Source organism: Streptomyces sp. GQ60, from assembly GCF_059758875.1.
This window is the reverse complement of the sequence record NZ_JCAXEG010000004.1, coordinates 57,672-113,496: the sequence shown is the minus strand read 5'-3', so window position 1 is coordinate 113,496 and position 55,825 is coordinate 57,672. Positions and strand designations below refer to the sequence as shown.

General features: G+C 71.9%; 52 protein-coding genes and 1 tRNA gene (2 of these 53 only partly in view). 16 read left to right on the top strand and 37 right to left on the bottom strand.

Translation table 11 applies throughout. The features are described 5' to 3' along the window. Positions 1-232, bottom strand: the beginning of a protein-coding gene (locus AC6CKD_RS11995) for an MBL fold metallo-hydrolase (RefSeq protein WP_498327086.1). Its footprint begins 521 nt before the window's first position; 232 of the gene's 753 nt are visible here — the first part of the coding sequence; its start codon is at positions 230-232; the stop codon falls past the left edge of the window. A gap of 213 nt (positions 233-445) precedes the next feature. Here AC6CKD_RS11995 and AC6CKD_RS11990 point away from each other — a divergent pair, with 213 nt between their 5' ends. Next, entirely contained in the window at positions 446-850 is a 405-nt protein-coding gene (locus AC6CKD_RS11990; RefSeq protein ID WP_498327085.1) for a hypothetical protein, read from the top strand. Between the two features lie 120 nt (positions 851-970). Here the strand turns inward: AC6CKD_RS11990 and AC6CKD_RS11985 are convergent, their stop codons facing one another. The 7 genes from AC6CKD_RS11985 to clpS all read right to left on the bottom strand — a co-directional run bounded on the left by AC6CKD_RS11985 (position 971) and on the right by clpS (position 5,788). Continuing rightward, entirely contained in the window at positions 971-1,921 is a 951-nt protein-coding gene (locus tag AC6CKD_RS11985) for a PLP-dependent cysteine synthase family protein (protein ID WP_403715167.1), read from the bottom strand. Next, positions 1,921-2,208 carry a MoaD/ThiS family protein gene (locus AC6CKD_RS11980; RefSeq protein ID WP_254383264.1) on the bottom strand — a complete coding sequence of 96 codons (288 nt, stop codon included), beginning with the start codon at positions 2,206-2,208 and terminating at the stop codon, positions 1,921-1,923. The genes AC6CKD_RS11985 and AC6CKD_RS11980 overlap by 1 nt, the downstream gene beginning before the upstream one ends. Before the next feature lie 86 nt (positions 2,209-2,294). Continuing rightward, complete coding sequence (locus tag AC6CKD_RS11975) at positions 2,295-2,402, bottom strand: putative leader peptide (RefSeq protein WP_311736929.1); 108 nt, start codon at positions 2,400-2,402, stop codon at positions 2,295-2,297. A 99-nt stretch (positions 2,403-2,501) separates the two neighbouring features. Then, positions 2,502-2,924, bottom strand: coding sequence for a M67 family metallopeptidase (locus AC6CKD_RS11970; RefSeq protein ID WP_498327084.1), 423 nt, complete (start codon positions 2,922-2,924; stop codon positions 2,502-2,504). A gap of 155 nt (positions 2,925-3,079) precedes the next feature. Further along, positions 3,080-4,501: an amino acid permease gene (locus AC6CKD_RS11965; RefSeq protein WP_498327083.1), complete on the bottom strand. Its 1,422-nt coding sequence runs from the start codon at positions 4,499-4,501 to the stop codon at positions 3,080-3,082. A 358-nt stretch (positions 4,502-4,859) separates the two neighbouring features. Continuing rightward, entirely contained in the window at positions 4,860-5,474 is a 615-nt protein-coding gene (locus tag AC6CKD_RS11960; RefSeq protein WP_498327082.1) for a DUF2017 domain-containing protein, read from the bottom strand. Continuing rightward, on the bottom strand, positions 5,474-5,788 hold the full coding sequence (gene clpS, locus AC6CKD_RS11955; RefSeq protein WP_243337276.1) for an ATP-dependent Clp protease adapter ClpS: 315 nt from the start codon (positions 5,786-5,788) through the stop codon (positions 5,474-5,476). Before clpS ends, AC6CKD_RS11960 begins: the two co-directional genes overlap by 1 nt. Before the next feature lie 81 nt (positions 5,789-5,869). On the opposite strand from clpS, the gene AC6CKD_RS11950 reads away from it, so the two are divergent. Continuing rightward, on the top strand, positions 5,870-7,198 hold the full coding sequence (locus AC6CKD_RS11950) for a nicotinate phosphoribosyltransferase (RefSeq protein ID WP_498327081.1): 1,329 nt from the start codon (positions 5,870-5,872) through the stop codon (positions 7,196-7,198). Between the two features lie 293 nt (positions 7,199-7,491). Further along, a complete protein-coding gene (locus AC6CKD_RS11945) occupies positions 7,492-8,091 on the top strand; it encodes an isochorismatase family protein (RefSeq protein ID WP_498327080.1) in 600 nt (199 codons plus the stop codon). A 115-nt stretch (positions 8,092-8,206) separates the two neighbouring features. Here AC6CKD_RS11945 and AC6CKD_RS11940 read toward each other — a convergent pair whose 3' ends face one another. Continuing rightward, entirely contained in the window at positions 8,207-8,587 is a 381-nt protein-coding gene (locus AC6CKD_RS11940; RefSeq protein ID WP_498327079.1) for a hypothetical protein, read from the bottom strand. Positions 8,588-8,698: 111 nt separating this feature from the next. After that, positions 8,699-11,104 carry an immune inhibitor A domain-containing protein gene (locus AC6CKD_RS11935; RefSeq protein ID WP_498327077.1) on the bottom strand — a complete coding sequence of 802 codons (2,406 nt, stop codon included), beginning with the start codon at positions 11,102-11,104 and terminating at the stop codon, positions 8,699-8,701. Between the two features lie 418 nt (positions 11,105-11,522). Between AC6CKD_RS11935 and AC6CKD_RS11930 the strand changes: the two genes are divergently transcribed. After that, a complete protein-coding gene (locus AC6CKD_RS11930) occupies positions 11,523-11,831 on the top strand; it encodes a hypothetical protein (RefSeq protein ID WP_498327075.1) in 309 nt (102 codons plus the stop codon). Positions 11,832-11,910: 79 nt separating this feature from the next. Here the strand turns inward: AC6CKD_RS11930 and AC6CKD_RS11925 are convergent, their stop codons facing one another. Together AC6CKD_RS11925 and AC6CKD_RS11920 are read right to left on the bottom strand one after the other, a co-directional pair. Next, positions 11,911-12,684 carry an RDD family protein gene (locus AC6CKD_RS11925; protein ID WP_498327073.1) on the bottom strand — a complete coding sequence of 258 codons (774 nt, stop codon included), beginning with the start codon at positions 12,682-12,684 and terminating at the stop codon, positions 11,911-11,913. A 149-nt stretch (positions 12,685-12,833) separates the two neighbouring features. Beyond that, complete coding sequence (locus AC6CKD_RS11920) at positions 12,834-14,366, bottom strand: RDD family protein (protein ID WP_498327071.1); 1,533 nt, start codon at positions 14,364-14,366, stop codon at positions 12,834-12,836. Between the two features lie 286 nt (positions 14,367-14,652). Between AC6CKD_RS11920 and AC6CKD_RS11915 the strand changes: the two genes are divergently transcribed. Beyond that, positions 14,653-15,132 carry an SsgA family sporulation/cell division regulator gene (locus tag AC6CKD_RS11915; protein ID WP_498327069.1) on the top strand — a complete coding sequence of 160 codons (480 nt, stop codon included), beginning with the start codon at positions 14,653-14,655 and terminating at the stop codon, positions 15,130-15,132. A 1-nt stretch (position 15,133) separates the two neighbouring features. Here AC6CKD_RS11915 and AC6CKD_RS11910 read toward each other — a convergent pair whose 3' ends face one another. Further along, positions 15,134-16,573, bottom strand: a complete 1,440-nt coding sequence (locus AC6CKD_RS11910) for an FAD-binding oxidoreductase (protein ID WP_498327067.1) — start codon at positions 16,571-16,573, stop codon at positions 15,134-15,136. A 180-nt stretch (positions 16,574-16,753) separates the two neighbouring features. On the opposite strand from AC6CKD_RS11910, the gene AC6CKD_RS11905 reads away from it, so the two are divergent. Continuing rightward, positions 16,754-18,205, top strand: a complete 1,452-nt coding sequence (locus AC6CKD_RS11905) for a tetratricopeptide repeat protein (protein WP_498327065.1) — start codon at positions 16,754-16,756, stop codon at positions 18,203-18,205. A 310-nt stretch (positions 18,206-18,515) separates the two neighbouring features. Here the strand turns inward: AC6CKD_RS11905 and hppD are convergent, their stop codons facing one another. Beyond that, positions 18,516-19,667 carry a 4-hydroxyphenylpyruvate dioxygenase gene (gene hppD / locus AC6CKD_RS11900; protein ID WP_498327063.1) on the bottom strand — a complete coding sequence of 384 codons (1,152 nt, stop codon included), beginning with the start codon at positions 19,665-19,667 and terminating at the stop codon, positions 18,516-18,518. A gap of 133 nt (positions 19,668-19,800) precedes the next feature. Here hppD and AC6CKD_RS11895 point away from each other — a divergent pair, with 133 nt between their 5' ends. The 8 genes from AC6CKD_RS11895 (at position 19,801) to AC6CKD_RS11860 (ending at position 26,453) form a co-directional block, all read left to right on the top strand. Further along, a complete protein-coding gene (locus AC6CKD_RS11895; RefSeq protein WP_498327062.1) occupies positions 19,801-20,271 on the top strand; it encodes an Lrp/AsnC family transcriptional regulator in 471 nt (156 codons plus the stop codon). Between the two features lie 40 nt (positions 20,272-20,311). Further along, positions 20,312-20,959, top strand: a complete 648-nt coding sequence (locus AC6CKD_RS11890) for an ABC transporter permease (protein WP_498327060.1) — start codon at positions 20,312-20,314, stop codon at positions 20,957-20,959. Further along, positions 20,952-22,244: a betaine/proline/choline family ABC transporter ATP-binding protein gene (locus AC6CKD_RS11885; protein ID WP_498327058.1), complete on the top strand. Its 1,293-nt coding sequence runs from the start codon at positions 20,952-20,954 to the stop codon at positions 22,242-22,244. The genes AC6CKD_RS11890 and AC6CKD_RS11885 overlap by 8 nt, the downstream gene beginning before the upstream one ends. Further along, positions 22,241-23,107 (top strand): ABC transporter permease, encoded by an 867-nt coding sequence (locus AC6CKD_RS11880; protein WP_498327057.1) that lies wholly within the window; start codon positions 22,241-22,243, stop codon positions 23,105-23,107. The genes AC6CKD_RS11885 and AC6CKD_RS11880 overlap by 4 nt, the downstream gene beginning before the upstream one ends. Next, complete coding sequence (locus AC6CKD_RS11875) at positions 23,108-24,121, top strand: glycine betaine ABC transporter substrate-binding protein (protein WP_498327055.1); 1,014 nt, start codon at positions 23,108-23,110, stop codon at positions 24,119-24,121. Positions 24,122-24,198: 77 nt separating this feature from the next. Next, complete coding sequence (locus AC6CKD_RS11870) at positions 24,199-24,828, top strand: ArsR/SmtB family transcription factor (protein ID WP_498327053.1); 630 nt, start codon at positions 24,199-24,201, stop codon at positions 24,826-24,828. Between the two features lie 75 nt (positions 24,829-24,903). Then, the gene (locus AC6CKD_RS11865; RefSeq protein ID WP_498327051.1) at positions 24,904-25,158 is read left to right on the top strand and encodes a hypothetical protein; all 255 of its coding nucleotides are present in this window, start codon (positions 24,904-24,906) and stop codon (positions 25,156-25,158) included. Continuing rightward, positions 25,155-26,453, top strand: coding sequence for an MFS transporter (locus AC6CKD_RS11860; RefSeq protein WP_498327049.1), 1,299 nt, complete (start codon positions 25,155-25,157; stop codon positions 26,451-26,453). Before AC6CKD_RS11865 ends, AC6CKD_RS11860 begins: the two co-directional genes overlap by 4 nt. Here the strand turns inward: AC6CKD_RS11860 and AC6CKD_RS11855 are convergent. The 6 genes from AC6CKD_RS11855 to AC6CKD_RS11830 all read right to left on the bottom strand — a co-directional run bounded on the left by AC6CKD_RS11855 (position 26,383) and on the right by AC6CKD_RS11830 (position 32,764). Continuing rightward, a complete protein-coding gene (locus tag AC6CKD_RS11855) occupies positions 26,383-27,180 on the bottom strand; it encodes a S16 family serine protease (protein WP_498327047.1) in 798 nt (265 codons plus the stop codon). The genes AC6CKD_RS11860 and AC6CKD_RS11855 overlap by 71 nt on opposite strands. A gap of 148 nt (positions 27,181-27,328) precedes the next feature. Next, on the bottom strand, positions 27,329-27,970 hold the full coding sequence (locus tag AC6CKD_RS11850) for an IclR family transcriptional regulator (RefSeq protein WP_054222485.1): 642 nt from the start codon (positions 27,968-27,970) through the stop codon (positions 27,329-27,331). A 426-nt stretch (positions 27,971-28,396) separates the two neighbouring features. Beyond that, complete coding sequence (locus AC6CKD_RS11845; RefSeq protein ID WP_498327045.1) at positions 28,397-30,181, bottom strand: DEAD/DEAH box helicase; 1,785 nt, start codon at positions 30,179-30,181, stop codon at positions 28,397-28,399. Positions 30,182-30,353: 172 nt separating this feature from the next. Beyond that, positions 30,354-30,746, bottom strand: a complete 393-nt coding sequence (locus AC6CKD_RS11840; RefSeq protein ID WP_498327563.1) for a type II toxin-antitoxin system death-on-curing family toxin — start codon at positions 30,744-30,746, stop codon at positions 30,354-30,356. Positions 30,747-30,757: 11 nt separating this feature from the next. After that, on the bottom strand, positions 30,758-30,958 hold the full coding sequence (locus AC6CKD_RS11835) for a hypothetical protein (RefSeq protein ID WP_498327043.1): 201 nt from the start codon (positions 30,956-30,958) through the stop codon (positions 30,758-30,760). A gap of 330 nt (positions 30,959-31,288) precedes the next feature. Then, positions 31,289-32,764: an MFS transporter gene (locus AC6CKD_RS11830; protein ID WP_498327041.1), complete on the bottom strand. Its 1,476-nt coding sequence runs from the start codon at positions 32,762-32,764 to the stop codon at positions 31,289-31,291. A gap of 203 nt (positions 32,765-32,967) precedes the next feature. On the opposite strand from AC6CKD_RS11830, the gene AC6CKD_RS11825 reads away from it, so the two are divergent. Then, positions 32,968-33,039, top strand: a tRNA-Cys gene (locus AC6CKD_RS11825). A gap of 76 nt (positions 33,040-33,115) precedes the next feature. Here the strand turns inward: AC6CKD_RS11825 and AC6CKD_RS11820 are convergent. The 12 genes from AC6CKD_RS11820 to AC6CKD_RS11765 form a co-directional block, all read right to left on the bottom strand. Continuing rightward, complete coding sequence (locus AC6CKD_RS11820; RefSeq protein ID WP_498327039.1) at positions 33,116-33,718, bottom strand: hypothetical protein; 603 nt, start codon at positions 33,716-33,718, stop codon at positions 33,116-33,118. A gap of 47 nt (positions 33,719-33,765) precedes the next feature. Further along, entirely contained in the window at positions 33,766-36,054 is a 2,289-nt protein-coding gene (locus AC6CKD_RS11815) for a hypothetical protein (protein WP_498327037.1), read from the bottom strand. Between the two features lie 16 nt (positions 36,055-36,070). Next, positions 36,071-36,496 (bottom strand): hypothetical protein, encoded by a 426-nt coding sequence (locus tag AC6CKD_RS11810; RefSeq protein WP_498327035.1) that lies wholly within the window; start codon positions 36,494-36,496, stop codon positions 36,071-36,073. A 43-nt stretch (positions 36,497-36,539) separates the two neighbouring features. Beyond that, the gene (gene mycP, locus AC6CKD_RS11805; RefSeq protein ID WP_498327562.1) at positions 36,540-37,715 is read right to left on the bottom strand and encodes a type VII secretion-associated serine protease mycosin; all 1,176 of its coding nucleotides are present in this window, start codon (positions 37,713-37,715) and stop codon (positions 36,540-36,542) included. Positions 37,716-37,736: 21 nt separating this feature from the next. After that, positions 37,737-39,221: a WXG100 family type VII secretion target gene (locus AC6CKD_RS11800; RefSeq protein ID WP_498327033.1), complete on the bottom strand. Its 1,485-nt coding sequence runs from the start codon at positions 39,219-39,221 to the stop codon at positions 37,737-37,739. Continuing rightward, the gene (locus AC6CKD_RS11795) at positions 39,221-39,694 is read right to left on the bottom strand and encodes a DUF2563 family protein (RefSeq protein WP_498327031.1); all 474 of its coding nucleotides are present in this window, start codon (positions 39,692-39,694) and stop codon (positions 39,221-39,223) included. Before AC6CKD_RS11795 ends, AC6CKD_RS11800 begins: the two co-directional genes overlap by 1 nt. A 170-nt stretch (positions 39,695-39,864) precedes the next feature. Next, the gene (locus tag AC6CKD_RS11790) at positions 39,865-42,198 is read right to left on the bottom strand and encodes a xanthine dehydrogenase family protein molybdopterin-binding subunit (protein WP_498327030.1); all 2,334 of its coding nucleotides are present in this window, start codon (positions 42,196-42,198) and stop codon (positions 39,865-39,867) included. After that, positions 42,195-44,288 carry a (2Fe-2S)-binding protein gene (locus AC6CKD_RS11785; RefSeq protein ID WP_498327028.1) on the bottom strand — a complete coding sequence of 698 codons (2,094 nt, stop codon included), beginning with the start codon at positions 44,286-44,288 and terminating at the stop codon, positions 42,195-42,197. The genes AC6CKD_RS11790 and AC6CKD_RS11785 overlap by 4 nt, the downstream gene beginning before the upstream one ends. Continuing rightward, positions 44,285-45,217 carry an FAD binding domain-containing protein gene (locus AC6CKD_RS11780; RefSeq protein WP_498327027.1) on the bottom strand — a complete coding sequence of 311 codons (933 nt, stop codon included), beginning with the start codon at positions 45,215-45,217 and terminating at the stop codon, positions 44,285-44,287. Before AC6CKD_RS11780 ends, AC6CKD_RS11785 begins: the two co-directional genes overlap by 4 nt. A 368-nt stretch (positions 45,218-45,585) precedes the next feature. Continuing rightward, the gene (locus AC6CKD_RS11775; protein WP_498327025.1) at positions 45,586-47,235 is read right to left on the bottom strand and encodes a beta-N-acetylhexosaminidase; all 1,650 of its coding nucleotides are present in this window, start codon (positions 47,233-47,235) and stop codon (positions 45,586-45,588) included. Between the two features lie 153 nt (positions 47,236-47,388). Continuing rightward, a complete protein-coding gene (locus AC6CKD_RS11770) occupies positions 47,389-47,676 on the bottom strand; it encodes a DUF3039 domain-containing protein (protein WP_243337322.1) in 288 nt (95 codons plus the stop codon). Positions 47,677-47,760: 84 nt separating this feature from the next. Further along, positions 47,761-48,321 carry a YqgE/AlgH family protein gene (locus AC6CKD_RS11765; protein ID WP_498327023.1) on the bottom strand — a complete coding sequence of 187 codons (561 nt, stop codon included), beginning with the start codon at positions 48,319-48,321 and terminating at the stop codon, positions 47,761-47,763. A gap of 273 nt (positions 48,322-48,594) precedes the next feature. On the opposite strand from AC6CKD_RS11765, the gene murA reads away from it, so the two are divergent. After that, complete coding sequence (gene murA / locus AC6CKD_RS11760) at positions 48,595-49,938, top strand: UDP-N-acetylglucosamine 1-carboxyvinyltransferase (protein WP_498327021.1); 1,344 nt, start codon at positions 48,595-48,597, stop codon at positions 49,936-49,938. Positions 49,939-50,172: 234 nt separating this feature from the next. Here the strand turns inward: murA and AC6CKD_RS11755 are convergent, their stop codons facing one another. The 5 genes from AC6CKD_RS11755 to AC6CKD_RS11735 all read right to left on the bottom strand — a co-directional run. Beyond that, complete coding sequence (locus AC6CKD_RS11755; RefSeq protein WP_007264399.1) at positions 50,173-50,454, bottom strand: HU family DNA-binding protein; 282 nt, start codon at positions 50,452-50,454, stop codon at positions 50,173-50,175. 331 nt (positions 50,455-50,785) lie between these two features. Further along, positions 50,786-52,210, bottom strand: a complete 1,425-nt coding sequence (locus AC6CKD_RS11750) for an NAD-dependent malic enzyme (protein WP_498327017.1) — start codon at positions 52,208-52,210, stop codon at positions 50,786-50,788. Positions 52,211-52,654: 444 nt separating this feature from the next. Then, complete coding sequence (locus AC6CKD_RS11745) at positions 52,655-54,985, bottom strand: HelD family protein (RefSeq protein WP_498327016.1); 2,331 nt, start codon at positions 54,983-54,985, stop codon at positions 52,655-52,657. A gap of 128 nt (positions 54,986-55,113) precedes the next feature. Next, positions 55,114-55,683: a CGNR zinc finger domain-containing protein gene (locus tag AC6CKD_RS11740; RefSeq protein ID WP_498327561.1), complete on the bottom strand. Its 570-nt coding sequence runs from the start codon at positions 55,681-55,683 to the stop codon at positions 55,114-55,116. A 60-nt stretch (positions 55,684-55,743) separates the two neighbouring features. Further along, a protein-coding gene (locus tag AC6CKD_RS11735) for a GNAT family N-acetyltransferase (RefSeq protein ID WP_498327015.1) crosses the window boundary here: on the bottom strand, positions 55,744-55,825 show its 3' end. The gene runs 461 nt beyond the window's last position; the window shows 82 of its 543 coding nt (coding positions 462-543); its start codon lies off the right edge, out of view; its stop codon occupies positions 55,744-55,746.

The following is a 55,825-nucleotide window of genomic DNA, read 5'->3' as shown; positions in this document are numbered from 1 at the left end:
GGTAGAAGCGGGCGACGAAGTACGCGCACATGTCGATGCAGTGATCGGCGTGCAGGTGGCTGAGGAAGATCGCGTCGAGATCGTAGAGCCCGATGTGGCGCTGGAGCTCGCCGAGGGAGCCGTTGCCCATGTCGAGGAGCAGCCGGAAGCCGTCGGCCTCGACGAGGTAGCTCGAACAGGCTGATTCCGCGGACGGGAACGAGCCCGAACAGCCGACGACGGTGAGCTTCATGGAGCGTGAACCTCCGTGGACGGTCCGTGGACGGAATGCGGGCCGTGCGTGGGTCGAGCGTAAGGCGCGAAACGCCCGGTCGCTCCTCCGCGGCGGGCCGTTGTGGGGCGAATCACCTGAGCTGTCACCCGGGGGAGCGACGGGGTGGACTCGGGTTGCCGTTCGGCGGGCCGCTGCCGTGCCGGGGGCGGCGGGCGGGGCTACGGTCGGAGTATGGACACGTCCTGGTGGCCGGCGGTCGCCGCGGTGGTGGTCGTGATCCTGCTGGTGCTCCTCCCCCGGCGGGTACGGCGGCCCGCGGATCCGCCGCACGGACCGGGACCGCTGCCGCGGCCGAAGGCCGGTGAGCTGTGGTCCCTGGAGGACGGACGGCCCTGCCTGGTGCTGGGCGTACGGGGCCACCGGGCGCGGATCGCGCGGATCACGGGGAAGTACGACGACCGGCGCGCCGGGGTGATTCCGCTGCCGCCGGGGGTGGTGGGGGCGCGGGGCGGGTTCCTGGAGGCGGACCGGGTCGTGGAGGTGTCCGTGTGGGAGTTCGCCCGGGCGCGGCTGCTGGGGACGGTGGATCCGGCGGTGTGGGACGAGGTGAAGGGGCTCGGGGGGCCGCCTTCCTGACGCGGACCCGGCCGGGCACCGCCGCGCGGACCTCGCGCCGGTGCACGGACCTCGCGCCGATGCGCGGGCTGCGCCCTCACGCGCGGGCGGGGCTGGACGTGTCCAGCCCCGCCGTTCGGGCTACGCCCAGAGTTGGCCCTGGAGGACTTCGATGGCCTCTTCCGTGGTGGCCGCCGTGTAGACGCCCGTGGAGAGGTACTTCCAGCCGCCGTCGGCCACGACGAAGACGATGTCGGCCGACTCGCCCGCCGCGACCGCCTTGCGGCCGACGCCGATCGCCGCGTGCAGGGCCGCGCCCGTGGAGACGCCGGCGAAGATGCCTTCCTGCTGGAGCAGCTCGCGGGTGCGGGTGACCGCGTCCGCCGAGCCGACCGAGAAGCGGGTCGTCAGGACCGAGGCGTCGTACAGCTCGGGGACGAATCCCTCGTCGAGGTTGCGCAGGCCGTAGACGAGGTCGTCGTAGCGCGGTTCCGCCGCCACGATCTTGATGCCCGGGACGTGCTCGCGCAGGTAGCGGCCGACGCCCATCAGGGTGCCGGTGGTGCCGAGGCCCGCCACGAAGTGGGTGATCGAGGGGAGGTCCGTGAGGATCTCCGGGCCCGTCGTGGCGTAGTGGGCGCCCGCGTTGTCCGGGTTGCCGTACTGGTAGAGCATCACCCAGGAGGGGTTCTGCGCGGCCAGTTCCTTCGCGACGCGGACGGCCGTGTTCGAGCCGCCCGCCGCCGGCGACGGGATGATCTCGGCTCCCCACATGGCCAGCAGGTCGCGCCGCTCCTGGGAGGTGTTCTCCGGCATGACGCACACGATCTTGTAGCCCTTGAGCTTCGCGGCCATGGCGAGGGAGATGCCCGTGTTGCCCGAGGTGGGCTCCAGGATCGTGCAGCCGGGGTACAGCCGGCCGTCCTTCTCGGCCTGCTCGACCATGTGGAGCGCGGGGCGGTCCTTGATCGAGCCGGTCGGGTTGCGGTCCTCCAGCTTCGCCCAGATGCGGACGTCGTCCGAGGGCGAGAGCCGGGGCAGGCGTACCAGCGGCGTGTTGCCGACCGCGGCCAGGGGGGAGTCGTAGCGCATTACTTCGATCCGCCGGCTACGGCCGGGAGGATGGTGACGTTGTCGCCGTCCTTGAGCGCGGTGGAGATGCCGTCGAGGAAGCGGACGTCCTCGTCGTTGAGGTAGACGTTGACGAAGCGGCGCAGCTCGCCGCCCTTGGCCTCGTCGATGATGCGCTCCTGGATGCCCTTGTGGCGGGTCTCCAGGTCGGAGAACAGCTCGGAGAGCGTCGCACCCGCGCCCGTGACGGCCTTCTCGCCGTTGGTGTAGGTGCGGAGGATGGTGGGGATGCGGACCTCGATGGCCATGGCGGGCTCCAGTCAGGATGGTGAAGGGAAGGCGGGCGAAGCGGAGCGGGCGTGAGCACGCGGCCCCGCGCGGGGGCCGGCGGGGCTCAGGCGGCAGGACAGATGGCGCTGGCGAGGCGGCACAGGTCGACGTGCAGCCGCGCCACGAGCAGCAGCCTGCCGGGCGTCTCGATGCTCACGTCGTGGGAAACCATGCGGTCATGTTAACGATTCCCGGTCCGCGGTTTGGAGTGTGATTCCGCATCGTGGACGGATATCGCTCACATACTGAGAAGTAGTGCGGTGTCGGCGCCTCAGTAGGCCGCTACGACCTGCACTTCTTCCTCGGTGATCACGCCTTCGACGATCCGGTACGACCGGAACTGGAAGTCCCCGAGGCCGTCCTTGTCCGCCGTGGAGACCAGCACGTAGTGCGCGCCGGGCTCGTTCGCGTACGTGACGTCCGTGCGCGAGGGGTAGGCCTCGGTCGCGGTGTGCGAGTGGTAGACGATGACGGGGTCCTCGTCCCGGTCGTCCAGCTCGCGGTAGAGCTTCAGCAGGTCCTTCGAGTCGAACTCGTAGAACGTGGGCGAGCGGGCCGCGTTCAGCATGGGTACGAACCGCTCCGGGCGGTCCGCGCCGGCCGGGCCGGCCACCACGCCGCAGGCCTCGTCGGGGTGGTCCTGGCGGGCGTGCGCGACGATCTGGTCGTACAGGGCCTGGGTGATGGTCAGCATGAGCGACAGGATAAGCAGACGGGCCCTCCCGTACCGAGGGGTGGTACGGGAGGGCCCGGATGATGGACACGCTCCCCTGTTCCAGGGGCTCGTGCCGGTCGGCTGCGCGGGTCCCGGCGGTGACAGGCGGCCGGGACCCGCGGTGCGCGGAGGTTCTACGAGGCCTTGGTGAAGGCGGCGCCGCGCGGGTCGCGGGACTTCATCACCAGGTACGAGACGCCCAGCAGCAGGCCCCACAGCGGGGCGCAGTAGAGCGAGACGCGGGCGCTCTCGTCGATGCCCATCATCACGATGACCATGCCGATGAAGGCCAGGGCGAAGTAGCTCGTGAAGGGGGCGCCGGGGGCGCGGAACGGCGACTTCGGGAGGTCGCCGCGGTCGGAGAGGGACCGGTAGCGGATCTGGCAGACGAGGATCATGATCCAGGCCCACATGCCGGAGATGGTGGCGAAGGAGACCACGTACTCGAAGGCCTTGCCGGGGGCGACGTAGTTGATCCAGACGCCCACGAGCATCAGCGCGGCGGAGAAGCTGGTGCCGATCAGCGGGGTGCCGTTCTTGGTGAGCCGGGTGAAGAACTTCGGGCCCTGGCCGTTGAGGGCGAGGTCGCGCAGCATGCGGCCGGTGGAGTACATGCCCGAGTTGCAGGAGGAAAGGGCCGCGGTGAGGACGACGAAGTTGACGATCGCGGCGCCGACGCCGAGGCCCATCTTCTCGAAGGCGGCGACGAAGGGGCTGACGCCGGGCTGGAACTCGTGCCACGGGACGACCGACAGGATCATGATCAGCGCGCCGACGTAGAAGACGGCGATGCGCCACGGCACGGTGTTGATGGCCTTGGGCAGGGTCTTCTCGGGGTCCTTGGACTCGCCGGCGGTGACGCCGACCAGCTCGACGGCGAGGAAGGCGAACATGACGATCTGCAGGGTCATCAGCGTGCCGCCGATGCCCTTGGGGAAGAAGCCGCCGTCGTTCCAGAGGTTGGAGACGGTGGCGGTGTCCGCGGCGTCGGAGAAGCCGATGGTGAGGATGCCGGCGCAGATCAGGATCATGCCGACGATGGCGGTGACCTTGACCATGGAGAACCAGAACTCCAGCTCGCCGAAGAGCTTCACGGAGATCAGGTTGGCGCCGTAGAGGATGACGGTGAAGATCAGCGCGTACGCCCATTGCGGGAAGCTGTCGTGGGTCCAGTACGACATGTACTGCGCGGCGGCGGTGACTTCGGTGATGCCGGTGACCACCCAGAAGAGCCAGTAGGTCCAGCCGGTCACGTAACCCCAGAAGGGGCCGAGGAACTCCCGGGCGTAGTCCGAGAAGGAGCCGGACACCGGGCGGTACATGAGCAGTTCGCCCAGGGCCCGCATGATGAAGAAGATGACCAGGCCCGCGATGGCGTAGGCCAGGATCAGGCTGGGGCCGGCCTTGGAGATGGCCTTGCCCGCTCCCAGGAAGAGGCCGGTGCCGATGGCGCCGCCGATCGCGATCATCTGGATCTGGCGGGCGCCGAGTGCGCGGTGGTAGCCGCCGCCCTCGGTGGTGTCGTGCTGCTGCTCGTCGACCTGTACGGAGGTCATGTCTGGTGCGCCTTTCTCCACGCCGATCCGCGCCATGGCTGGCAGCGGATCGGGTCCTCGATCCCCCCGGATACGGATGGAGTTGCACGCCGGCGGTCAGCCGGTTCAAGCAGGCCGGGGGGCATGGGTGGCGCCCCGTCGGCGTCGTGAAGATCTATCACGTGCTTATGGGTGCATGAGGGAAGAAAATGTGACGCGGGGCATAAAAAAATCAGGACAGAGATCCTGAAATGGATCAGATCACCACATCGTGGTGATCTGATCGTTATCCGGATTTGAGCGCCCGCTGAGCGAACGGCGGACGGGCTTGAGGCCCCTCACAGAATGGCGGGGTCAGAGGGTTCCGCGGAGCGCCCCCTCAGAGGGTGTCGGCGAGCGTCTCGATGAGGGTCTCCTGGAGACCGCCGAGCCAGAGGTACGCCATCACCATCGGCTTGCGCGGATCGTCGTCCGGCAGCCGGAACAGCACGGCGCTCTCGTCGTCCTCCGTGATGTCGAGGCGGGCCGCGATGGTGAGCCGCAGGTCGTTCAGGGCGCCCAGCCAGCGCAGCCGCAGCTCCCCTTCGACCTCCAGGACCCCCGCGCCGTCGCCGGCCGGGCTCAGCCCGTCCAGGCTCCGTACGACGGCCAGCGCGTCCTCCCGCTTGCGGGTGCGCAGGTCGTTCTCGGTGAAGCGGCGGAATTCGGCCGAATGGGCCCTCAGCTCCTCCGTGTCCGCGCCCGGTCCGGTCTCCGGGCCGCCGTAGGCGTCGGGGAAGAGCCGGGCCAGGGCCGGGTCCGAGGGGGGCTCGGTCGGGCCGTCGGAGGCGGCGAAGAGCGCGGCCAGCGGGTCGTCGTCCGGATCGGGCTCCGGCTCGCCGGGGCCGATGAGCTCCAGGAGCTGCACGGCCAGGGAGCGCAGGATCGAGATCTCGATCTCGTCCAGCGCGATGGCGGCCCCGCCGCCCTTCAGCGGCTCGAACACGCCGCCCATCAGTTGCGGTCCTGGGACATGGTCGCCCAGAGGCCGTAGCCGTGCATGGCCTGCACGTCCCGTTCCATCTCCTCGCGGCTGCCGCTGGAGACGACCGCCCGACCCTTGTGGTGGACGTCCATCATCAGCTTGTTCGCCTTGTCCTTGGAATAGCCGAAGTAGGCCTGGAACACGTACGTCACGTAGCTCATGAGGTTGACCGGGTCGTTGTGCACCAGGGTCACCCACGGGACGTCGGGTTCCGGGACCGCGAAGGTCTCTTCGGCCGATTCGGTGCGTTCGATCTCAATGGGAGCAACACTCACTTGTCCCATGCTGCCACTGACGGGGGCCCGTCGCACAAACAGGCCCCTACATCTCGTCACTTTGACGAGATGTGCGCTAGCATCCGTCGCATGAACCCTGCGGACCTGGGCCTGCCGGTGGACGTGCCGTCGACAGCGCTCTTCACGGACCATTACGAGCTCACGATGTTGCAAGCCGCGCTGGCCAACGGCACGGCCGACCGCCGCTCGGTCTTCGAGGTGTTCACCCGGCGGCTCCCCGAGGGCCGCCGCTACGGGGTGATCGCGGGGACCGGCCGGGTGCTCGACGCGGTGGAGAACTTCCGCTTCGACGGCGCCGTACTGGAGTTCCTGCGCGAGCGGGACGTCATCGACGGCCGCACCCTCGACTGGCTCGCCTCGTACCGCTTCTCCGGCGACATCTGGGGCTACCCGGAGGGCGAGGTCTACTTCCCCGGCTCGCCCGTCCTGCGCGTCGAGGGCAGCTTCGCCGAGTGCGTGCTGCTGGAGACCGTGATCCTGTCGATCCTCAACCACGACTCCGCGATCGCCGCGGCCGCCTCACGGATGGCCTCGGCCGCCGGCGGCCGCCCGCTGATCGAGATGGGCGCCCGGCGCACCCACGAGCTGGCGGCCGTCGCCTCGGCGCGGGCCGCGTACGTCGGCGGTTTCACCTCGACCTCGGACCTGGCGGCCGGATTCCGGTACGGGATCCCGACGGTCGGTACGAGCGCGCACGCCTTCACCCTGCTGCACGACAGCGAGCGGGACGCCTTCACCGCCCAGGTCGCCTCGCTGGGCAGCGGAACCACGCTGCTGGTGGACACCTACGACGTGGCGGAGGCGGTCCGCACGGCCGTGGAGGTCGCCGGAACGGGCCTCGGCGCCGTCCGGATCGACTCCGGGGACCTGCTGCTGGTCGCGCACCGGGTGCGGCAGCAGCTCGACGAGCTGGGGGCGACCGCGACGAAGATCGTGGTGACCTCGGACCTGGACGAGTACGCGATCGCCTCGCTGGCGGCCGCCCCCGTGGACGCGTACGGGGTCGGCACCCAGCTGGTGACGGGCAGCGGGCACCCGACGTGCTCGATGGTCTACAAGCTGGTGGCGCGGGCGGCCTCGGCCGACCCGAAGGCGCCGCTGGTGTCGGTGGCGAAGAAGTCCTCGGGCGGCAAGACCTCCGTCGGGGGGCGCAAGTGGGCGGCCCGGCGGGTCGACGCGGACGGGGTCGCGGAGGCGGAGGTCCTCGGGACCGGGCCGGTGCCGGCGGCGCTGGCGGACAAGCAGCTCCTGGTGGAGCTGGTCAAGGGCGGCGAGGTCGTGGCCCGCGAGTCCCTGGAGACGGTCCGCGACCGTCACCGCCAGACCCTGACGGGCCTCCCGCTCTCCGCCACACAGCTCTCGCGCGGCGAGGCCGTGATCCCGACGGAGTACGCGTAGCCCCGCAGGCGGGGCGGGTCGCGAGCCCGGCACAGCCGGGGCCGCTGGGGCCCCCGGGGCCCCGCTCCGGACCCCGCGCCTCGAACGCCGGCGAGGCCGGATTCGCCTGACGTCCGACGCGACGCGCGGCCGGATCGCCCGCAGGGCGACATCAGCCCCGCCGGCGTTCGAGGCGCGGGCGCGCGGCGCCCGGAGGGGCCGGGGGCTCGCCCCCGTTTCGGGAAGGGGCGGGGCGGGGGAAGAGCCCCCGCAGGGTCCCCGCCCACCACACACCAAGCCGAAGGGCACCGGACATGCACCGCGCACTGATCGTCGTCGACGTACAGAACGACTTCTGCGAGGGCGGCAGCCTCGCGGTCACCGGCGGAGCCGACGTCGCCGCCGCCATCACCGAGCTCATCGGCCAGGCGACCGCCGGGTACCGGCACGTCGTCGCCACCCGCGACCACCACGTCGACCCCGGATCCCACTTCGCGCACCCCCCGGCCCAGCCGGACTACGAGACGTCCTGGCCGGTGCACTGCGTCGCCGGGACCGAGGGCGTGGGCTTCCACCCGAACTTCGCGCCCGCCGTCGCCTCGGGGGCCGTGGCCGCCGTCTTCGACAAGGGTGCGTACGAGGCCGCGTACAGCGGTTTCGAGGGCGCGGACGAGAACGGGCTCGGGCTCACGGAGTGGCTGCGCGACCGGCAGGTCACCGAGGTCGACGTGGTCGGCATCGCCACCGACCACTGCGTCAAGGCCACCGCCCTGGACGCGGCCCGCGCGGGGTTCCGCACCCACGTGCTGCTGGACCTGACGGCCGGAGTGGCCCCGCACACCACGACCCGTGCGCTGGCCGAGCTCCGGGAAGCCGGGGTGGAGCTGAGCGGAACCCCCGTGGTGGCCGGCTGACCGCCGGGCACCGGGGGCGCCCGGAGGCGCCTGCGGGGCGCCTGCGGGCCTCTGGCGGGGGCGCCGGCAGGGCGGGGCCCTGCGGGCGCCACCGGGGCGGCTCAGCCCCGCGCCCTCACCCCAGCAGGGCCCTGATCGGGTGCCACAGCTCGGCCGCCCGGTCCGGCGCACAGCGCCAGAGCAGGCCGTCGGGGTGGTGCAGGACGGCGGTGATCTCGTCCGGCGTGGGCGGCTGGGCGTTGCCGCGCAGGTAGACGGCGCGCAGTCCGAGGTTCCGCAGCCTGGTCAGGGCGCGGGCCCGGTTCACCGCGTGCACCAGCACGCGGACGTTCCCACCGTCGACGCCACCGTCGACGCCGCCGTCGACGGCGGGCTCGATACCGCCTCCGATGCCCGCGATACCGACCTCGACGGCACCTTCCACGGACGGTCTGGGCAGCGTGAGCGCGACGACCACGCTGCCGCCTGGCAATCGGACGAAACCTCCACCGGGCATGTCTTCATCTCCCCCGTCAATAAGAAACTCAGCCCACGCATCTAAACGCGATCGGCCGCCGCCCGCTAGAGGGCGACGGCCGATCATGCTTTGACCTGCGGTTTTGCTGAATTACTTAACGGAGGGGCCGACCTCGACCGTCATGACGAGACCGTCGTAGGTCTCCTTCAGGATCTTGATCTTGGTGTTGGTGTCAGTGACCTTCACCGAGCCGGTCGGGTTCTCGTCGTAGTAGTACTTGCCCTTGTGGTCGTCGAAGACCAGCTGCGCGGCCTTCGGCTTCAGGAACAGTTCCTCACCGTTCTTGTGCAGGGTGATGGCGTCCGTCTTGTACGCGCTGAAGGCGGCGTCGTACGGCTGGATCTTGTTCCGCAGCAGGGTGCCGTCCGACCACTTCATCGGCTTGGCGTTGGCGTCGATCGGCAGGATCAGACCGGAGCCGGGGTGCTGGCTGGTGTTGTTGTCCTTCTGGGAGGTGTCCCACTGCCAGATCAGGAGGCCGTCCTGGTAGGCGTAGTGCTCGACCCAGTTCGGCTTCGTGTTGGCGAAGCCGAAGTTGTACGGACCGACCTTGAGGGTCTTGTCGTACGAGACGTAGCGGCGGTTCTCGGCCAGGTAGTACTGGTCGTACTCCTTGGTGAAGCCGCTGCCGACGCGGGAGAAGCCCTTGCCGGTCCAGCCGTTGTCGCCGGCCTCGGCACCGTCGGTGAACAGCGTGGCGCCGTCCGCCGTGATGCTGAGCGCGTCGCCCGTGAAGCCCTTGCCGCCCGCGCCGCCGTCCGTCTGGTAGCGGAAGCGGAGGTCGACCTTCTTGCCCGCGTAGGCGTTCAGCGAGTAGTTCAGGCTCTTCCAGGTCTCCGAGACGCCGGTGAGCGACGGGCTGTTGGAGGCGTCGACCGGGATGGCCACGCCGTCGGCGGTGCCGGCGAGCGGGGTCCAGGTGGCGCCACCGTCGGTGGAGACCTCGGTGTACAGGTAGTCGTACTCCGCCTCGATGTCCCACCAGCCCTTGAGGGACAGGGCCGCGGAGGACTTGCCGGTCAGGTCGACCGAGCGGGTGAGGGTGTTCTTGAGGTCGTCACCCATGTTGCTCCACCACTGCGAGGAACCCTCGGCGGGAGCGACGATGTCGGTCGTGACCTTCTTCTTCGGCAGCTCGACGAGGAGCGCCTGCTTGTCCTTCGTGTTGTACGCGGAGACGCCCAGCTTGTGGGTGGACTTCGTCGCGGCCTTGGCCGTGTCGTAGTTCAGCCAGCCCAGCTGGAACTTGTCCCAGGCGGTCATGTCGCCCGGGAGGTCGCCTATGGAGTCCTTGCCCGTGCCGAGCCAGGAGCCCGCGGACATCAGGGACCAGAAGCCGACCGAGTTCTCGCCGCCACCGGAGGTGTCGTAGAGGTCGGGGAGGCCGAGGTCGTGGCCGTACTCGTGCGCGAAGACGCCGAGGCCGCCGTTCTCGGGCTGCATCGTGTAGTCGCCGACCCAGATGCCGGTCTCGCCGATCTGGGCGCCGCCGGCCTTGTTGTTCTCCGGGCCGGTCTTGCCCGCCTGCGTGCCGTAGGCGTACCAGCGGTGCGCCCACAGGGCGTCGGGGCCCTGCACGCCGCCGCCGGCCGACTCGTCCTCGCCCGCGTGGACGATCTGGAAGTGGTCGATGTAGCCGTCGGACTCGTTGAAGTTGCCGTCGCCGTCGAAGTCGTAGCGGTCCCAGAGGTCGTACTGGGCCATCTGCGCCTTGATCTGGGCGTCGGTCTTGCCGGCCTTCTTCTGACCCTCGACCCAGGCGGTCACGCCGTCCTTGACCGTGTCCCAGACGTTGGAGCAGTTGGACTGGCCGCAGTAGTTCGAGCCGTAACGGGCCTCGTTGTACGGGACCTTGACCCAGTCGGCGACCTCGCCCTCGACCGAGTACCGGCCCGAGGAGGTCTTCTCGTAGTAGGTCTTCAGCGAGTTCTTGCCGGCGCCGGTACCGAAGTACAGGTCCTGGAAGTACGCGCGGTTGAAGTCCTTGCGCCAGGCCGTGCTGTTGTTCGTCGCACGGTCGGGCTGGGCGATCTGGTTGTGCAGCGGACCCGGGGTGCCGCCGTACTTGGGCACGGCCGGCTTGGGGCCGGGACCGTCCGGGTCGAACATGGTGGTGTTGTCCACCTGGTCGCCGAAGTCGACGAGGATCGTGAAGATCTTGTCGGTCTTCTCGCGGCCGAGCTCGACGTACTTCTTCTCGTCGAGCTTGACGACCTTGGAGGCGCCCCGCTGCTCGACGTCCTTCTTGCCGCTCATCACCTGCTCCAGGGCGGCCTTCCTGGCCTGCTCCTGCTGCTTGCTGAACGGTCCTTCGAGGTCGTGGTCGACCTTCTCCTTGGAAAGAGCGGTCGGGTCCTGGCGGTCCGCGGCGGACACCTTCGCACCCGGGTCCGCCTGGGCCATCGTGAAGGCGGCGCCGGTGGCCGCCGTCGCTGCCAGGGTCACGCCGATTGCGGCGGCGCGCAGCGCTCGTCTTCTGGCCGAGTTGCTGGTCACTTGATGTCGTTCCCCTCCCGCGGCCGCGAAGTGGTGCGGAACTTCTCCGGAGGAGTGGGGGGTTCCGTGCGGCGCGCGTCTCAAGTGACGACATTTGACCGGAGAGTCGCAAGAAAAGACAGACCTTGACTTGTTCCTTACAACTGCACTATGCGGTCACCGAGTTCCGCTATTCGGACGTTCCGCGGCCATAAGGGACGAACGGTGCGTCCGATCCCCCGACGGACCCCACCCGCCCCTCCTCGCCCCCGCACCCCAGCGGTGCTCCCCGTGCGCCCCCCGTGCTCCGCTGCTCCCCGTCGCACGGGTGAGGTCGCGCTTACCGACAGTCCCGCTCGGGCATCCACCGTCGTAGGGTCGCTCGGCGCCAGACCTGGCCGAGCCGGCTCCCCCTCCCGCTACGAGGACGGATATCGCCATGCCGCGTCCGACTGCCGCACAGCTCGCCTACGGGTCCGCCACCGTCATCGTGTCGACGATCGCCATGCTGCTGCTCTCGCAGACGAGTACGGGACTCGGCGTCGCGGTCATCGCCGCCGCCGCCCTCGCCCTCGGGCTCCTCGTCGCGCTCACCCTCCCGCTCCCGCGCCGGCGCGGGCGGCACGCGGCGAGCCGTACGAGGACCGCCCCCGCGTACCCCGCGGCTCCCGACACCGTGCCGCGGGACGTGGCGGCGGCCGCGCCGGCGTCTGCGCCGGCCCCGGTCGAACACCCCGTGCACCACTGACCGCGCACAGCGCGGCGCGGGCGGCCTCCCCGAGGGGGAGACCGCCCGCGCACCGGACTGCATACCTCTAGGCGGCTTTCTAGGTGGCTTGGACCACCACGGTCTTGGCCACCTTGTCGTGCAGACCCTGCTTGTAGGGCTTGTCGACGAGCATCGAGATGACGAGCGCGATCGGCCACAGGCAGAAGCAGCAGATCAGCGTCGGCAGCCAGAGCACGGCGGCACGGGAGAGGGCGGCGTTGGACTGCGGGACGCTGCCGTCGTTGAGCATCGCGACGCGCAGGCCCATCCACTTCTTGCCGAGGGTCTGGCCGTTCTTCTTGACGAACCACCAGTCGTAGCCCACGTAGGCGACGATCGAGATCAGCGTCATGACCAGACCGCTGCCGCTGTACGACTTGGTGATGACCTCGGTGACGTCCTCGCCGTTGTTCGTCTCGACCGTGTACCGGTTGCGGTCACCGACGAGGAGCTGGATGAGGAACAGCGGGACGGCGATGATCAGCAGGTCGATGACGCGGGCGGCCAGCCGCTTGCCGAAGTCGGCGAGCGGCGGCATCCCGGCGAGCGGGTCGGGCATGCCGTAGCCGCCACCACCGCCGTACGGGTCGCCACCGCCCGCGCCTCCGTTGTACGGGGGCGGCGGGGGCGGATAGCCGCCTCCTCCGGGCGGGGGCGGCGGGGGATAGCCCCCTCCACCTCCGGGCGGGGGCGGCGGGAAGGCTCCGCCGGCGCCTGCGGGCGGTGAACCGTACGGCGAACCACCCGACGGCGGAGGCGTCGGTTCCTGGGGCTTCTTGAGGAACGGGTCGTCCTCGGGCGGCTGGCCCGGCGGCGGTTGGTCGGTGCTCATGGCCCGAGTCGAACCCGGCCCGGAGCGGCCCGCAACGGGAACGCGTCCGTTCGGGGGACGCGGGGGTGCGAGGGCCCCCCGCGGCCCCTACGGGCCCGTCGTCACACTCCGGTCCGCTTCGGGCGGCGACGGGAGTTTGACGACAGGCCCTAGCGGGCCACGTAGGTGCGTGCGGCGCGGTCGTGGAGGGCCCGGCGGCGCGGCCGGTCCGCGAGGGCCCACAGGACCCCCGGGAGGCCCAGGAGGGCGTACACGAGCCAGCGGCGCAGCGCCGCGCCGAAGCGGGGCGGGCGCAGCGAGGCGGTGGCCAGGACCCGTACGCCGAGCAGCTTCTTGCCGGCGGTGCGACCCCAACGGGCGGTGGGCACGGCTTCGTAGAAGACGCCGAAGAGGAGGACGGCGCCCAGGACGAGGCCCAGCGAACCCGCGATGGTCGCGTCGAGCAGCCACACGGTGGTGGTCCGGCCGCCCGCGCGGGCGGCGTCCACCTTGGCCTGGAGGTGCGCGGTCGCCCCGGGCACCAGGGGCAGCGCGACCCCGGTGGCGACGGCGGCGTACACGAGGGAGTCCAGCAGTCGGGCCGTCGCGCGGCGCACGAGCCCGGCGGGGCGCACGGCCCGCTCCGCCATCCGCTCGAACACCGCGCGGCCGGTTCCCGCGGGTCGCTCCGCACGGGTCGGGGGCTCTACGGGGGCCGCGCGCCGGGCGGGCTCCGCCGGGACGGCCCGGGCCGGGGCCGGGGCGGGGGCGGGGCGCTCCGCGGAGGGGGCGCGCCCGACCGGCTCCGCGTCCGGGCCCGGTGAGCCCGGCGGAGCCGGGGCGGCGGGCCACACGGGCGCCTGAGCGGCGGCATGTGCCGCGGCCGCGGCCGCGCCGACCGGGGAGGGTGCCGACAGGATGCCGAGGCCGCCCGGGGCGGCGGAGCCGGAGGCCTGCCCGGGCAGGGCGGCCGACACGGGGGCCGGGGCCGAGTGCCGGGGCGGGGCCTGCGCCGATCGGTGCGCCGGGGCCTCGGCCTGTGCCTGTGCCTGCGCCGGGCGGGGAGCGGGCGCCGGGACCGGCGTGCGGGCCAGGGAGATCCCGGCGGGACGGGCCGCCACGGCCGCCTCGTGGCCCCAGGACACCCGGCGGTCGCGCGGCCCCCCGAAGCCGGCCTGGTGGAGCGGGTCGGCCTGCCATCCCCCGGGCTCGGCACCGGACTCCGGCGACGGCCCGGACTCCGCCGGAGAAGCGGCAGGCTCCGGCCAGGACTCGACCCGCGACCGGGAAACGGACTCCGCCCAGGCCTCGATCTCCGACCCGGAAGCGGGCTCCGCACGGGAAGCGGGCTCCGCACGGGAGACGGGCTCCGCACGGGAAGCGGCCGGCTCCGGCCAGGCCCCCGACCGCGGGCGCGAAGAGGCCTCCGCCCCGGAGACGGCCGGCTCCGGCCAGGCGTCGGGGGCCGGGCGGGGAGCCGGTTCCGGTTCGGGCCGCGGCCATCGTTCCGGCCCGCGCAGCGCCTCGCTCACGCCGGTCTCGTCGAGGAACACGGGACCCGTCTCGTCGGCAGGGGCCGCGGGGCGGCTCGTACCGGGAACCCAGTTCAGGCCGTTCCAGAACCTGACGTACCCGGGGATGGACGGATCGGGGTAGTAGCCCTCGCGGGCCGCGTGCTCGCCGTCACCAGGGGAGGCCGTCAATGTCCCCAACTCCGATCGTGGCTTGAGGCTTCTTGCAGGGGTGGACCATAGCCAAGAACCGCCCCCCGACAGGTCCGGTAACGGGAGAATCCAAGCGTTCGGGCGAACCCTGGCGAACGCGGCCCCGTACGGAGGATTTCGGTCAGCCGATTGATTTCGGCCAATCCTCGATGTGCCTCGCGAACTCGCGTCATACCCGGGCACTTCGGCGCTCTCTCCGGGTACGGGCCGCTCGAAGGCCCCGCGCACCACCCGAACACGTACCCCGTACCGAAGTGAGGCCGCCATGCACCACCCCGTCGTCGAGCGCGAGCTGGAACTGAAGCTGGTCCTGTCCCCCGAGCGCAGCGTCCCCGTCCCCGCCCGCCTGCTGTACCTGACGGACGACCCGTTCGCCGTGCACATCACCTTCCACACCGGCTCCAGCACCCCGGTCAACTGGACCTTCGCCCGGGAGCTGCTGGTCGAGGGGGTGTTCCGCCCGTGCGGCCACGGCGACGTGCGGATCTGGCCCACGAAGGTCGGCCAGCAGTCCGTCCTGTGCATGGCGCTCAGCTCCCCCGACGGCGACGCCCTGCTGGAGGCCCCCGCCGTATCGGTGTCGGCGTGGCTGGAGCGGACCCTGCGGATCGTGCCGCCCGGCACCGAGGCCGACCGGCTCGGCCTGGACGCGGCGCTGGCCGAGCTGCTCGCCCCGACGCCGGCCGACGAGCTGTGGATGCGCGACCCGTGGCCGTCGGACGAGTCGGCGGACGGGGAGCTGTGACTCAGAAGAGCTTGCCGGGGTTGAGTAGTCCCTCCGGGTCGAAGGCGTGTTTGACGGCGCGCTGCATCTCCAGTCCGACCGGGCCGAGTTCGCGGGCGAGCCACTCCTTCTTCAGGACGCCGACCCCGTGCTCTCCCGTGATGGTCCCGCCCAGTTCGAGCCCCAGCGCCATGATCTCCTCGAAGGACGCGCGGGCGCGCCGCGTCTCGTCCTCGTCGGCGGGGTCGAAGCAGACGATGGGGTGGGTGTTCCCGTCGCCGGCGTGCGCGCAGACCCCGATGAGTAGGCCGTGCGTACGGGCGATGGCGGCGGTCCCGTCCAGCATCTCGGCGAGCCGGGTGCGCGGTACGCACACGTCGTCGATCATCGTCGCCGGCCGCAGGGCCTCCAGCGCGGGCAGGGCCATCCGGCGGGCCTGGAGGAGCAGTTCGGACTCGGCCGCGTCCTCGGCCGGTACGACGGCGCTCGCCCCGGCGGCGGTGCACAGCTCCCCCACGGCGGCCAGGTCCTCGGGCGCGTGCGGGGTGTCGAAGGCGGCGAGCAGCAGGGCCTCGGTGGTGTCGGGCAGGCCCATCTTGCCCAGCGCGTTGACGGCGCGGACGGTCGTACGGTCCATCAGCTCCAGCAGCGAGGGTGTCAGACCGGCCTCCATGACGGCGCACACGGCCGCGCAGGCGGCCGCGGCGGAGGGGAACTCGGCGGCGAGCGCGAGCTGGCGGGGCGGGGCCGGGCGCAGTGCGAGGACGGCCCGGACGACGACGCCGAGGCTGCCTTCGGAGCCGACGAACAGGCGGGTGAGGTCGTACCCCGCGACGCCCTTGGCGGTGCGCCGGCCGGTCCGCAGGAGCCTGCCGTCGGCGAGGACCACGTCGAGGCCGAGGACGTACTCGGCGGTGACCCCGTACTTGACGCAGCACAGACCGCCGGCGGCGGTGCCGATGTTCCCGCCGATGGTGCACTGCTCCCAGCTGGAGGGGTCCGGCGGGTAGTGCAGGCCGCGCTCGGCGACGGCGCGCGAGAGGACGGCGTTGACGACGCCCGGTTCGACGACGGCGATCCGGTCGACGGTGTCGATCTCCAGGATCCGGTCCATCTTCACGAGGGAGAGCACGACGCAGCCGTCGGAGGCGTTGGCCGCGCCCGACAGGCCCGTGCGGGCACCCTGGGGCACCACGGGCACGCGGAGCGCGTGGGCGGTGCGCAGGACGTGCTGGACCTGTTCGACGGTCCGGGGCAGGACCACCGCGGCCGGGGTGCCGGCGGCGCAGAAGCTCGCCATGTCGGTGGCGTAGGAGGCGGTCACCTGCGGGTCGGTCAGCAGGGCCTCGGCCGGCAGGCCTTCCAGGAGCAGCGCGTGGAGCCTCGGGGCGGGCGGGGCGTCCTGCGGGGTCCGGCCCGGGGTCCGGCCCGGGGCGTAAACGTCGTCAACTTCGTCAGCCATGGTGCCAGCGTGACAGTCGGGGCCATCGGTGTGAACACGCCCGCGACCTTCTTCGGACACCTCGGCGAGCTCTTCATATTGACGCACAGTGACCCCATGGACCCTATGGACCCTATGCGTGAGGCCCCCCTCTCTCGGGCCCCCCTCTCCCAGGAGAGGCGGCAGCAGGCTGCCCCGCCCGTGACCTTCACCGGCCGCAAGACGCTCGTGGCGGCGGCGGCCCTGGTGGTCCTGATCGCCGGGGCCCTGCTGATCCGGCCGGCCCGCACGGGCGACGACGCGCGCCCGCCGGGGCCCAGCGAGCGGGCCCGCGCGGCGGTCGGGATGGGTGCGCCGGCGGCGGCGGTGGACCTGTCGGCGCTGGTCGCCGACCGGGAGAAGTGGGTCGCGGCACATCCGGACGACGAGGCCTCGTGGGCGGTGCTCGGATCGGCGTACCTGGAGCAGGCGCGGCGGACGGCCGATCCCGGCTGGTACCCGAAGGCGGAGGCCGCGCTGAAGCGCTCGCTGGAGCTGCGCCCGGCGGAGAAGGGCAACCTCGACGCGATGACGGGCATGGGCACCCTGGCCAACGCCCGGCGGGACTTCGGGACCGGGAAGAAGTGGGGCGAGCTCGTACGGGCGCAGGCGCCGAAGCGCTGGACGGCGTACCCGGTGCTCGTGGACGCGTACGGCGGTCTCGGGGACTACAAGGCCGCGCAGACGGCGATGGAGCGCCTGGTGGACCTGCGGCCGGGGCTCGCGGCCTTCATGAAGGCCTCGCAGGTGTACCGGGACCGGGGCTGGCGCGAGGACGCGGCCATGTCCATGGAGCACGCGGGGGGCGCGGCGAAGGCCCCGGCGGAGAAGGCGTACGTGCTGTTCCGGCTCGGCGAGCTGGCGTGGGAGCGCGGCGACGACGCGGAGGCGCTGAAGCAGTACGAGGCCGCGCTGCGCACCGACCCGGCGCAGGCGCAGGCGCTGGGCGGCCGGGCGCGGGTGCTGGCGGCAATGGGACGGGCCGGGGAGGCGGTACGGGACTACCGGATGGCGCTGGGACGGGCCGCGGTGCCCGCGCTGTCGCTGGAACTGGGCGAGCTGCTGGAGTCGCTGGGGAGGGGCGCCGAGGCGAAGGCGGTGTACGACGGGCTCGCGGCGCAGGCCGCCCGGAGCGGGGTGAACGAGGAGCTGCTCCTGGGCCGGTTCGAGGCGGACCACGGCGACCCGGCGGCGGCCGTACGGCGCCTCACGGCGGAGTGGGCCCGGCACAAGAGCGTGCACGTGGCGGACGCGCTGGGCTGGGCGCTGCACAAGACGGGTGACGACGCGGCGGCGCTGGAGTACGCGAAGAGGGCCACGGAGCAGGGGCTGCGGCTCGCGGACTTCTCGTACCACCGGGCGGTGATCGAGCGGGGCCTGGGCGACGTGGCCGGGGCGCGGCGGCACCTGGAGGAGGCGCTGCGGACGAACCCGCGGTTCTCGCCGGTGCGGGCGCCGCTGGCGAAGGAGGCCCTGGCCACGATCGGCAAGCCCCCGGCGGGCGGCCCGGAGAACATGCGGCCCACCACTCCGTGGGTGGCCCCGGAACTCCCGAAGGCGAAGCCGGTCGCCAAGCCCAAGCCCAAGCCCAAGCCGAGCCCGTCGGGGCGCTGACCGGGGGGGCGGGGGCCGCTGCGCGGGGCCTCCCCCACCCCGCCCCTTCCCGCGGTGCCGGATTGCGGCTTCGCCGCGGGCAGGCTCGGCCCGGACCCGCGCCTCAAACGCCGGGGGGGGCTGGAAATCCGGCCCGGCGCCGGCCAAATCCAGCCCCGCCGGCGTTTGAGGCGCGGGGTCTGGGGCGGAGCCCCAGGAGCGGCGCCGCAGGGGGCGGTCCCAGCCCCGCCGGCGTTTGAGGCGCGGGGAGGGCCGGGGCGGAGCCCCGAGCGGCGGCGCCACGCCACCGGGACCCGGTCAACGCAACCCGCTAGAGGTTGCCCCGCTTCTCCTGCTCCCGCTCGATCGCCTCGAACAGGGCCTTGAAGTTGCCCTTGCCGAAGCCCATCGACCCGTGCCGCTCGATCATCTCGAAGAAGACCGTCGGGCGGTCCTGGACCGGCTTGGTGAAGATCTGCAGCAGGTAGCCGTCCTCGTCGCGGTCGACGAGGATCTTCAGCTCGCGCAGGATCTCGACGGGGACCCGGGTCTCGCCCGCCCACTCGCCGAGGGTGTCGTAGTAGGAGTCCGGGGTGTTCAGGAACTCCACGCCGGCCGCCCGCATCGCCCGCACGGTGCGGACGATGTCGTTCGTGGCGAGCGCGATGTGCTGGACGCCCGCGCCGCCGTAGAACTCCAGGTACTCGTCGATCTGCGACTTCTTCTTCGCGATCGCCGGCTCGTTGATCGGGAACTTCACCTTCAGGGTGCCGTCCGCGACGACCTTCGACATCAGCGCCGAGTACTCGGTCGCGATGTCGTCGCCCACGAACTCCTTCATGTTCGTGAAGCCCATGACCTTGTTGTAGAACGCCACCCACTCGTTCATGCGGCCGAGCTCGACGTTGCCCACGCAGTGGTCGATGGCCTGGAAGGTGCGCTTGGCCGGGGGCTCGACCATCGGGGCGACGGAGACGAAGCCGGGCAGGTAGGGGCCGGTGTAGTCGCCGCGCTCGACCAGGGTGTGGCGGGTCTGGCCGTAGGTGGCGATCGCCGCCAGCCGCACCGTGCCGTGCTCGTCGGTGAGCTCGTACGGCTCGTCCAGGCCGCGCGCGCCGTGCTCGACGGCGTAGGCGTAGGCCGCCTTCACGTCGGGGACCTCGATCGCCAGGTCGACGACGCCGTCGCCGTGGTCGGCGACGTGCTCGGCGAGGAAGCGGCCGCGGTCGGTGGTGGCCTTGATGACCGAGGTGAGGACGAACCGCGCGGCGCCGTTGGTCAGGACGTAGCTGGCCGTCTCGCGCGTGCCGTTCTCCGGTCCGGAGTAGGCGACGAGCTTCATGCCGAAGGCGGTCGAGTAGAAGTGCGCGGCCTGCTTGGCGTTGCCTACGGCGAAGGCGACCGCGTCCATGCCCTTGACGGGGAAGGGATCGGCCTTGGCGGCGGTGCGCGGTGCGGTGTCGAGCGGCTGGGTCTCAGTCATGACCGCAGAGTCCCGCCGTTCCACAAGCTGCGCAATAGTTTCCATTTCTGCTGTACAAACTGCCCAGCTGGCGCCCAGGATGGCTGGGATATCTGTGCACTATGACCACCGACCGACCGCCCCGGAGGCACCCATGGGAATCGACGGACTCGACGGCCGGCTCATCGTCCTGCTCGCCCGCGAGCCCCGGATCGGGGTCCTGGAGGTCTCGCGCCGGCTCGGCGTGGCGCGCGGCACGGCGCAGGCCCGGCTGGACCGGCTTCAGTCGAACGGAGTCATCCGGGGATTCGGTCCGCAGGTGGATCCGGCGGCCCTGGGGTACCCGGTGACGGCCTTCGCCACGCTGGAGATCAAGCAGGGGCAAGGGGCGGACGTACGCGCCCACTTGGACGGGGTTCCGGAGGTGCTGGAACTGCACACGACGACCGGGCACGGGGACATGCTGTGCCGGCTCGTGGCCCGGTCCAACGCCGACCTTCAACGGGTGATCGACCGAGTTGTCGCGTTTGATGGGATCGTGCGGGCTTCGACAGCGATTGTCATGGAGAATCCCGTGCCCTTGCGGATCATTCCCCTGGTCGAACAGGCGGCAGAGGACGACTGACCCGCGGAAACGACGGCCGAGACGGACGAGGTGACGCGGCGTGAGCTTCTGGTCCTACCTGTCCAACCGCCACCAGCAGCTGCTCACCGACGCCTTCCAGCACGCCAGCGCCGTCTTCCAGTGCACGGTCATCGCGACCGCCCTCGGCGTCGCCATCGGCGTCCTCACGTACCGCAGCGGCTGGGCCGGGAACCTCGCGGTCACCTCCACCTCCACCGTGCTGACCATCCCCTCGCTCGCCATGATCGGCCTGCTGATCCCGATCGTCGGCCTCGGCGTCGCGCCGACCGTGATCGCCCTGACCCTGTACGGGCTGCTGCCCATCGTGCGCAACTCCATCGTGGGCCTGCGCGGGGTGGATCCGGCCCTGGTCGACGCCGCCAAGGGCATCGGGATGTCGCGCACCGCCCAGCTGCTGAAGGTGGAGCTGCCGCTCGCCTGGCCGCCGATCCTGACCGGCATCCGGGTCTCCACGCAGATGCTGATGGGCATCGCGGCCATCGCCGCCTACGCCTCCGGGCCGGGCCTGGGCAACGAGATCTTCCGCGGGATCGCCTCGCTCGGCAGCGCCAACGCCATCAATCAGGTGCTGGCGGGGACGCTCGGCGTCGTCATCCTCGCCCTGCTCTTCGACGCCGCGTACGTGCTGCTCGGCCGTCTCACCATCCCGAGGGGAATCCGTGTCTGAGCCGACGTCCGCGCCGACGACAAGCCCGCAGCCGGAGGCGAGCCCGCAGCCGGCCGCAGCCTCCGGAGCCACCATCCAGCTGGAGAACCTCACCAAGCGCTACCCCGGCAACCCCAGCCCCTCCGTCGACGACGTCTCCATGGAGATCAAGGCGGGCGAGCTGGTGGTCTTCGTCGGCCCCTCCGGCTGCGGGAAGTCCACCACCCTCAAGATGATCAACCGGCTGATCGAGCCCACCTCCGGCCGGATCCGCATCGGCGACGAGGACGTCACCGACATGGACCCGGTCAAACTGCGCCGCAAGATCGGGTACGCGATCCAGTCCTCCGGGCTGTTCCCGCACATGACGGTCGCGGAGAACATCGCCCTGGTCCCGAAGATGACCGGCTGGTCCAAGTCCCGCGTGAAGGACCGGGTGGAGGAGATGCTCGACCTGGTCGGCCTGGACCCGCGCGAGTTCCACGGCCGCTACCCGCGCCAGCTCTCCGGCGGCCAGCAGCAGCGCGTGGGCGTGGCCCGGGCGCTCGCCGCCGACCCGCCCGTCCTGCTGATGGACGAGCCCTTCGGCGCCGTCGACCCGATCACCCGCGACCACCTCCAGGACGAGCTGATCCGGCTCCAGCACGAGCTGCACAAGACGATCGTCTTCGTCACCCACGACTTCGACGAGGCCATCAAGCTGGGCGACCGGATCGCCGTCCTGCGCGAGCGCTCGCACATCGCGCAGTTCGACACCCCCGAGGCGATCCTCACCAACCCCGCCGACGACTTCGTCTCCGGCTTCGTCGGCGCCGGGGCCGCCCTCAAGCGGCTCAACCTCACCCGGGTGCGGGACGTGGAGATCGCCGAGTTCCCGACCGTGTCCGTGGACGACCCGCTCCAGCAGATCTTCAACACCCTGCGCGCCGGCCAGGGCAACGAGCTGCTGATGCTGGACCGGCGCGGCCGCCCGTACAAATGGCTGCGCCGCGGCGACCTGATGCGCGCCAAGGGCTCCCTCGCCCGGGCGGGCCAGCTCGTGCACGACACGGTGACCCGGGACGCGACCCTGCACGACGCCCTGGAGGCCGTACTCACCGACAGCGGCGGCCGGGTGGCCGTCACCGGGCGGCGCGGCGAGTACATCGGCGTCGTGGACATGGAGACCCTGATGAACTCCGTGCACGAGATGCTGGAGGCCGACCGGCTGACGGCGGCCGAGCACGCGCACGACCTGGAGGAGCTGCGCCACCACCGCGTCGAGCGGGACCTGGAAGGGCTCCGGGACGGTTCGGAGGGCTCATGAGCCCGCGCAACCCGGTCTCCCCCGAACGCCCGCCCGGCGAGCACGAGCTGGGGGGCCACATCTTCCGCGACCAGGAGGAGCCGGAGCCCGGTGAAGAGGTCATGGCCTCCACCGCGCCGCCGCGCCCCGGGCGCCGGCTCACCTGGGCCCGGCTGGTGACCCTGCCCATCGTGCTGGCGCTGGTGCTGCTGGCCACCTACCTGTGGATCACCAACGCCACCCTCGACGCGATCGCCGAGAACTCCCTCGCGGACGGCAACGTCGAGCTCCGGCTGTGGCAGCACGTCCAGCTCACCGCGATCTCCACCTTCTGGGTGCTGATCATCGCGATCCCGCTCGGCATCGCGCTCACCCGCCGCGGCCTGCGCCGGGCGGCCCCGCTGGTCACCGCCGTGGCCAACATCGGCCAGGCCACCCCGGCCATCGGCCTGCTGGCCCTGCTGGTCATCTGGCTCGGCATCGGCCCCTCGACCGCGATCATCGGCATGGTCGCCTACGCCGTCCTGCCCGTGCTGTCCAACACCGTCGCGGGGCTGCGCGGGATCGACCCGCAGCTGGTGGAGGCCTCGCGCGGGATCGGGATGTCCTCCATGGGGACCCTGATGAAGGTGGAACTGCCGCTGGCCGTCCCGCTGATCCTGGCGGGCGTACGGACCGCCCTCGTCCTCAACGTCGGCACCGCGACCCTGGCCACCTTCGGGGGCGGCGGCGGCCTGGGCGACCTGATCACCTCCGGGATCCAGACCCAGCGGATGCCGGTGCTGGTGCTGGGCTCGGTGCTGACGGTGGCGCTGGCGCTGTTCGTGGACTGGCTGGCCTCGCTGGCCGAAACGGTCCTGACCCCGCGCGGGCTGGAGGCGTAGATGGACAGGTTCTCCCCCCTCTCCTCCCTGTCCACCCTCTCCGGACGGACGGCCGCGGTGTGCGCGGCCCTGCTGGCACTCGGGCTGCCGCTCGCGGGCTGCGGACTCAAGAGCGGGTCACCGATGGTGGACGACGTCCTGCCGGGCTCGGTCGGCCAGGGCCGGCCCCTCAAGGGCGCCTCGCTCACGGTCACCTCGAAGAACTTCAGCGAGAACATCGTGCTCGGCCAGATGATCGGCCTGATCTTCAAGGCGGCCGGCGCGGAGGTGCTGGACCGCACCAACCTGCCCGGGTCGATCAGCGCCCGCGAGGCGATCATCCAGGGCGACGCGGACGCCATGTACGAGTACACGGGCACGGCGTGGATCACCTACCTCGGCAACGACAAGCCGATCGCGGACCCGTACGCGCAGTGGGAGGCGGTGCGGGACGCGGACGTGAAGAACGGCGTGGCATGGCTGCCGCCGTCCACGCTCAACAACACGTACACGCTCGCCATCAGCAAGAAGAACAACGCCAAGTACGGGCTGAAGACCCTGTCGGACGTGGCGGCGCTGTCGCAGCGCGACCCCGGGGCGGTGACGGTCTGCGTGGAGAACGAGTTCGCTTCGCGGGAGGACGGGCTGCCGGGGATGGAGAAGGCGTACGGGATGAAGATCCCGGCGGGCAACGTCATGAAGATGGACGCCGGGATCATCTACACGCAGGTCTCGAAGTCCGACTCCTGTCTGCTGGGCGAGGCCTTCACCACGGACGGCCGGATCAAGGCCATGGACCTGGACACCCTCGCCGACGACCGGCACTTCTTCCCCAACTACAACGCGGCGCCGGAGCTGCACGCGAAGACGCTGGAGAAGCACCCGGAGATCGCGGGCCTGCTGGACCCCCTGTCGAAGCGGCTGAACACGGAGACGGCGCAGCGGCTCAACGCGCTGGTGGACGTGGACGGGCAGGACCCGCACGAGGTGGCGAAGGACTGGCTGGTGGCGGAGGGCTTCATCAAGGAGGGGTGACTCCGGAGCCGGAGATGCAAAGAAGTAGTTGCAAAGAAACCCTTGCATAGAGTTCTTTGCAACTCTATGGTTGAGGCATGCCCGAGAAGAACGCAGACCCTCAGAAGCCACCGCCACTGCCACCGCCAGAGGCCCAGAAGCCCGCCGAGCCCCAGCTCCGCAAGCTCGACGCCAGCTCCCTGCGCGGCCTGGCCCACCCGCTGCGCATCCGGCTGCTGGGCAACCTGCGCCTGCACGGGCCGGCCACCGCCTCGCAGCTCGCGGAGCAGCTCGGGGAATCGAGCGGCGCCACCAGCTACCACCTGCGCCAGCTCGCCGCGTACGGGTTCGTCGAGGACGCCCCCGAGCACGGCAAGGGCCGTGAACGCTGGTGGCGACCGTCCCAGGACGGCACCATCTTCGACGAGGCGCTGGTCTACGACGCCGACCCGGCCACGCGCGGCGCCGCGGAGGTCTTCCTGGCGGAGATCGTGAAGATCCACGGACAAGAACTGTCCGCCTGGCTGGGTGACGCGCACACCTGGTCGGTGGAGTGGCACCGCAGTTCCGAGCTCAGCGACTTCTCACTGCAGCTGACCCCCGCACAGAGCCACGAACTGGTCCTCAAGGTCCACGAGCTGATCAACAGCTACCGCGACCTGCCGCCCTCGGAGGACACCGAGACGGTCCGGATCCATACGCACGCCTTCCCGGTGCGCACCAAGTAGCGCCGCCGTGCAGCCCCACCGAGGAGCGCCGCCGAGCAGCGCCCTCCACACCCCTTTCGCAGAAGGAGTCCTGCCGTGCACGCCTTCAGCCATGCCCAAATCCACGCCGAGGTCCATGCCACCCGCACCGCTGCGGCCGCCGCCTGGCGCCGCGCGCGGGAGGCCGCACCGTCCGTGTCCCACGTTCCCCGCCCGCGGGGCCCCGCCCTGCGCAACCGGCTCGGCGAGACCCTGATCGCCCTCGGCATCCGCCTGATCCAGCCCGCGCACCTGCACGCGCGCATCACCCGCAACGCCCGGATCTCCCGCCCGCACGGCGGCATCGCGTGAGCCGTCGCCCCTTCGTCGCCGTCCTCCTCGCCAACACCATTTCGATAGCCGGGAGTTCGCTGACCCTCATCGGCGTGCCGTGGTTCGTGCTCCAGACCACGGGCAGCGCCGGCCGGGCCGGGATCGTCGCCTTCTGCGCGACCCTGCCCGTCGCGGTGGCCGCCCTCGTCGGGGGCCCGGTCATCGACCGGCTCGGCCGCCGCCGGGTCTCCGCCGTCTCCGACCTGGTCTGCGGGCTGTCCGTGGGCGCGATACCGCTGCTGCACTACACCGGGCTGCTGGAGTTCTGGATGCTGTGCGCCCTGATGGCCGTCGGCGGGCTCGTGCACACCCCCGGCCTGACCGCGCGCCACGTCCTGCTCCCCCACCTCGCCGAGCACGCCGGCACCACCGTCGCCCGCGCCGCCAGCCTCTACGACGCCGTCTCGCGCGGAGCCCGCATGATCGGGGCCGCGCTGGCCGGCGTACTGATCGCCACGGTCGGCGCCGAGTCGGTCCTGCTCCTCGACGCGGCCACCTTCGGTGCCTCCGCGCTGCTGGTCACCGCCTTCCTGCGCGGGATACCGGCCGCCGAGCCGCAGCGCGCCGCCGGGAAGGTGTCGTTGGCCGGCTACCGGGCCGAACTCGCCGAGGGCTGGCGGTTCCTGACCCGGGCCCGGCTGCTGCTGGGCATCACGCTGATGGTGATGATGACCAACGGCCTCGACCAGGGCTGGTCCGCGGTGCTGTTGCCGGTGCACGGCCGCGAGGCGCTCGGCGGAGCCACCGCGCTCGGCCTGATGATCGCCCTCTTCGGCGGGTTCGCGCTGCTGGGGGCCCTGCTCTACGGAGCCTGGGGCGAGCGGTTCTCCCGTAGGGCCGTGTTCGCCGCGGCGTTCCTGCTGTGCGGGGCCCCGCGCTACGTGGTCGCCGCCTTCACCGACACCCCGCTGCCGCTCGCGGTCACGATGGCGCTGTCCGGACTGGGTGCGGGCGTGCTCAACCCGATCCTGACCACCGTGATGCTGGAGAAGGTGCCCGACGCGCTGCGCAGCCGGGTCATGGGCGTGACCACGGCCGGCTGCGAGCTGACGATGCCGCTGGGCGGGCTGGCCGCGGGGCTGCTGGTCGACGGCTTCGGGGTGACGCGGGCCCTGCTGGTCTTCGGCGGGGTCTACTTCCTCGTCACGCTCTCGCCGCTGGTGTTCCCGGCCTGGCGGAGCATGGAGGCGGCCGCGTCCCGGATCAGCAGGACGGAGCCGCTTGGCCCTTCTGCAGAGCCCGCAGCGCGTTCACCGCATCCGTCAGCGAGGTGACGGGGACCAGCCGGAGCCCCTCGGGGAGTTCGGATTTGGCGTCCGTGCACTCCGCCGCCGGTACGAGGAACACGCTCGCCCCGTCGCGCCGCGCGGCCTGAGTCTTCAGGGCCACCCCGCCGACCGCGCCGACCTCGCCGGCCGCGGTGATGGTGCCCGTACCGGCGATGGTGCCGCCGCCGGTGAGATCGCCGCCGCTGCCGTTCCCGTCGAGCTTGTCGACGATGCCGAGGGAGAAGAGCAGTCCGGCGCTCGGACCGCCGACGTCGGCGAGGTTCAGCTCGACCTTGACGTCCTTCGGGTCCTTGTGGAGGAAGCCGAGGGCGGCCGCGGAGGCCGTCGACTGCGACTTGGTCATCTCCTCCAGGTTGTGTTCCTCGATCTCCTTGTCGCTTCCGCCCGACCGGTACACCGACTCCCTGGGCATGACCGCCCGGGAGGTGTCGAACCAGTCGCCGAGCAGCTCGGGGAGGGTGACGGAGGTGGAGGGGCCGGTGGCCTGGATGGTGGTCATCCGCAGCTGGCCCGTGGTCTCGCGGGTGGGTGCCCCGGTGATGGTGATGACCTGCTTGCCGTCGCGGGAGCCGAGCACGTCGGCCGTGAGGCCCGGCTGCGCGATCACGAAGGGCAGCGGTGCCAGGGCCGCGACGGCGAACAGCGCGAGCACGGGCACGGCGCAGACGGCGAGGGCGGCGGGACGCGGCAGGCGTGTGAGGCGAGAGAGCACCGGGCCAATCTAGCGCGGGTCCCCCCGAACGGGTCGAGCCGCGCCCCCGTCGGTCGGGGGCGCGGCTCGGTGTCCTGCCCGGGTCCTGCCCGGGTACTGCCCGGGTGCTGCCCGGTGTACCGCTCTGCGTCCTGATGTGCCGCGCGGCTCAGCGCAGGGCGTCGGCCACCTCGCGGGCGGCGTCCACCACGCGCGGGCCGACCCGCTCGGGCACGGCGTCGGCCAGCATGACGACGCCCACGCTGCCCTCCAGCCCGGTGATGCCCACGAGGGGCGCCGCGGCGCCGCTGGCGCCCGCTTCGAGCTCCCCGTGGGTGAGCGTGTACCCGGGCTCGATGAGCGTGCCCTGGCGGGCGGCCAGGATGGCCCGGCCGGCTGCCCCGCGGTCCAGCGGATGGCGGAAGCCGGGCCGGTAGGCCACGTGGTAGTCGGTCCAGGTCGGCTCGACGACCGCCACGGCGAGCGCCTCGGTCCCGTCCACGAGGGTCAGGTGCGCGGTGGCGCCTATGTCCTCGGCGAGCGAGCGCAGCGCGGGCAGCGCCGCCTCGCGCACGAGCGGGTGCACCTGGCGGCCCAGGCGCAGCACTCCGAGGCCGACGCGGGCGCGGCCGCCGAGGTCGCGGCGGACCAGGGCGTGCTGTTCGAGGGTGGCCAGGAGGCGGTAGACCACGGTGCGGTTCACACCGAGGCGGTTGGAGAGCTCGGTGACGGTCAGACCGTGGTCGGTGTCGGCGAGCAGTTTGAGAACTCGGAGTCCTCGGTCGAGAGTCTGGGAGGTTTCCGCGGTCACGACGCCTCTCCCTCTTTCGGTGGGCGGCGGTGACTCTCTGGGGATAGCGCCGCCGGTCCCTCGGCGACGCACGGAGAGGCCGCCGGTAGCGGCCATGGCACCGGCTGCGCTCCCGCGGCGGCGCTGCCACGGGGCGTTCGATGCGGGGACAGTAGCGAGCAGGTTCGCTCAGCGGAAGGGCTCGTCCAGAATCCGGGCGCCTACTGCCGTTTTATGCCGGTTGAAAACGCGCATCGCCGTCGATTCGTGACCTTCGGCCCCGCCGGCGGCTCAGGTGTGCGCATGCCTCTGCGCATGCCTCTCCGCATGGCTCCGGACGGCCCCCGGGGCCTCCCACCACGGGTGCGGCCACACCGCTACGACGGCCCGGGCGGGCGGGGGCCGTACGAATCTCCCCCCGCCGCCCGCGCCGCATTCCGTAGGAAATCACCGCATGCGGGTGGCCCATTCCTGGACCTTCTTGATCCGCTCGCGCAGCTGTCCCGCCGTGGCTTCCGCGCTCGGCGGTCCGCCGCACACGCGGCGCAGTTCGGTGTGCAGCACCCCGTGCGGTTTGCCGCTCTGGTGGACGTACGCGCCCACCATCGTGTTCAGCGACTTCCTCAGCTCCAGCAGCTCCTTGTGCGAGACCACCGGCCGCCGGTCGGCCGGCAGCTCCAGCAGGTCGGCCTCCGAGTCCGGCTTGCGCTTGCTGTGCGCGATCTGCCGGGACTGCCGCTTCTGGAGCAGCATCTGCACCTGGTCGGGCTCCAGCAGGCCGGGGATGCCGAGGTAGTCCTGCTCCTCTTCGCTCCCCGGATGCGCCTGCATGCCGAACTCGGCGCCGTCGTACAGCACGCGGTCGAAGACGGCGTCGGACTCCAGCGCCTCGAAGGACATCTGCTCCTCGTCGCCGGTGTCCTCGTCCTCCTGCTTGTTCGCCTCCTCCATCTCCTTCTCGGAGTCGGCGTACGGGTCTTCCTCGCCCTGCTTCTTCGGCTTGTCGAGGACGTGGTCGCGCTCGACTTCCATCTCGTTCGCGAAGCCCAGCAGGTAGGGGATGGTCGGCAGGAACACCGAAGCCGTCTCGCCGCGCCGGCGCGAACGCACGAAGCGGCCGACGGCCTGCGCGAAGAACAGGGGGGTCGAGATGGTGGTGGCGTACACGCCCACGGCCAGGCGCGGTACGTCGACGCCTTCGGACACCATGCGGACGGCGACCATCCAGCGGTCGTTGCTCGCGGCGAACTCGTCGATCCGCTTCGAGGCGCCCGTGTCGTCGGACAGGACGACGGTGGCCTTGACCCCGGTGATCTCCTTGATCAGCTTGGCGTAGGCGCGCGCGGAATCCTGGTCGGCGGCAATGACCAGCCCGCCCGCGTCCGGGATTCCCTTCCTGACCTCGGTCAGCCGCTGGTCGGCGGCGCGCAGCACGTTCGGCATCCAGTCGCCGCGCGCGTCGAGCGCCGTACGCCAGGCCTGCGAGATGGCGTCCTTGGTCATCGGCTCGCCGAGGCGCGCGGCGATCTCGTCGCCCGCCTTGGTGCGCCAGCGCATGTTGCCGCTGTAGGAGAGGAAGATGACCGGCCGCACGACGCCGTCGCCGAGCGCGTTCCCGTAGCCGTACGTGTAATCGGCGGAGGACCGCCGAATTCCGTCGTTCCCTTCCTCGTACGCCACGAAGGGAATGGGATTCGTATCGGACCGGAAAGGCGTGCCGGTGAGGGCGAGCCGCCGGGTCGCCGGGTCGAACGCCTCCAGGCAGGCCTCGCCCCAGGACTTCGAGTCACCGGCGTGGTGGATCTCGTCCAGGATCACCAGGGTCTTGCGCTGCTCACAGCGGTTGCGGTGCAGCATCGGGCGGACGCCCACACCCGCGTATGTGACGGCGACCCCGTGGTAGTCCTTGCTGAGCGGGCCGGCGGAGTAGTCCGGGTCGAGCCGGATCCCTATCCGGGCGGCCGCTTCCGCCCACTGCTTCTTCAGGTGCTCGGTCGGCGCGACGACGGTCACCTGCTGCACCACGTGGTGGTGCAGCAGCCAGGACGCGAGCGTCAGCGCGAAGGTGGTCTTGCCGGCGCCGGGCGTCGCGACGGCGAGGAAGTCGCGCGGCTGGGTCTCCAGGTACCGGTCCAGCGCACCCTGCTGCCAAGCTCGCAGGGCGCTGGCGGTACCCCACGGCGCGCGGCCGGGGAAGGCGGGTGAGAGGTGGTGGGAGGCGGTAGTAGTCACGGTCTCCGGTTCGGGCTCTCGGCGGCGTATCCGTTCCGGGCGGCGTGCGTTCCGGGCATCGGTACGGCCAGCGGTACGGGCAGTCGTACGTAGGACAACCGGGCCACCTTACCGGCCCGGGCCCGCCCCTCGCGGAGGGACAGGCCCGTGACCTCGGCGCGTGCGGCGAGCGTCACATCGGCCGGGCGAGGATGCGCAGCCGCTCCGCGATCCGCCCGATGTCCTCCTCGTTGCCCGCCGCCACGTCGATGACCAGGTCGTACGCGCGGTCCTGGTCGGCCTCACCGAGATCGACTCCGTTGAGGGCGAGGAAGGTCACGGCGGCGAGCCAGGCGGTGCGCTTGTTCCCGTCGACGAGGGGATGGTTCGTCGCGATCGCGTGCAACAGGGCGGCCGCCTGCTCGTGGGTGTCCGCGTACGCCGAGGTCCCGAACATCCGGGCCCGCGGCCGGTGCACGGCCGACTCCAGCAGCCCGGCGGCGCGCAGCTCGACGGGCTGGTCCTGGGCGAGGCAGGCGTGCCGCGCGAGGTCGAGGACCTCTGCGAGGGTGAGGTGGCGCGTCATGTCCCCGGTGCTCATTCCCCGAGCCTCCGCAACAGCCCGGCATGCCTCCCTGCCAACCGCGCGGCCTCGCCCCCGGCCCGCTCCCGCTCCCCCCGCACCCAGCCCCGCACAGCGGCCAGCACGGCCTCCTCGACGCTCTGCCCGGTGGCATCGGCCAGATCGGCCCACTCCGCCCGCTCGGCGTCGGACAGGACGATGATCAACTCACTCATTCCCGGATGCTAACCAGCCCACCCCCGCGCGTGCGCCCCATTTCCCCACCACCCCCAGCCGAGCCTGGGTGTGGCCCGGGTGTCGGGCCTGTTGTGTGGCCCGGGTGTCGGGCCTGTTGTGTGGCCCGGGTGTGGGCCCGGGCGTGTGGCCCGGTCGTGGGCCCGGGCGTGTGGCCTGGGCCACGCACCAGGCCCGACACCGGGGCCGCGGGCCCGCCGGCCGGCCGGCGCCTGCCGGCCGAGCCCAGCCGAACCCAGCCCCTCCGGCGTTTGAGGAGTGGGGGTCCGGGGGCTAGCCCCCGGCAACGGCGCGGCACCCCGCAACGGACCTCAACCCTGCCGGGGCTCCGCATCCAGCCGGGGCTCCGCGTCCAGCCGGGTGGCAACCCACGCCCCCACCAAGGCCACGCAGGCCATCGGCAGGAACACCACCACGAACGCACCGGGGTGCGAAGCCCGGGCCCCCTCCGCCACGGAGTGCGCCGCACCCACCGCTCCCCCGCCCAGCGCGGCGAACGCCGCACCCCCGGCCGCCAGCAGCACGACGTTCGCCAGCGCATCCGAGATCTGCAGCGAGGCGGAGTTCGCCCCCGCCTCCTCCGGCGCCGACAGCTTGAGCAGCAGCACGCTGGTGGCGCCGATGACGAGCCCCATCCCCAGGCACCCCAGCGCCCACACCAGCGCCAGGATCCACACCGGCACCCACTCCACGAGCACCGCCGGCGCCCCGGCGATGGCCGCCGCGACCATGATCATGCCCAGCACCATCAGCCGTTCCCGGTGCGGCGCCACCCGCCCCTGCGACTGCACCCACGAGCCGGCCGCCCACGTCACCCCGCCCAGCGCGAGCGAGAACCCGGCCATCGTCGGGCTCAGCCCCCGCTGGGTGACCAGCATCAGCGGTACGAAGCTCTCCGCCGCGATGAACGACCCCGCCGCCACACCGCGCAACAGCACCACCGACGGCAGCCCGCGCCGCGCCCGGTAGGTCCCGCGCGGCAGCAGCCCCAGCACGGCCGGCACCAGCAGCGCCGCCCCGGCGATCCCCGGAACCAACGACAGCCACCTCAGATCCTGGGCGGCGTACTGCAGCAGCCCCGCACCGGCCGAGATCCCGAGCGCGAGCCGGATCCGCCGCCGGTCGAACGCCACGGGCGGAGCCTCGGGGTCCACCGGCCCGGAGGCGCTCCGCCGGATCGCGGGCAACGCCACGGCCAGCGGTACGAAGACCAGCGCGGGGATCCCGAGGAAGACCCAGCGCCACCCGAGCTGCTCGGTCACCGTGCCCGCCGCCAGCGGTCCGACGATCGAGGGCACGACCCAGCTCGCCGCGAAGGCCGCCATGATCGCGGGCCGCAGGCGCTCCTCGTAGGCCCGGCTGACGACCACGTACAGCGCGACGATGACCAGCCCGCCACCGAACCCCTGCACGGCCCGCCCGAGCACGAACATCCACATCGTCCCGGCGGTACCGGAACACACCAGCCCGGCGGCGAAGGACCCGATCCCCACGGTCAGCGGCCGCAGCGGCCCCTGCCGGTCGGCCCACTGCCCGGAGAGCACCATCCCGAAGAGGCTGGTGGTGAAGTAGGCGGAGAAGCCGAAGGCGTAGAGCCCGATCCCGTTCAGCTCCCGCGCGGCCACGGGCATCGCCGTCCCGACGGCGGTGGCCTCGAAGGCGATCAAAAAAATAACGGAGATGATCCCGATGCTGAGCGTCCGGTACGCCGGCCCGAGGATCCCGCCCTTCGGTCGGTCGGGTATCGGGCCGGCTGGTACATCAGCTCGCTGCGGAAGGACGCTCATCGCCCCAGAGTAAGGCCCGTACCACTCTTTCGACCCTGTCATTCCGACCGATCCCACCCCCTCCCCCAGCCCTAGGCCAAAGGTCCCGCCCGCCCCCTCCACCCTCCGCCTGTGAACGCGGCATGGCAGTCACATTGCACGCCCCGCGATTCCCTTCCCCACCCTCCCGCACCCTCGTACGGTCATACCCATCACCACCACCCAGCCGTGTGCCCGAGTGGTTGAGGGACTCGCCTGCAAAGCGAGTTACGCCGGTTCGATTCCGGTCACGGCTTCTACGGCGAAGGCCGCTCAGGGGAAGACCCGCCCTTGAGCGGCCTTCGCCGTTCCGTCCCTGTGGGGGAACCTCGCTCAGCCGGCCGGCAGCGCCGAGGCCTGTTCCGGGAGCCCGCCACCATCGCGGCAGCCCAGCTCCTTGGCCAGCGCGCGGGCGGCGGAGTGAGCGATGACGAGGTAGTCCCCCGCGAGCTTGGCTTCGCCCTCGCTGTCCCACTGGTCCTTGAAGGCGACGCTGAGGCGCACGGAGCCCGCGGCCCCGGCCCGGGCGCTGACGCAGTCGAACGCCACCGCCCTTTCCTTGTCAGCACGTACGACGCGCACGCCGCCCCCCGCGGCACCGTCCATCGTCGGCCGGACCTCCGCTACGCGCTTCCCCGACCCGATCCGGCCGGTCACCACGCACGACGGCACGGCCCGGGCTTCTTCCACGGCCTCGGCCATGGCCACCGCGCCCACGGCCCCCCTGGCGTCCGGGACCAGGTACCAGGACTGCAGGACCTTCCCCAGCGCGTCCGCGCCCGCCTCCCCGAGCAGCCCGGAACATGCCTCGGTCGCCGCGACCTCGGGGTTCTTCACGACAGGAGCCTTCGCCCCGGCGTCCGAACCCCCGCACCCGGCCACGAACACCAGACCCGCCACGACCCCCGTGACGCGCATCGCCCGAACCCACGCCATCCCCGCGTCCCTTTCACCTTGCGAACCGACAGCCTCGCCGCCGACGTTCACGACCGACTGGCCGACGAGGCCACCAGGTCCCTGCCGACGGAGTGGCCGACGGCCGACTCCTTGGAAGCGGCCGTCGCCAAGGTGTCCACGTCCGCCGCCGACATGCCCGCCCCGGCCGCCGCGTGGCGAACGGCGGCGTCCGCCGCCCTGCTCGACCGCTCCTCGGCAGCGGCGTACATCGTGGCCACCTTCTTCTCCGTCTCGGCCGTCTTGTTTTCGCCCTCCTTCTTCGCATCCTCCACGAAGTGCTCGGTGACGTCCTCTTGGACCCACTCCAGGACGTCACCGGCGAGCGGCACCAACTCGACGTACTTGCCGCCCGCCGCGGTGATGCCCCGGTTGATCCACTTCGCGGTGTCCTCGACGCCCTTGACGTACTCCTCATTGCTGTGAGCGGTGTCGGAGTGCATGTTCTGGGCCCGGGCCTCCGTCAGCATCCCGGTGATCTGCGCACCAGGGAAGACGGCGTTCTCGATCGCCGTGTCCAAGTGCCCGTGCTCCGCGCGGTGCGCAATGACGTCGTTGACGAGAACCGCGGAGAAGGCCTGGTTGGCGTTGACGATCGCCCCGTACGCTTCCGGATCCTGACCGACCACACCCAGGAAGCGGGCCATGTCGGCCTTGTTGAACTCCGCCATCTCACCACTGACCTTGATCTGGGCGGAATGATGGGCGGCGGACGCCTGCAGGTCGGGCACGTATTCGGCAGGCATCTGGCCGAAGTGGCCGGACAGCCCGGCGAGCGGCGCCTTCTCGTCCCCACCAGGCTTCGCGGCGACCAGTTCCGGGTCGTCGCTGATCTTTGCGACGACCCGCTCCATGACGTCCGTCATCGCCGCCGTGTGCGGTACGGGCTTCGCGTCCCCGTCGCCCGCCGCGCGGCCCGACACCGCCGCTTCCAGGGCGCCGCCGAGCGCCTCTTGCGCGGCGTGGGGGTCGCCCGCCTTCGCGATGTCGAAGCCGTCCGCGTACGGCTTCTTGTCGAGCATGTAGTCGACCATGCCCTGGTCCTTGCCGTGCTGCCCGCCGACCGGCTTGGCGTCCTCCGTCACGACGCCGTCGCCGTTGGAGTCCTCGCGGACCGGCTCGTTGAAGAAGGCCGTCGCCGCGTCCGGGTTGTTGCCGAGGGCCTCCATGAGGCCCGTCAGCGGGTAGAAGCCCCGGCCGCCACCCTCGCCCTGGTTCAGGACCGAGTCGAGGCCGTACGGGGTGTGGTACTCCCAGGCCTTCGGATCCTTGCGGTCCATGGCGACCATGTCGCGGCCGACCGAGGTCAGGAACTCCTTGTCGTACGTCCCCTCGCGGATCAGCGCACCGAGCGCCTGATAGCCGTAGATCGTCGTCACACTGCCGGTGACCTGCATCTCCTTGCGGCCGGCCTTCATCAGCTGGGTCGTCCACGCGGCGTCGAGGTGGTTCGGCACGTCCTTGTGCGTGGCCAGGCCGAGCATCGCGCCCATGTCGCTCTGGATGTTCGCGACCATCAGTGCACGGTCCTTGCCCGCGACGCCGAGGCTCGTGGCGTCCAGGGACATGGTGGCGTACATCTCCAACGTGCCCTCGGCGCCGACCGTCCGGTAGAAGCCAGTCGCGAACTCGGGGTCCTCGCGGTTGTCGTCGAGCAGGTCCTCCAGCTCGCGCAGCGCCCCGGGGTTGCGGGCCGTGCCGCCGTCACCCGTGACCTTCTTCATCAGCGCGGCCGCCCGGTCGGCCTGTTCGGCGTCGAGCGTGCCGTACTTCGGCGCGGTGAAGTTGCTGTCGTCCGTGACATTGGCCTGGAGCGCGCGGACGAGGGAGTCGTCCGCGTCCTGGGCGTCCTCGACGGCCCGGTTGACCCGGTCCTGCCATAGGCCCTGGTTCTTACGGAGGGACGCTTGGTAGTCCGGATCGTGCTGGGCCGCGTACCGGTCCTGCGCATCGGCGAGCGGGACGGCGGACACCCTCCCGCTCTCGTCTATCCGAAAGCCGGCGCCCGGGGCGTCCGCGACCAGCTTCTTGATCTGCTCCTGGACCGCCTTGAGGGTGGCGTGGCCGTCGGTGAGCAGGAGGTGGATGCCCCTGGCCTCCCGGGCCGCGTCGTCGAATTCCTTGGCCGTCTTGTCGACGAGGGAGCGGGCGACACCCGCCGTGACGCCGTTCCACTGGGCCTTGTCCGACTTGGCCTTCATGCCGTTGCGCGCCGACTCCGCCAGCTCGTCCAGCTTCTTGACCATCGCGGCCCAGTCGGTGATTGCCGTCTGGAGCGGGCCCAGGGGCGCGTTCATGACGTTCTCGTACGTCAGCACGTGTCCGACACCTTCACTACTCGAGGAGCTGGTCGACCTTGGAGGCCGTGAAATCGGCGTCCAGCTGCTGCTCTTCCTTGCTGTGCGAGGAGAGGGAGTAGTTCAGGCCGTTGGAGATGTTCGCGCAGGCGGCGACGAGGGTCTTGAGCTGGCTCTCCCAGCGGGTGTTGACCTTGAGCAGGGCCGCGCCGCTCGCAAAGCCCTCGCGCGTGAGCGCGCCAGCCGCCTCAGCGGTGGAGCCGGCGGCGTGCCTGCCGTCGGCGGAGAGCCGGGTGTGGAGCTTGTACGCCTCGGAGCCGACCTCGCCGATGTGGTCCTGGTCGAGCTCCAGATCGGCACTGCCGCCGCCCGGTCCGGGCGCGGACGGGACGCTGTTGAGCCGCGTGGCGACGTTGGCGGACGCAGCGTTCCGGGCCGTGGACCATTCCTCGTCGAACGACATGGCGTGGCCTTCCCTTCTGGCTTTGGCAGTCGTGGTGTGCGGTTCAGCGGCGCCGGCCCCGGAGGGCAACGGCGGTGACGGCTCCACCGATGAGAACGCAGGCACCGAGGCCGAGCGCGAGCCAGGGGAGGCCACCGCTGTCCTCCGCCTTTGCCTCGGTCTGCGGCGCGGGGGCCGCCTGGCCGGAGGGGGCGGTGGAGGCGGGCGCCGACGGGGCCTTCGTCCCGGTGCCACCGCTGGCTGCCGCCAGGTCGGGGAGCGGGTAGACGTCCGCGGGGCCGGGGTCGCCGGGGTTGGCCACAGCGATACGCGGGCGGACGATGCCATAGCCGACGAAGTCACTGCGCGCGGCACCGTCAGTAGGCTTGCCAGCCGTGTTCATGAGGACCCGAAGCACTTGGTTGTTGGTCCAGTCGGGATGGGCTGACCAGACCAAAGCAGCCGAGGCGGAGGCCAGGGCGGTGGCGTCGCTTGTGCCGTGGTTCTTGCAGAGTTGGGTATCGCTGGCACAAGCCGTGACGATGTCGATGCCTGGGGCCACCAGGTCGACCTGGTGGCCGTGCTGAGACTCCGCAGTGATTTTGCCCTCGGGGCCCACGGCGCCGACGCCCACGACGCCTGGCGTTGCAGCCGGATACAGGACTTTGTTACCTGCATCGCCCTCGTTACCTACGGAAGCAAAGATTAGCTTCCCCTTGGACAGGGCGTACTTAACGGCATCGAGCCGCGCGGGATCATCCTTGGGCATACCCAGCGAGATATTGATGATCTTGGCGTCGGAGTCTGCCGCGTATCGGATCGCCTCGGTCCAAGACGGAGCCGTCTCGCGTGACTCATGAGGGACACGGATCGGAAGGATCTTGGCTCCCGGCGCAAGTCCAAAAGAACCATCACCACTCGGATGCTTACCCGTTGCTGCGATCAACGCAGCCATGGTGGTTCCGTGCTTCTCGTAGTCGGTGCGTTCATCTCCCTCGTTTGCCGTGGCAAGGTCCTTGCCAGGGAGAACCTGCCCTTCCAGCTCAGGAATGCGACCGACACCCGTGTCGATTACAGCGACAGTGACCCCCTTGCCTGTGCTCGTCTTCCAGATCTCATCGGCCTTCATCGAGGCGAGATGCCATTGCTGGGACCGAATGGTCTCCGCATGGGCCGGGGTCGCGGCGATCCCGGCCAACAGGAAACCGGCCAAGGCTGCCGTCGCCCCACGCAAACGCATCCCGTGCAAGGTCCGCTCCACTCAGTCGATCACCGGCGGAACGACGCGACCGTCGCCCTGCCACGTCTCTTCGTCCTCAGCTAGGTAGTCAGGGCGCTCGCCCTGTCGACCGTCGCCCCGCCGACCGGGCGCCTGCGCACCCGCGCCACCATGACCCATCGCGCCACTCACAGGACCGGTACCCGGCCCACCGCGAACCAGCCCGGAACCACCCTGCGTGAACGGCTGGCCACCAGAGATTGAGCGGTCGCCCACACTCGGCTGGCGACCACCAACGACACCGCCAGTCTCGGTTGCAAGACGACGCCCGACCATGGAGCCGCCGAGACCGCCGTGCGCGCCGCCACCGCCCGCGCCCATTCCGCCACCCATACCCATACCGCGCCCGGCTGCCTGGCCGCCCTCGCCGCCGATAACCGTCCCCCGGGGAATGCTCACGCCCGGGCCACCTGGTGTCACCGGTCGGCCGCCTGAGATCCCGCTGTCGCGCGGGGGCAGACCGGCAACGCCCCCTGCTCCGCCGCCCTTCCCACCGATGCTGCCGGGGCCGGGGGGACCCCCGGTCCCAAATCCGCCAGGGCCGATTCCACCGATCGGCTTCTGGGCGCCACCGCGCGGCGGCATCGTTACAGGAGGAACGAACCCGCCAGGGGTAACAGCCTGACCACCACCAGGTCCGACCGGACTCGGGCCTCCGGGCACTCCTGGCGCCGACGGGAGGGGCGTACTCGGCGTCGGACCAACGGAATCAAGACCGGTACCCACGTTACGGTCGGGGGGCATCGGAACAGGGCCCGGTGTCGGACCTGTCGGTGACGGCTGCGGGCCGGAGCCATGCGACGAACCGCTGGGACCCATTCCTGCCGGGGGGAGCGACGAGCTTCCTCCCCCAACTGCCCCCTGAATACCCCCTCCAGAGGCGCCTCCGGAAACGCCTCCAGAGCGCTCCAGTTCCTGCCCACCGTCCTTGACCTGGGGAACGAACGTTGCCGGAGGCGGCGGAAACGTCGGAACCTCCGCCTTCTCCATCCCAGTGGCCGAAGCCTCATACCCCTGCGCCAGCTTCGTCATCTGCTGGATCGCCTGCTGCCGGTCGCCGCTCAGCTTCGAGTGCGCCTGCATGCCGATCTGCGCCGCGTCGGGGTCGTTGCGGTACTCGCGGGCCGCGTCGAGGTTGGCGGCCGCCGCCGAGTCGTACGTCGGCATGTTGGCCTTGACCTCGATGACGACTTGGCTGGCCTGCGTGAGCTGCTTGCCGCCCTCGGCGCTGTACTCGCTCAGGCGTAGCGTCGCGTTGCCCGTGCGGCTGACCCAGTCCTGGAAGGCCGTGGCCGATTCGCCTTCCCAGCCGGTCACCCGGTGGTCCTTGAGGCTCTCGCCGATCTCCTTGATGGTCGCCGCGGCGTCCGTCAGCTGGGCGCCGCGCGCCTTGAGGGTCTCCGCATTGGCCGAGGCCAGCATGGCCAGCAGTTCCTGGTGCGTGTGGCTCTCGAAGTTCGATGCCATCAGAAGCCCTCCCCCTGAGTTCCGGCCGACGAGCCGCCCTGCGAAGCCGAACCCTGCGGCGGCGGTGCCAACGGGTCCCGTTCCGGGACGTAGTTCGCGTCGGCCTGCTTGCTGATCGCCAGCATCCGTCGCTTCGTGTCCTCGTCCACGCCCCCGAAGCCCCGTCCCGCGGTCTGGATCGCGATGCCCAGGCCCTCGATCTGGTCAGCCAGTCCCTTCGACAGCGCAACCAACTGCGCATGCACGTTCGAGTAGGCCGTGAACAGGCGCTTGGCCTCCGCGAAGCCCTCGCCGAGGGAGTTCTCCGGGAGGGTGCCGTCCGCCAGTTTCTTGTCGCTCGCCGGGGAACCGTTCAGCTTCAACAGCAGACCGTCGACCCGCTTCTTGTAGTCCGTCAGCGATTCGTATTCGACCTGCAGCGCGCCCAGAACCGCCGGCGAGGCTACGCCCACGCCGAAGTCCAGCCCGAACACGCCCGGCCCATAGTCCACTGCCACGATGGCCTCCCCGACTCCCCGTCGTCCCCGTTCACACCCGCTTCACGCGCATTCGCACACACACGTCGCCAGTGTCCACAAACACTCTATCGACAGAGTCAGACAGGCCCAAGTTCCGGGTTGCAGGTGCAATCAGGGTCACAAGGTTACGAGTTGGGCGCCGCCACCGCCGCCGATGGCCGGATAGGGAGCCTGTTGACCGGGCGGCCCGTGGCCGCGCGGACCGCCGAGGCCACCGCTGCCGGCGCCGTGACCACCGGGATCGCGCTCGCCGGCTTGGCGCCGAAGGGGGCCACCACGTCGCGTTCCTCGACGAGTTTGACGATGCGGACCGTCGGGGCGTCCAGGGAGGTGGGGAGGGCGTAGCCCGTGAGGTCGGGGTGCCGGATCAAGCCCGCGGCCGTGCGGAGGTTCTCCGTCAGGGCCGCGCCCACGCCCTGGATGACGCCCGCTTCGATACGTGCTTCCAGCTGGCGGGGGTTGAGGACCCGGCCGACGTCCTGGGCGACCGCCAGCTCCACGACGCGTACCGACCCGAGCTCGATGTCCACGTCGACCACCGCACGGATCGCGCAGAAGGCCAGGCCTACGAAGGCGTCGCCCTGGCCGTCCCCGTCCAGCGGCTCCGTCGGGTGGGGGCGGCACTGGGCGGTGGCCCAGAGTTCCTTGCCCTCCATCGCTTCCGCGACGGTCGTGGAGAAGGCGCCGTCGTACGACGTGATCCGGCCATCCGCGATCTGGAGGAGTTCTGTGGACATGCCGAGCTTGTGGGCCATCGGCTGGAGGAGCTGGGTGCGGACCATCTTCGCGGCGCGTTCCACCGCGCCGCCCGAGACCCAGGTGTGGCGGCCGTGGGCGGAAGGGCCCGCCGGCGGCTGATCGGTGTCGACCGGGGCCGTGACGACCTCGTCCACGCCCAGGGTCTCCTGGACGATCTGGCGGGCGAGCGTGGAGAAGCCCTGGCCGGTGTCGACGGCGGCGCAGATGACCGTCGCGGCGCCGCCGACGATCTTCACGGTGGCCGTGGACACCTCATCGGTGCCCTCCGCACCGAGCATGTGGACCATGCCGACCCCGTACCCGACCCCGCGCCGAACCGCGCCCGGCTCGCCCGCGCCCTCCAGGCCGCCCGGGAGCAGCCAGTCCTCCTCCGGGGTGTCCTTGGGGAGGGCGGGCAGTTCGTAGTCGCGGACCGCGCGCAGGAGTTCCGCCACGGGGGCGGGGCAGGTGACCGTCTGGCCCGTCGGGAGCAGGTCGCCGGTGGCCAGGACGTTGCGCAGGCGAAGTTCGGCGCCGTCGAGGCCGAGGGCGGCCGCCAGCTTGTCCATCTGGCCCTCGTAGGCCGCGCAGACCTGCATGGCGCCCTCGCCGCGCACGTGGCCCGAGGGAGGGTTGTTCGTACGGACCGCCCAGCCTTCCACGAAGGCGTGCGGGACGACGTACGGGCCGCAGGCGAAGGCCACCGCCGCGGCCAGGGATTCCGAGGAGGCGTCGGCGTAGGCGCCCGCGTCCATCAGGATCTGCGCCTCGACCTTGACCAGGCGCCCGTCCGCGTCCGCGTGGTGGCGGTAGCGCAGCAGCGTCGGGTGGCGGTGGGGGTGTCCGAGGAAGGACTCCTCGCGGGTGGCGGCCAGCTTCACCGGGCAGCCGGTGCGCAGGGCGAGGAGGCCGAGCGGGAGCTGGAACGCGGCGTCCTCGCGGTCGGCCGTCGCGCCCGGCACCCCGGTGACCACGACCCGTACGCGGTCCGGTTCGAGGCCGAAGCAGGCGGCGGCCAGGTCGCGGTCGGTGTGCGGGTCGGTGGAGGCGGTGTAGATCTCCACGCCGCCGTCGGGGCGCGGCACGGCCAGCCCGGCCTCGGCGCCGATGGGGGCGGGGTCCTGGCGGCCGATGCGGTAGAGGCCCTCGACGACGACCTCGCCGGCGGCTTCGGGGTCGCCGTAGCGCAGCGGGATGTGCCGGATGAGGTTGCCGTCGGGGTGCAGGTCGGGGGCGCCGAAGGACTGTTCGGGGTCGGTCACCGGGTCGAGGAGCTCGTACTCGACGGCGATCGCGGCGGCCGCGAGGCGCGCGGTGTCCGGGTGGTCGGCGGCGACGGCGGCGATGGGCTCGCCGTGGTGGCGGACCACGTCGTGCGCGAAGACGGGCCGGTCGGCGATGCGGCGGCCGTGGGTGGTGGCGCCGGGGACGTCGGCGTGGGTGACGACGGCCCGCACGCCGGGCATCTCGGCGGCGGCGGAGGTGTCGATGGAGAGGATGCGGGCGTGCGCGTGCGGGGAGCGCAGCACGGCGGCCCAGAGGAGGCCCTCGGCCCACAGGTCGGCGGCGTAGGGGAAGGTGCCCTCGGTCTTGGCGCGGGTGTCGGCGGCCGGGACGGACGCGCCGATGCCGCGCGGGACGGCCGACTCGGACGGCTCCGCGCCCTCGGAGACCGGTGTCGTGACCGCTGCCGGGACCGTCGCCGCATCGTGGGCGCTCACGCCGTGCCTCCCTCGTGGGTGCCGTAGTTGCCCTGGTTTCCGTGGTCGCCCTGATTGCCCTGGTTGCCCTGCATCCCCTGGTTGCCCTGCATCCCGTGGTTCCCCTGCATCCCCTGGTTGCCCTGCATCCCGTGGACGCCGCCCTCGCCCGGCGGGGCCTGGTGCGGGATCCGGGCCTCGGCCGAGGCCGCGGCGGCCGCTTCCGCCGCCGAGCCGCGCTCGGCCACGACCTCGCGCACGGCCTCGATGACGCCCGAGTAGCCCGAGCAGCGGCAGAGGTTGCCGCACAGTGCCTGGCGGGTCTCCAGCTCGCTGGGGGCGTGGTTGCCTTCCAGCAGGTCGTGGATGGTCATGGCCATGCCGGGCACGCAGAACCCGCACTGCACCGCACCCGACCGGCACAACGCCTCTTGTACGTCCGACAGTTCCCCGCCGGTCGCGAGACCTTCTACGGTCCGGACCTCGCTGCCCGCCGCGGTGGCCGCGGGGACGAGGCAGGAGGCGACGAGACGGCCGTCGACCTGCACGGCGCAGGCACCGCATTCGCCCTGCGAGCAGCCGTCCTTGGCGCCGGCGAGGCCGAGGCGCTCGCGCAGCACGTAGAGGAGGGACTCGCCGATCCACGCGCCGGTGACGGGGCGATCGGCCCCGTTGACGCGCAGCACGTAGGAGGCCGACGGGTGCTCGTGCTGGGCGACGGCCGCGGCGTCCGCCCCGTCGGCGGCTTCTTCCTCGTACGTCGCCCCCTCGCCCGGAACCCCTTCGGCCGCCCCCGCCGGAGCGGTCTCGACAGCCAGGTCGGCGTCGTCGGCACCCGGCGCGGGCGCGGCCAGGGCTCCGCCGGCGGCCGGCACGGCTCCGCCGTCACCCTGCTCCGCCTCGACGGCCCCGACTCCGGCCCCGTCCCCGGCCCCGGTCCCGCCCTGGTCCCCGGCTCCGCCCGAGCCCGGCACGCCCGCGCCGAACCCGTGCTCCGCCTCGACGGCCCCGGCTTCGCCCGCGCGTTCGCCCGCGGCCCCATCGGCGGCCCGAGCTTCGTCAGCCGCCCCGGCTTCGCCTGCACCCCGGGCTTCGGCTGCACCCCGGGCTTCGGCTGCACCCCGGGCTTCGCCCTCGTTCCCCGGATGCGGTCGCTCCCCCGAGTCCGGGACCTGCGCCGGACCGTGGGCGGCTTCGATGTCGTGCGGGGCCGGGTAGCCCGGCTCCCCGTCCAGCGGGGTCCCCACGCCCGGCCCGCCCAGCACGCGCGGTCCGCGCCCCGAGGCGGAGGCGGAGCCGAAGGGTCCGCCGGCCTGCGGGGAAGCCCCGGGAAGCACCCCGGAGCCCAGCGGATCGGAACCCAGCGGGTCGGAGCCCGGCCCGTCCCCGCCCGGCTGCTGCGCCACGTACCCGCGCGCACCCTCGAAGTCGGGATGGGTCGCCCACGGGGCCGCGGCCCCGCCGGGCAGTGTCGCCGGGGCCTGGCTCCAGTCGGCCGAGGCCGCGAGCTGCCCGAAGCTGCCCGTGTCGCCCGCGCCTCCCGGGGTCCACACGTCGCTCGCCGCCGCCTCGGGGAACCGCCACTCGGCGGTGGACCCCGGTTCGTGCGCGGCGGCCCGGCTCCCCGCGTAGGGCTCGCCGAAGGACTCCGCGTAAGGCTCCCCGAAGGAGTCGGCGTAAGGCTCCCCGTAGGACTCCGCGACGGGCTCGGCCGCCGGATCCGCAGCCGGCTCCGCGAACGCCGCGGCCACCGACGCCGGAATCGGCACCGACGCCGGGATCGGCGTCCGCGCAGCGGCCCCCGAGGCCCCCGCGCCCCTGTCCGCCGGAGCCGCGGCACCGGCCTCCGGCCACTGCACCGGGATGCTCCAGGTGCCGGTGGCCGTCGGATCCGTGCTCCCCGTGCCCAGCGGCACGATCATCGGCGGCGGCACGTAGCCGTGCCCGGGGGCCGCGAGGGGCTCCCCGGTGCCGAGTGCGTCGAGCATGTCCTGCGGCAGTTTCACGAAGGCGGTCGCGTCGGAGTCGTACTCGCCGCCGTGCGGCACCGGCTCCCAGCCCCAGTTGGAGCCCGCAGGAGCCGCGGGACCCGTGTTCTCGTTCTCACTCATGAGCTCAGCGCCCTCCCCAGGGCCCTCCGTGCCAGTACGGCCACCGTCCGCCGCAAATGCAGTACTGCGGGAGCCACCGGCTCCCCCTGGTCGGGCACGCACGCCGCCGCGACGTACTCGCCGAAGGCTTCCAGCGCCTCGGGGGCCAGACTGCGGTCCCCGTCCCAGTCGATCAACGAAGCGACCCACTGCTCGGCTTCGAGCGGCCGCAGCGGCATCGGCGCGACCGCGCCGATCGCGCAGCGCACTCCCCGGCGCGCGGGGTCCAGTACGAGCCCCACGGACGCCACCGCGCGCCCCGGTCCCGTACGTCCCGTGGCCTTGAGGAACACCTGCGGCGCGTGCAGCAGCGGCACCCGCACGAAGCCGATCAGCTCTCCGGGGCGGAGCATCTCCCGGCCGGCCAGCAGGTGCGAGACCGGGATCTCGCGCCGCGATCCGCCGGGCCCGACGATGACGAGTACGGCCTCCAGCGCGGCCAGCACGGGCAGCGCGTCGCCCGTCGGCGCGGCCGTGGCGATGTTGCCGCCCAGCGTGCCGGCGTTGCGGATCTGCGGCGGGCCCGCGGCGCGCGCGGCGGCGGCCAGGGCCGGGATCAGGGCGGCGAAGTCCGGCCGGCCCATGCGCGCGTGCGTGAGGCCGGCGCCGAGCAGCGCGTGGCCGTCCTGGTAGTGCCAGCCGCGGATCTCGTTGATCCGGCCGAGGCCGACCAGGGCGGCGGGGCGCAGGAGCCCCGCGTTGACGGCGGCCATGAGGTCGGTGCCGCCGGCCACGGGGACGGCGGCGGGCATGGCCGCGAGCGCCGCCACGGCCTCGTCGAGCGAGGCCGGCAGCGTCACGGACTGCGCCGCGTTCCCCGCCCGCGGGTCGCTGCGGGGCCCCTGGGACGAGTCCCGTGCCTGCGGTGCGTGCGGTGCGTGCGTGGTCAACCCAGCTGCCCCTTCCCGATGTCCCGGTCCCGGCGCTCACGCCTGTCCGCCGTACGGTACGTGCTCACCGCCTGGACGTGGCAACTCTGGCACATCTTCCGGAGCACCGGACGCGAGGGTCCACCGCTTGCGCACCACCGGCGCACCACCCCCGCACGGCCCGCGCGACCCCACCCGGATCACCCCCGCGATCAGGCCGCGATCCGGTTGCGATCCGGTCTCGCTCCGACCTCGCCCAGGCCTCGCTCAGGCCTCGCCCAGGCCTCGCCCAGGCCTCGATCCCCCGCCGGCGGAGGCCCGTTCCCCGGCGCCGGATGCTCCCGCGCCGGGGAGCCCGTCAGCCCGCCCTCACCCCGCAACGCAGCTCGTCACACGTTCGGGGGCGCTCCCTCGATCGGGCGGCCGAGCACTCCGGGCCTGCGCTGCCACGGCAACGGACCCCCCGGCGGCCGGTAGTCCACGCCGAGGGCGTCCAGGCGCCGGTAGTGGGCCGTCATCCGCGCCTCGAAGTCCGCGTAGTCCCGCTCCTCCGGCTGCGGCAGCCGGGACCACACCACCTCGGCGAAGGCCGCGAGGCGCGGGAACACCTGGTAGTCGACGCGGCTCTGGTCCTCCATCACCTCGGTCCACACGTTGGCCTGCGCGCCCAGCACGTGGGCGGCGGCCTCTTCGGACAATTTCGGCGGTACCGGCTCGAACCGGTACACATCCTCCAATGTCCGCACGTACCCGATGGGCATCGGCTCGTCCCCGCCCGCCGCCTGACGGTGGTCCAGGTACACCTGCTGCTCGGGGCACATCACCACGTCGTGGCCGGCCTCGGCGGCGGCGATGCCGCCCGCGTAGCCGCGCCAGGAGGACACGGCCGCTCCCGGGGCCAGTCCGCCCTCCAGGATCTCGTCCCAGCCGATGAGCCGGCGGCCGCGCTCCGCGAGCCAGCCGTCGAAGTGCCGGATGAACCAGGACTGCAGACCGTCCTCCCCGACGACCCCCAGCTCCCGGATCCGCTCCTGGGCCACCGCGGACTCCCGCCACTGCGCCTTCGGGCACTCGTCGCCGCCCACGTGCACGAAGGGCGAGACCTCCGCCGGGAACAGCTCCAGCAGCTCCTCGAAGACGCCCTCGTAGAACCGCAGGACGGCCTCGGTGGGCGCGAGCACGTTCTCGTTGATGCCCCAGTCGTCCCACACCTCCAGCGCCGCCGTGTCCACCACGTCCGTGTTCCCGAGCTCCGGGTACGCGGCGATCGCGGCCTGCGAGTGCCCCGGCACGTCGATCTCCGGCACCACCCGCACGTGCCGCTCCGCCGCGTACGCGACGATCTCGCGCAGGTCGTCCTGGGTGTAGAAGCCGCCGTGCGGGGTCTCGTTCCACAGCGGCGAGGCCCGGTGGCCCCACCGGCTGCGGGCCCGCCACGCGCCGACCCCGGTGAGCCGCGGGTAGCGCTTGATCTCCACCCGCCAGCCCTGGTCGTCCGTCAGGTGGAGGTGCAGCACGTTGAGCTTGTGGGCGGCGAGCAGGTCGATGTACCGCAGCACCCCGTCCTTGGGCACGAAGTGCCGGGCCACGTCGAGCATCATCCCGCGCCAGCCGAAGCGCGGCCCGTCCACGACGTCCCCGACCGGCAGCCGCCACACCGCTCCGGGCAGCGGCGCCCGGCGGCAGGCGTCGGGTCCGAGGAGCTGGCGCAGCGTCTGGGCGGCGTAGAAGAGACCCGCCGCGTCGGCGCCCTCCAGGAGGACGGACCCCGCCGTGAGGTGGAGTTCGTACGACTCCGCCCCGGCCCCCCGGCCGATCTCGGGGCGCAGCGCGAGCCGGATCACCGGGCGTTCGCCGTACGCCTCCCCGCGGACCGGGGCCGGGAGCGCCCAGCCGGTGGCGGCGCCGAGCTCGCGCCGCAGCCAGCGGGCCGTGCCCTCGGTGCCGGGTCCGGCGTCGAGGAGCGGGTCGGTGAGCTCGTACGTGCCGCCGTCGGGCAGGAATCGCGCGGACCGCGGCTCCGGAATCAACTCGGGCATGGCCTCGACTCCTCCACCGTTGCATCAGGTGCAACGTACGTTTCACAGGGCGCTGACGCGGCGACCCTAACCCGCCCTCGGGGCACGGCAAAGGCCCCCGGACGCACACGTGCGCACCGAGGGCCTTCGTCCCGCTTCAGGAGGGCCGGACGACTACTTCCCGTCCTTGCCGCCCTTGTCCTTGTCCCCGCCGGGGCCCATGGACTCGTAGATCTCCTTGCACATGGGGCAGACCGGGTACTTCTTTGGGTCACGGCCCGGGACCCAGACCTTGCCGCAGAGCGCGACGACGGGGGTGCCCCCGAGCGCGCTCTCCATGATCTTGTCCTTCTGGACGTAGTGGGCGAAGCGCTCGTGGTCGCCGTCGCCGTGGGACACCTGCGGCGTCGGCTCTACGAGGGTCCCCGTACCAGTCCCGCGATCGGGCTCAAGAGTGCTCATGACTGCCAGGGTACCGACCCTCGCGCGCGAGGGTTGAGCGGCGGCCGGACCGACGGGGCCCGGGCGGCGGCCCGGGCGGCGGGCTCAGTTCAGCGACGGGTCGTCCGCGTACGTGGCCACCATGGCCAGCTCGCTGCGCTGGCGCCGCAGCACGGCGCGCCACAGCCGCTCCGGATCCGGGAAGGAGACGTCGCCCGGCTCCGAATCGACGACGTACCAGGCGCCCACGCCCAGTTCCTCCTCGAGTTGCCCCGGGCCCCAGCCCGAGTACCCGGCGAAGATGCGCAGGCCCCCCAGGGCCGCCGCGAGGAGTTCGGGCGGGGCCTCCAGGTCGACGAGGCCGATCGCCCCGTGCACCCGGCGCCAGCCGAGCGGCCCCTCCTCGCCCGGGATGACCGCCAGTCCCAGCGCGGAGTCCAGCGCCACCGGGCCGCCCTGGAAGACCACTCCGGGGTCGCCGGCCAGCGGGGCCCAGGACAGCAGGACGTCCCCGACGCCCACCGGGGTGGGGCGGTTGAGGACGACGCCGAGCGAGCCCTGCTCGTCGTGGTCGAGCAGCAGCACCACCGCGCGGTCGAAATTCGGGTCCGCGAGGGCGGGGGTGGCCACGAGCAACCGCCCTGTGAGGGAGGACACCTCGGTCATGGCGACATGATCTCGCACATTCGCCCGTGAGGGGGAGTGGACGGCGCATCCGGACCGTACGCAGCTCAGGGCGCACGGCGGCAGCGCGGGGCGCGCACGGGCCTTCGGCCCGATCCCGGGCGGAAGGAGACGCTCCGCCACCTGGCGGGCACTGAGGGTGTTGTGGCGAATTCATGACAGTCCTACGGCCCCGTCAGCCTTACGGACAGGGGGGTCATGCCCCTTACCCTTTCCACTGGCCCCCTGCCCACCCCTCTCCGGAACGCGAGATTCATGACCGGCATCAGTGACGATGTACTGCTTGTCCACGGCGGAACTCCGCTCGAGGGCGAGATCCGTGTCCGCGGCGCGAAGAACCTCGTACCCAAGGCGATGGTCGCGGCCCTGCTCGGCAGCGAGCCCAGCCGGCTGCGCAACGTTCCCGACATCCGGGACGTCCGGGTCGTGCGCGGGCTGCTCCAGCTGCACGGGGTGACCGTCCGCCCCGGTGACGAACCGGGCGAGCTGGTGCTCGACCCGACCTACGTCGAGAGCGCGAACGTCGCCGACATCGACGCCCACGCGGGCTCTTCGCGCATCCCGATCCTGTTCTGCGGCCCGCTGCTGCACCGGCTCGGCCACGCCTTCATCCCGGGCCTCGGCGGCTGCGACATCGGCGGCCGGCCGATCGACTTCCACTTCGACGTGCTGCGCCAGTTCGGCGCGACCATCGAGAAGCGCGAGGGCGGTCAGTACCTGGAGGCCCCGCAGCGACTGCGCGGCTGCAAGATCCGCCTGCCCTACCCGTCGGTCGGCTCGACCGAGCAGGTGCTGCTGACGGCCGTCCTCGCCGAGGGCGTCACCGAGCTCGGCAACGCCGCCGTCGAACCGGAGATCGAAGACCTCATCTGCGTCCTGCAGAAGATGGGCGCGATCATCTCCGTCGACACCGACCGGACCATCCGGATCACCGGTGTGGACCGGCTGGGCGGCTACAACCACAAGGCGCTCCCGGACCGGCTGGAAGCCGCCTCCTGGGCGTCCGCGGCGCTCGCCACCGGCGGCAACATCTACGTGCGCGGCGCGCAGCAGCGTTCGATGATGACCTTCCTGAACACCTTCCGCCGGGTCGGCGGGGCGTTCGAGATCGACGACGACGGCATCCGCTTCTGGCATCCGGGCGGCCCGCTCAACGCCATCGCGCTGGAGACGGACGTCCACCCCGGCTTCCAGACCGACTGGCAGCAGCCGCTGGTCGTGGCGCTGACCCAGGCCACCGGCCTCTCGATCGTCCACGAGACGGTCTACGAGTCCCGTCTGGGATTCACCTCCGCGCTGAACCAGATGGGCGCGCACATCCAGCTGTACCGGGAGTGCCTGGGCGGCAGCGCCTGCCGCTTCGGCCAGCGCAACTTCCTGCACTCGGCCGTCGTCTCGGGGCCCACCAAGCTCCAGGGCGCCGACCTGGTCATCCCCGACCTGCGCGGCGGGTTCTCGTACCTGATCGCGGCGCTCGCCGCCGAAGGCACCTCGCGGGTCCACGGCATCGACCTGATCAACCGGGGCTACGAGAACTTCATGGAGAAGCTCGTGGAACTGGGCGCCAAGGTCGAGCTGCCGGGCGGCGACCTCGTCTGACCCGCGCTCCGCTACGCCGGTACGCCGTAGATCCACGCAGACCGGCCCAGAACGCCCCCACAAGCCCCGTACAGGGCCTGTGGGGGCGTTCTGACTCCCGGGGGCCACTCGCGGGGCCGGGAGCGCCGAGAGGCGGCCACCCGGTGCCGGGTGGCCGCCTCTCCGCACTGCTGAGGAGTAATCACGTACTCCTGCCGTCCCGAGGGCCGGTGCGGCCCTCGGCACAAGGGCGGACTACTTGCCCTTGGCGGCTTCCTTGAGCTTGGAGCCCGCGGAGACCTTCACGCTGTAGCCGGCCGGGATCTGGATGGGGTCGCCGGTCTGCGGGTTGCGCGCGGTGCGAGCGGCACGGTGGGTGCGCTCGAAGGTCAGGAAGCCGGGGATGGTGACCTTCTCGTCGCCCTTGGCGACAATCTCGCCGACGGTCTCGGCGAGCGCGGCCAGAACGGCGTCGGCGTCCTTGCGGGTCACCTCGGCGCGCTCGGACAGAGCGGCCACCAGCTCACTGCGGTTCATGTTGTACTCCCGTGTTCAACGTGCCTTAGAGGCGTGAGATCGAAGCCGATGCTGCCAGGGCCCTAGGACAGTCCCCGGACCCGGGTCTGACGTCAGACCCTCTCGCCCGGTTACGCATCCTGCCCCCACCACCGGCGGGAAAGCCAATCCGGCACCCGCCGGGGTCACACGAAAAGCGCCACAGTCACGCCGCGGTGACGCTCCGTCCGCACCGGAAGGCGTCCGGATGGTGTCCGGATGACGTCCGGCAGACGCGGACCGCGGGCCACGCGGGCATCGCCGCAACCCTATGGGCGGCCCGGGGGGCCCGCATCCCGCGACGCGCCGGGGATCAGACGGAGGTGGGCGCCGTCACGGCCGCGGAGGCCGCCTTGCGGACGGCTCCGGCGACCGCGCCCGCGACCTTGTCGTTGAAGACCGACGGGATGATGTAGTTCGCGTTCAGCTCGTCCTCGCCGACCACGTCGGCCAGGGCGCTCGCGGCGGCCAGCATCATGTCGGTGTTCACGGTGCGCGACTGGGCGTCCAGCAGGCCGCGGAAGACGCCCGGGAAGACCAGCACGTTGTTGATCTGGTTCGGGAAGTCGGAACGGCCGGTGGCCACCACGGCGGCGGTCTGGCGGGCGATCGCCGGGTCCACCTCGGGGTCCGGGTTCGCGAGCGCGAACACGATCGCGCCTTCCGCCATGGCGGCCACGTCCTCGCCGCTGAGCACGTTGGGGGCCGAGACGCCGATGAAGACGTCGGCGCCGACCACGGCCTCCTTCAGGGTGCCCGTGTACCCCTCGGGGTTGGTGTTGTCGGCGATCCAGCGCAGCGGGGAGTCCGGGGCCGCGTCGACCAGGTCGGGGCGGCCGGCGTGCACGACACCGTGGATGTCGGCGCTGACGGCGTTCTTGACGCCCGCGGCGAGGAGCAGCTTGAGGATGGCAGTACCGGCGGCGCCGGCGCCCGACATGACCACCTTGACGTCGCCAACGGCCTTGCCCACCACGCGCAGTGCGTTGGTGAGGGCGGCCAGGACCACGATGGCGGTGCCGTGCTGGTCGTCGTGGAAGACCGGGATGTCGAGGGCCTCGCGGAGCCGGGCTTCGATCTCGAAGCAGCGCGGCGCGGAGATGTCCTCCAGGTTGATGCCCGCGAAGCCCGGGGCGATCGCCTTGACGATGGCGACGATCTCGTCGGAATCCTGGGTGTCGAGGCAGATCGGCCAGGCGTCGATGCCGGCGAAGCGCTTGAAGAGGGCTGCCTTGCCCTCCATGACGGGCAGCGCGGCCATCGGGCCGATGTTGCCGAGGCCCAGCACGGCGCTGCCGTCCGTCACGACTGCGACGGAGTTGCGCTTGATGGTCAGACGGCGGGCGTCCTCGGGGTTCTCGGCGATCGCCATGCACACGCGGGCCACGCCCGGGGTGTAGATCATCGAGAGGTCGTCGCGGTTGCGGATGGGATGCTTGGACTGCATCTCGATCTTGCCGCCGAGGTGCATCAGGAAGGTTCGGTCGGAGACCTTGCCGAGGCTGACGCCCTCGATCCCGCGGAGCTTCTCGACGATCTCGTCGGCGTGCGCCGTGGACGTCGCGGCGATGGTGACGTCGATACGGAGCTTCTCGTGGCCGGATGCGGTCACGTCGAGGCCGGTGACCGAGCCACCGGAGGACTCCACGGCGGTGGTGAGCTGGGAGACCGCGGTACCGCTCGCGGGCACTTCCAGGCGGACCGTCATCGAGTACGAGACGCTGGGCGCCGTTGCCATGGCCGTGTTCCTCTTCTGTCCCTGGTTCTTGTACACACAGGGTCCGCGCCGCGCCGCCGAGAACATGGCAGGTATGGCAGGACCTGTTGTCCGATCGTCCCACCTACCAGCCGGTACAAGGTAACCAGCTACAAATTTCGGAAGAACTCTTCCACCATACGAGATTTCCGGGGCCTACGGAATGGGTGGCCCATACAAAAAGGTCCGCGCCCCCCACTGGGTGGAGGACGCGGACCTGGTGCTTCATACGCCTATGACACCGACCCGCCATGCTCGCCTCGCGGCAAGTGGTCGCTCTAGGCGACTAAGGTTGGGCCCGGGGGCTTGGATCGAGTCGGTGCCGTAACCCAGGCTAACAAAGGTTCGCCCGAAGCGATCCCCCCACCGGAGACCGGTTGCGGGGACCACGCCCTTGGCCGCCGACCAACCGGCCCTATGCCGGGCTCACGGCTGGAGCAGCGCCGCGACCCCCTCGGCGTCCGGCGAGTCCCGGTCGGTGGAGATCACCGTCAGCTGCTGCGTCGCGCGCGTCAGGGCCACATAGAGCACCCGCAGGCCGGCCGGGGACTCGTCCGCGATCTCCGCCGGGGAGACGACCACGGTGGCGTCGTACTCCAGGCCCTTGGCCTCCAGGCTGCCCAGGGCGACCGCACGCTCCCCCAGGTCCGCGAGCCAGCCCGCGGCCTCGGCCCGCCGGTCCATGGCCACGACCACGCCGACCGTGCCGTCCACCTGCTCCAGCAGCCGCCGGGTCTCCTCCACGACGGTGGAGCGCAGGGCCCCTTCATTGGGGGGCGCCGCCGTGAAGCGCGGCAGCAGGCCCGTGGAGCGCACCGCGGTCGGCGGCTCCGTGCCCGGCGCCGCCAGCTTCAGCACCCGCGAGGCGACCTCGGCGACCTCGGCCGGGTTGCGGTAGTTCACCGTCAGGGTGAACTTGCGCCGCGGCCGGGTGCCCAGCGCCTCGTCGCGCGCGGCGGCCGCCTCCTGCGGATCGGTCCACGAGGACTGCGCCGGGTCCCCGACCACCGTCCACGTGCCGCCACGGCCCCGGCGGCCGACCATCCGCCACTGCATCGGCGTCAGGTCCTGCGCCTCGTCGACGATGACGTGCGCGTACTCGGTGCGCTCCGCCGCGAGCCGCTCGGCCCGCTCCCACTGGGTCTCCTCGCGGGTCGGCATCAGCTCCTCCAGCCCGCTCAGCTGGTCCAGCGGGTTCATCTCGCGCTTGCGCCTGGGCCGCGCGGGCGCGCCCAGGAGTTGCTGGAGCTCGTCCAGCAGCGCCACGTCGTGCACCGACAGGGCGCCCTTGCCGTCCGGGCCCACCCGGCGCAGGGAGCGCGCCACCTGCCGCGTCTCGCGCGGGTTCAGGTCCCGGCGCGACCAGCGCGACAGGCGCCGCTCGTCCGCCATGCAGGCCAGCACCCCGCGCGGGGTCAGCTCGGGCCACCAGGCGTTCAGGAAGTCGATGAACGCGTCCTCCGTCGAGATGTCCTCGTCGAAGGCGGAGCGCAGCTCGGCCGCGAGCTCCGGATCGCTGTGCCGGCCGGCCCCGCCGGACTTCGAGTACAGCGCGTCCAGCAGGAGCTTGCGGGCGCGCGGGCGCAGCAGGTTGACGGGGGCGGTGCCGGACAGGACGTTCTGCCGGATCCGGTCGAGGTCGCCGGCCTCCAGCTCCTGGCGGCGCCCGAAGGCCACCACGCGGAGCCGGTCGGGGGCGGGGGCCCCGCCGGGACCGCCGAACTCCAGGGCGCCCCGTACGGCCTTGCGCAGCACCTTCAGCATCCGGGACGAGCCCTTGATCCTGGCGGTCGACGGGTCGTCGTACGTGGTCGCCTCGGCCCCGTCGACGAGCGAGCCGAGCGCCCGGATGGCGACCTGGCCCTCCTCGCCGAGGGAGGGCAGGACGCCCTCGGTGTAGGCGACGAGCAGCGGCGTCGGGGAGACGATCAGGATGCCGCCGGAGTAGCGCCGCCGGTCCTGGTAGAGCAGGTAGGCGGCGCGGTGCAGGGCGACGGCGGTCTTGCCGGTGCCCGGTCCGCCCGCGACTTCGGCGACCGAGGCGGCGGGCGCCCGGATGACGAGGTCCTGCTCGGCCTGGATGGAGGAGACGATGTCGCGCATCGAGTGGGTGCGGGCCCGCCCGAGGGCGGCCATCAGGGCGCCGTCGCCGATGGCGGGCAGCTCCTCCCCGTCGAGGAAGGCGGTCACCTCGGGGCGCATCAGGTCGTCCTCGACGCCGAGCACCTTGCGGCCCTTGGAGCGGATGACCCGGCGGCGCACGACGCGGCCGGGCTCCTTCGGGGTGGAACGGTAGAACGGCGCGGCCGCGGGGGCCCGCCAGTCGATGACGAGCGGCGCGTAGTCGGAGTCGAGGACCCCGATGCGGCCGATGTGGAGCGTCTCGGCGATATCGGCCGTGAGGTCGGGACGGATCGCGTCGTCGGCGGGCTCGACGGAGGTGAAGGCGCCGTCGGGGCCCCGTTCCCCGTCCTTGCCGAGGACCAGGTCGACGCGGCCGAACAGGAAGTCCTCGAACTCGTTGTTGAGACGGTTGAGGTGGATTCCGGCACGGAAGACCTGTGCGTCCCGTTCCGCGAGGGCGCCGGGCGTGCCGACCTGGCCACGCTTGGCGGCGTCGTTCATCAGGAACTCCGCCTCGTGGATCTTCTCCTCAAGGCGTCGGTACACGTGATCGAGATGCGTCTGCTCGACCGCGATCTCCCGATCGCGGACGGAATCCGCCGTGCTGTCGACAGCGGCATTCTGCGCGGCCACCAAGGCCCCTTTCTGACGTGCATGGGCAGCCGTCAACCGTACGCGAAGGGGCCCGTGAGCGCACGCCCCTTCCGGGACGGCTCGCGGATCAGGACGAAGATCACGCCCGGCGGGCGCCGCGGGCCGGGTCAGCCGGGGCGCGACGCGAGGACCCGCCGCCGGTGGCGGGCCACGCGCTCGCGGTTTCCGCAGAGCTCGCTGGAGCACCAGCGGCGGCGGTGTCCGCGCGAGGTGTCGAGGTAGACCCGGGCGCAGCCGTCGCCCTCGCAGGCCCGCAGCAGGTCCCGTTCGCCGGGGTCGGTGAGCAGTTCGACGGCGTCCCGGGCCACGGCGGCGAGCAGCCCGGCGCATTCGACACCGCCGCACAACTCGCGTACGAGGTGGCCTTCTTGGTCCTGTACGGCACACAGTCCCGGGGGTGGACCGGCGGCCGCCGCGTTGACCCGGGCCAGCGCGGCCGCGGGCGGCGCGGCTCCGGCCAGCTCGGCCCGTACGAGGCTCTCGACGTCGGCGCGCAGCACCCGGAAGGCCGAGACCCAGTCGTCCCCGACCCGGGCGAGCGGCGTCCTGTCCGGCACCAGCCCGGCTCCGGTCAGCCACAGCCGCAGCCCGTCGCCGTCCCGGATGCCCTCGGTATTCGCACGGGGCGCAAAGGCCGCCACCAGATCCAGGCACACCCGCCCGGAGTCGAACCACATACCCGTCACCGCCTCCCTCTCGGGGCGTGCCCCCAGAGTGCCCGTCCGACGGGCACTCGGCTAGAGGGCGGGCGGGTCGTCGTTGAGCAGCCGCTGGAAGAGCCGGTGGTCCTGCCAGTCCCCGCCGACGTGCAGGTAGCGG

What these genes read in the sequence shown, in the direction of transcription:
- AC6CKD_RS11990 (WP_498327085.1), top strand. Translation starts at nt 446, where the DNA reads ATGGACACGTCCTGGTGGCCGGCGGTCGCCGCGGTGGTGGTCGTGATC.
- AC6CKD_RS11985 (WP_403715167.1), bottom strand. Translation starts at nt 1,921, where the DNA reads ATGCGCTACGACTCCCCCCTGGCCGCGGTCGGCAACACGCCGCTGGTA.
- AC6CKD_RS11980 (WP_254383264.1), bottom strand. Translation starts at nt 2,208, where the DNA reads ATGGCCATCGAGGTCCGCATCCCCACCATCCTCCGCACCTACACCAAC.
- AC6CKD_RS11975 (WP_311736929.1), bottom strand. Translation starts at nt 2,402, where the DNA reads ATGGTTTCCCACGACGTGAGCATCGAGACGCCCGGCAGGCTGCTGCTC.
- AC6CKD_RS11970 (WP_498327084.1), bottom strand. Translation starts at nt 2,924, where the DNA reads ATGCTGACCATCACCCAGGCCCTGTACGACCAGATCGTCGCGCACGCC.
- AC6CKD_RS11965 (WP_498327083.1), bottom strand. Translation starts at nt 4,501, where the DNA reads ATGACCTCCGTACAGGTCGACGAGCAGCAGCACGACACCACCGAGGGC.
- AC6CKD_RS11960 (WP_498327082.1), bottom strand. Translation starts at nt 5,474, where the DNA reads ATGGGCGGCGTGTTCGAGCCGCTGAAGGGCGGCGGGGCCGCCATCGCG.
- clpS (WP_243337276.1), bottom strand. Translation starts at nt 5,788, where the DNA reads ATGGGACAAGTGAGTGTTGCTCCCATTGAGATCGAACGCACCGAATCG.
- AC6CKD_RS11950 (WP_498327081.1), top strand. Translation starts at nt 5,870, where the DNA reads ATGAACCCTGCGGACCTGGGCCTGCCGGTGGACGTGCCGTCGACAGCG.
- AC6CKD_RS11945 (WP_498327080.1), top strand. Translation starts at nt 7,492, where the DNA reads ATGCACCGCGCACTGATCGTCGTCGACGTACAGAACGACTTCTGCGAG.
- AC6CKD_RS11940 (WP_498327079.1), bottom strand. Translation starts at nt 8,587, where the DNA reads ATGCCCGGTGGAGGTTTCGTCCGATTGCCAGGCGGCAGCGTGGTCGTC.
- AC6CKD_RS11930 (WP_498327075.1), top strand. Translation starts at nt 11,523, where the DNA reads ATGCCGCGTCCGACTGCCGCACAGCTCGCCTACGGGTCCGCCACCGTC.
- AC6CKD_RS11925 (WP_498327073.1), bottom strand. Translation starts at nt 12,684, where the DNA reads ATGAGCACCGACCAACCGCCGCCGGGCCAGCCGCCCGAGGACGACCCG.
- AC6CKD_RS11915 (WP_498327069.1), top strand. Translation starts at nt 14,653, where the DNA reads ATGCACCACCCCGTCGTCGAGCGCGAGCTGGAACTGAAGCTGGTCCTG.
- AC6CKD_RS11910 (WP_498327067.1), bottom strand. Translation starts at nt 16,573, where the DNA reads ATGGCTGACGAAGTTGACGACGTTTACGCCCCGGGCCGGACCCCGGGC.
- hppD (WP_498327063.1), bottom strand. Translation starts at nt 19,667, where the DNA reads ATGACTGAGACCCAGCCGCTCGACACCGCACCGCGCACCGCCGCCAAG.
- AC6CKD_RS11895 (WP_498327062.1), top strand. Translation starts at nt 19,801, where the DNA reads ATGGGAATCGACGGACTCGACGGCCGGCTCATCGTCCTGCTCGCCCGC.
- AC6CKD_RS11880 (WP_498327057.1), top strand. Translation starts at nt 22,241, where the DNA reads ATGAGCCCGCGCAACCCGGTCTCCCCCGAACGCCCGCCCGGCGAGCAC.
- AC6CKD_RS11875 (WP_498327055.1), top strand. Translation starts at nt 23,108, where the DNA reads ATGGACAGGTTCTCCCCCCTCTCCTCCCTGTCCACCCTCTCCGGACGG.
- AC6CKD_RS11870 (WP_498327053.1), top strand. Translation starts at nt 24,199, where the DNA reads ATGCCCGAGAAGAACGCAGACCCTCAGAAGCCACCGCCACTGCCACCG.
- AC6CKD_RS11840 (WP_498327563.1), bottom strand. Translation starts at nt 30,746, where the DNA reads ATGACGCGCCACCTCACCCTCGCAGAGGTCCTCGACCTCGCGCGGCAC.
- AC6CKD_RS11835 (WP_498327043.1), bottom strand. Translation starts at nt 30,958, where the DNA reads ATGAGTGAGTTGATCATCGTCCTGTCCGACGCCGAGCGGGCGGAGTGG.
- AC6CKD_RS11830 (WP_498327041.1), bottom strand. Translation starts at nt 32,764, where the DNA reads ATGAGCGTCCTTCCGCAGCGAGCTGATGTACCAGCCGGCCCGATACCC.
- AC6CKD_RS11820 (WP_498327039.1), bottom strand. Translation starts at nt 33,718, where the DNA reads ATGGCGTGGGTTCGGGCGATGCGCGTCACGGGGGTCGTGGCGGGTCTG.
- AC6CKD_RS11810 (WP_498327035.1), bottom strand. Translation starts at nt 36,496, where the DNA reads ATGTCGTTCGACGAGGAATGGTCCACGGCCCGGAACGCTGCGTCCGCC.
- mycP (WP_498327562.1), bottom strand. Translation starts at nt 37,715, where the DNA reads ATGCGTTTGCGTGGGGCGACGGCAGCCTTGGCCGGTTTCCTGTTGGCC.
- AC6CKD_RS11800 (WP_498327033.1), bottom strand. Translation starts at nt 39,221, where the DNA reads ATGGCATCGAACTTCGAGAGCCACACGCACCAGGAACTGCTGGCCATG.
- AC6CKD_RS11785 (WP_498327028.1), bottom strand. Translation starts at nt 44,288, where the DNA reads ATGAGTGAGAACGAGAACACGGGTCCCGCGGCTCCTGCGGGCTCCAAC.
- AC6CKD_RS11775 (WP_498327025.1), bottom strand. Translation starts at nt 47,235, where the DNA reads ATGCCCGAGTTGATTCCGGAGCCGCGGTCCGCGCGATTCCTGCCCGAC.
- AC6CKD_RS11770 (WP_243337322.1), bottom strand. Translation starts at nt 47,676, where the DNA reads ATGAGCACTCTTGAGCCCGATCGCGGGACTGGTACGGGGACCCTCGTA.
- AC6CKD_RS11765 (WP_498327023.1), bottom strand. Translation starts at nt 48,321, where the DNA reads ATGACCGAGGTGTCCTCCCTCACAGGGCGGTTGCTCGTGGCCACCCCC.
- murA (WP_498327021.1), top strand. Translation starts at nt 48,595, where the DNA reads ATGACCGGCATCAGTGACGATGTACTGCTTGTCCACGGCGGAACTCCG.
- AC6CKD_RS11755 (WP_007264399.1), bottom strand. Translation starts at nt 50,454, where the DNA reads ATGAACCGCAGTGAGCTGGTGGCCGCTCTGTCCGAGCGCGCCGAGGTG.
- AC6CKD_RS11750 (WP_498327017.1), bottom strand. Translation starts at nt 52,210, where the DNA reads ATGGCAACGGCGCCCAGCGTCTCGTACTCGATGACGGTCCGCCTGGAA.
- AC6CKD_RS11740 (WP_498327561.1), bottom strand. Translation starts at nt 55,683, where the DNA reads ATGTGGTTCGACTCCGGGCGGGTGTGCCTGGATCTGGTGGCGGCCTTT.